This window comes from Pseudomonas spelaei, assembly GCF_009724245.1.
GTDB lineage: Bacteria > Pseudomonadota > Gammaproteobacteria > Pseudomonadales > Pseudomonadaceae > Aquipseudomonas > Aquipseudomonas spelaei.
The window spans coordinates 1-44,919 of record NZ_WNNK01000035.1; the positions used below are offsets into that span (position 1 = coordinate 1).

Consider the following 44,919-nt stretch of genomic DNA (forward strand, 5'->3'; position numbering starts at 1 on the left):
TCACCCCGGCAGGCGCTGATATCGGCACTGGCAGTCAGCCAAGTGATGCGGCCCGCATCACCCTAGCAGGATCCGATATCGGTGGCGGCTGTAGGTCAGATCGCTTGCCCTGCCCTTCTCTCTATATAGAAGCACCAACAAATCCCCTTCCATCGGACTATGGATTTATTGCTGCACCCACAACAACCAAATTGCAGCATTGCGACGTCAATCCTCTTCCCAAGGAAACACCGCACCATGGCTGATAACTACCGGCTCAACATCGGGTCACTGCGCAGCGATGTGAAGCTCACCCTTCACACCCACCATGCCGCTCGCATCTGGATGGGACGCCAAAAAAATGAAATCAAAGCCGGCATTATCGGCTTGTCCGGGTTCTGTACCGTCATCAACCGCATGTCGCGCGGTGCACAGCAGGATGACCCCTACTCCGACTGGTGGATGATTCTTGTCGAAGAAAAAATCAACGAATCGAAGGAAGCACTGAAAACTATTGAAGATCGCCTGGACATGGCGATGGCCTCACTCCCGCCAGCTATCAGCATCAGCGAAAACCTCTCCATCCAACCTGTCAGCCTCCCACTGTACATTGCCAACCCCCTCGGTTTTCAGGCCGTGTATTTGCTGACTAACTACGACGAAATCGTCAGACGCATTCTGCTGGCCCAGCACGTTGGCCTGATCGGGCGCCACGATATGGAAACCTGGATCGATGAAGGTGCCTCGGTGCTACGCAAGTTGTTTGGCCTGGCCCAGAACTACAAATACTCCGGCGCAGCCCGGGATGACTTCGCTGCCAACAATGCCAAAGCTGAGGCAGCCCGCAATATGTACGAGCGTTATGGAGCGCTGCCGCAGAATGTCCTGGAAGGCACCCATCGTTCGAACTTTGCCCCACCCATCATTCGCGGCCACCAGCACACCGAGGTGGATAACGACAACTTCGATGATGCGGCCGAGGGCTGATAAACATGGGCCAGCCCAACTCCAAAGACGGTTTGCTGCAACAGACAGCCTTTCAGCCACTGCAACAGGAAGCCTTTCAGGGACTGCAACAGGCTGCCTCACTAAAAGGCCTTTTAAAGCCTTTTAAAGGTAAGGGGGAGCTGTCCCAGTTTGCCGATTTATGCCGCGCTCAGGAGTCGGGATTGAAAGCACTTGCCCAGGAAGTGCTGAACCAGGCCCGGCGATATCCATTCACCCTTGTGCCTGTGCGGCTGACTGAACAGAACACTCAAGCCGGCACCCAGTTCCTCAGATGGCAGCAAGTGACAGACCGCCGAATGGGCGTCGGCGTTTGGGCAGACATGATGGGTTCATCAAGAACACCAGAACCCATGCTGCACGACTTGTACGCGATGGAGCTGCAACGCATCACCTTGAACATGCAGATGAGTTTGATGCACTCCATCGCCAAGCAGGCCGCCGAATGTGCAGAAAAAATGGGCCAGGCACAGGCCGTGTACATCGCTCGCCTGCAGCAGCTCAACAACCATTCGCCATTACGAGCCCCATAGGATCGTCTCCTTAATTTTGCGGAGACGTTGAAACACCGATTCACCCCAACCAACGGAGACGAGCCATGACCAATACCACCAGCAAGTCTGTATCTGCCTCGACCACTAAACCCTCCACAGAGGTCAGCGTCGAAATTTTCGACGGCAAAGCCACGACCACCAGCCTGGACGTCGCTAAGCATTTTCGGAAACGGCATGACAACGTCATGCGCGATATCAAGAACCTCGAATGCCCCAGTGATTTTCATGCCCTCAATTTTGAGGAGATGATACGTAAGGTCACTGTAGGTAAAGGAGCGGAGAGGGAAGAAAACTACTACCGCATGACTCGCGATGGCTTCACTTTGCTCTGCATGGGTTTTACCGGCAAGGAAGCCATGCATTGGAAAGTCGCGTATCTGACCGCCTTCAACCGGATGGAACAGGTACTGATCGAACAACCCGAAAGCCTGGCCCATCAGCACCTGCTCAAATTCGCGCTGAAAACCCTGGAACTCATGCGCGACCGCACCCACGGGCGACCACCTCGGCCAAGTACCGAACACGTGGTGCAGAACTATCTCGCCGTGGAATCACTGGATCAGGCCTCGCCCGATCAAATCAAACAGGCCATCAACTTCCTGCAAGGACAGATCGTGGGCGAAGGCGCCGCCGCAACCACTCTGCCAGGTGTTGCCGGCAGCTCGATGGCGAAGGACCTCCTCTACGGGCTATTGCGCTCGACTCATGACGCTGAATTGCTCTTCAACTCGCTGTACGACAGCGGCGTCGAAAAGCTGGCCAGCGATGCTTTCAAAAATCACACGGCCGGGAAACTGGCCGAAACCTCGCAACATGCCAGGGACCTACTTGGGTACGTGTCCAGTCACGCTGCTCGTGATCCCTTCACCTACAAATCCAAACACTGAGGTAAACACCATGGGTACGCCCGTACAAAGCTGGGAAGGCAACATCGGCTCTACGCCGGAATTTAAGGAGTTTCCAAACGGCAACAAAGATCCGCGTCGACTCGTGCGGATCAATGCCTATTTTGATAACTCAATCCCCGATGGCAAAGGCGGCTACGAAGATCGTGGCGGTTTTTGGGCAAATGTTGAGTGGTGGCACAAGGACGCCGAGCATTATTCGCAACTGTTCCAGAAAGGCATGCGCGTGATCGTTTCTGGACGCGCCGTTATGGACCGCTGGAAGAACGACGAGGGTGAGTTCGAAGCCTTGAAAATTCAAGCTAGCCGCATCGGTATGTTGCCGCATCGCATCACTGCGGTGACGCTGTCGCCCTCACAACATCAAGCCGCACAGCAGTCCGGAAAACCTCAATCGCAACAGCAGCCGGCACCTAACGCTGAGGACTATCCAGATCCAGACGAGCCGTTTTGATAGGGGTCTTAATTTTCGCCCATTCGGGTAGCTGTCGGTGTGGAGGGGGCGACTCATCGTCGCCCTTATCTCATTTTCAATGAACCCAAAGCAGATAGCGAAGATGAACGAAGAAAAAAGGAACCCTACCGGATACGTTGTCATTGTTGCAGATCATCCAGTCTTAGGTCGCGTTTACTGGGCTTATGTTGATGAAAGCGAAGTCAATGCACCTGACTACTACGGACTCACTCTGGACCTGAAGCGCGCCTCGTGTGTGCCACTTGGATGGCGGACGGGTGAATACCATATGGGGGGACGTGGGGAGACTGATCTTGATACCTGGCAAGCCCGTCGATTTCGCGACACGCTGCTTGACGAATTTCGCCTCGATGCTGAATACCGCACCGACTTTGACGACAAGGGACAGATGACTGAGCACCTAAGCGGTAGCCTGGAGCGGCTCCGTGTACAAAGCGGACAATCCACGCAGGCCTTTATCGAGTGGATCTGCAGCACCGCTTGGAGGGACGAGGCTGCCACTTGCCTGCCGGAATCATCAAACCAATTGGTTCGATAAAAAATCGCGCCAATCGTCAACTCACAGGTTGTATCAAATTCCCATTCGGCTATCTCAAGCACGGAAGTTTAAAACTTCCGTTTCTGAGACAAAAAAATTCCCTATTCGTGGTGCTACTGTCTGACCGACCTGTTCTTCGAGGACCAATAGCCAATGGCGCAATCTCGACCTTCTTTGAAATCAGCAGATAGGCGGCAATTCAACAACCCCCATGCTGCCGTGCAGACAGCTGGTGCAGATGCCGCCCAAAAAGGGCTACGGGTGTGCGACTGCCCCTATCAACATCCCGCCATGCGCGCGTCGTGGTTAAAGGGCTTTGCCCAGGAACAGCAGCTTGCGCTTGACCTCTGACCATAAAAGCCCTTCCGACCAGGCTAACCCCGCGATGCCCTATCAGATAATCCCGTATGGGTGCGAAACCTAGCACTTCCACACGCTCCCGCCGCACAGCCTTTAAAGACCTAAGAGCGGTTAATGGCAACCGCAAAGCGCCTTGCTCCGGCATCAAATTCAACATCGTTTTTTGACAAGCACTGAAGGCTCAATAGCCGATAAATACCAGGCCATTTCAGACAACCCCCAATGGCTAAATTACATATTTTATATGGAAATATAACCTTAACGGCATGGCACGCTGCATTCAAAACCGCGTAATCAATAAGGTATAAACTCTTGCGCCGTCTTAAAGCAATGTTCAAATCAAGTCCGAGTCGTTGCTACTTCGCACTGTTAGATGCTGATGGCTGTTGTCAGGGTTTCATGCACTGTAATGTGCCACCCCGCGGTGAAGGCTGGGTCGAAGTGCGTGAAACTCGCTTGAGCTGGATACAACGCCCATTGCCTGCCAGTGCCCGGCTGGATTCCTTACCTGCACATTTGCAGTAAGCCCATCCGACACGGTAAGCACAGCGAATTGAACCCTCGACTCCTCTAGCCTCAAAAAGCCCTCATTGTGCATTGACCTTTTCCCATTGAAACCCAGCCCACCCTAACGCGACAGTCCCTCTCTCTGTGTAATCCAGAAGGGAAAACCCATGAAGCTATTGATCATCGAGGCGCCAGGTAAGCTGAAAAAGCTCCAGCCAATGATGAAAAAACTGCGTCCAGGAGAAGACTGGCAGGTAGTTGCCAGCGGCGGGCACATCCGCGACCTGCCAGCCAGAGGGCAGGACGACAGCATGATTACTACCGGCGTACGCAAAAATTACAGGCCGGTGTATGAGATCCTGGATAAGAGCGCCAAAGCCGTGCGAACGATCAAGGCCGCAGCGAAACAAGCGAGTGAAATCTACCTCGCTACCGACCCGGATCGTGAAGGTGAAAGCATCAGCTGGCACATCCAGCAGGTGCTGGGGGTTAAAACCTACAAGCGCATCACTTTCAACGAAATCACCCTCAAGCGTGTCGAGGAAGCCCTGGCCAATCCGCGACAAATTGATTTGAACAGAGTTGCCTCACAGGAATGCCGTCGTGTTCTGGATCGCCTGGTAGGTTACCTGGTGACTCAAGAACTCCGTCGTTTGATGGGCAAACCTACGTCTGCCGGTCGTGTTCAATCGCCTGCTGTGTTCCTGGTCGTTTTGCGCGAGCGCGAAATTCGTAATTTTCAGGTGGTCAATCACTTTGGTGTGCGCTTGAACTTTATGGCTATGAATCAGGACAGCGCCTGGAATGCAGAATGGCAACCCGTGCCGGACTTTGCGAGCAAAGACTTTCCGTACGTTCAGGATGCCAACTTGGCCCAACTCGTCGCCAGTACACGCAATGTTGTCGTGGAATCCTGCGAAGATCGTAAGGCCGAACGCCATCCGCCGGCACCGTTCATCTCATCCACCCTGCAACAAGCCGCCAGTAACGCGTTGAAGTGGGATCCGGACAAAACCATGCAAGTGGCCCAGCGTTTGTACGAACAAGGCGTCATCACCTATCACCGCACGGACAACCCAAACGTACCAGACGAAGCCATGGAGGATATTCTGACGGTAGCCAACGTCCTCGGCGTGACAGCCGTCGATACCCGCCGCACGTTCAAAGCCGCCGAAGGGGCTCAGGAAGGTCACCCGGCCATCACCCCAACCCATTGGTCTGACAGGTCAGCCGGTGAAAACGACGACGAATTAGCCTTGTATAAGCTGATCTGGGTTCGGGCATTGGCCAGCCAACTCGAAGCCGCTGTGTTCGAGGTGCGCACGTTAAAACTGCTTGCGGTTGGGCCTGGCGGCAAAACGCTGCGTTTTACCGCGACGGGTGAAACGCTCTGTCATCCCGGCTGGCGAAAACTGCAAAAGGGGGATGATACAGATGAGGATAAGGACACAGAGGCAAACAACCCTGTCCCAGCGCTCTCACCCAAGCAAATCCTCACCGTGCACACCGGCGAACTGCTGCAGAAGAAAACCCAGCCACCGTCACGCTACACCAAAGCCAGCCTGATCAAAGAAATGGAGCGGCGTGGCATTGGCCGTCCCAGTACGTTCGCCTCGATCTTGAAAAACATCACCAGCAAGGGGCTGATCGAGGAGAAAAGCCGCAAGTTGGTACCGGCCTCGTTAGGGGAAGAAACAATCGCCAAGCTTGAAGGGTTCTTCAGTTTCGTGGAGCTGGACTTTACGCGGGAGGTGGAGCGCGACCTGGATAAAATCGCCCAGGGCCAGGACACCTATGGAGCCGTCGTCGCACGCCTGCACAGCCGCCTGGAAGAGGAGCTGTCACAGCAACGTGGAATGCCAAGTGTGCCCATGGCATCCGCTACTCGATCCGTTCCAGCAGGCGAGATTTACAGCTGCCCCAAATGCAATCAACCGCTGGCCAGGCGACACAAAAAAGGCGACGGTGGCTATGACTTCTGGGGCTGCACGGGATTCAAGGCGAATGGCTGCAAGGTCAGTTTCCCTACCTTGAACGGCAAGCCAAACTTCGATAAACCACGAGGCGTCTGAGGTGTTCAGGGCGTGAATTAGCTGTAGCGCCCAGCCACGAGGTGGGGTTGGTTCGCACCTCCGACCTGACCACCGGATGCATCCGGCGCCTTTTTTCCCCTTGATGTAAATCACCTCCATGGGCGTTATGCATTAGTACTGGATGATCATCGTCCCCATGCCCGACATTCCTCTGCGAATCGCAGAGGAGGTCATGGGTGAGCGTACTGAATAGACAATCGGTGTTGGAACTGCGCATCTTTGCGCCGAAGCTGGAGAAGTACTCTGACCGGCAAATTGAAGTCGCCCAGACCTGGGCTTTGCATTTTAGCGTACCGCCCTCCCGACTGACCTCATTCATCGAAAACTATCTGAACTCAACCGTCCACACGCGGTGCTGGTGCGTCACCCTGCCTTCAACAAGTGATCAAAAACGGCCAGTTTTGGCCAGAGTCGGCGATCACCTCCAATACTTCGATGGTCATCAAGTTAAAGCCTGCAAAATCGTCAGCAAGGACCGCGTGCACAAGAAAAAACCCACTGCACGGGTGGCCCAACAGCTTCTGCTCAGATTTGAAAAACGCTGGTATTCAGACGTACTACTGACCTCTTTCTGCAAGTTGGCTGGGGAGCGGGCTAAAGCCTTATCGGTTGAAGATCTCGGATGCTTTAATCGCAGAGGCTACGATTCGACGGTGAGCAACAATCGGTACTTCAGTCCTCGAACCCGATTTTATCTGACGCAGATTGGCAGCACGCTGAAGCAGTTTTGCCAGTGCCTAGACCAAGAGCTTTTATTCGCCATTCGTTCAGCGCAATGCCCCTCCCCCAAGCTCTATAACTGGCTTGCTCAAGGCGACCGCAAACGCCGCCTGCAGGCATTGAAAGCCCAACCGGTACTGATTCCACTTCTGGTGCTGGTAGATCAATGGCCATGGCCGTGGGATGGGCAGCAGCAGGTATACATGAACTGCCCGTGGGACGACCTTCAAGAATGCCGACCAAACTGGAGCGACGATGGCTCTTTGATCATCGCGCAAGAGTGCCTGATCGGTCGCATTGCAGACGCAGGCCTTCCCCTTACCGACACACTGGCGTGGCTGCTACAGGCGCCGCGCACTGCAGTGCGCTACCTAGGTCAACAACGGGTATTCGATACCGGCAGTGCATTAACCCGTATCAATCGTGAGGGGCCTGAAGGGCCCTGGCATCGACTGCTGCTGGGAGCCTCACTGGGCAATCGCCGTCCCCATAAAAAAGCACACTGGATCAGTTTCTTCGCCCTTCTGGATAAAATCCCGTATCAACTGCGGGAGCAGACGCAGGACTGGAACAGGCTGCTGTCGGGGTGTCCAACCGATTGGTCTGACCCCAGTTGGCCCCAAATCGCCGACGACTTACGAGACCTAAACGAGCTCTTCAACAACATAGATCAGAGCTACGGACCCGATGCCTGTGAAGCACTAAAAAAGCTCAAAAGCTTCATTGGTACTGCTACCTATCACCAGATCGTCAGTTTGGTGGATGCCTTTCACCTCGCGATGATAGACATACGTGAAGCCCTGGATGCAGCAGATTCCCAAACAAAAACAGACTCTTTAACACCCTGGAGGCCGCTGCTTATTTCAAACGACACATCCCTCATAAGCCCGAATGGGCTGCAAATTGTCGAACTGAAATGCCCAGCCGATCTTTATGCGGAACATCGAGCGCTGGGCCATTGCATTGATGGTTACGACTACAGCGCTTATCGAGGCAACTGCCGTCTTTTTTCGGTTCGAGAAAACGGGCAATCGTTGACCTCTGCCGAAATCCAGATGAATGAAAGTGCCTGGGGAGAAACGCTAGAAAAATTGACTCCCAAACACTTGGTGACAACACAACTGCGAGGGCTACGCAATCGCACGCCTAAGCCGGGCTCCAGGGTTGACCGGGCCTATCAATGGTTTTGGGCAAAGATCAAATCAGGTGAACTCGCCATCAATCTGGAATGGCCCGACCAAACCCTATCCATGTCTCGCTATACAAATCGAAACCGGAAACAACTGCATGCTCAAGCGTGCGCGGAATGGATCAACCAACGACTGAGTAAAACATGAGCCGTCCGCGCCTCATGAACCGCCGGCAGGACCTGGTCGAAAAGGTCATTTTCGACGGCTATGACTTCGGCATTTTGTTGCAGTACGTCGAAGGAGCCAATCGGCTGTTTCTCGAACGTGATGGTTTCTATATCCGACGTGCCGAGCACCCCCAGCATCGCTATTGGCGCTTGCCCAAAGGCAAGTTGCTGGATGACCTGGATGTGCTTTTCCACCGTTTGATGGAGTTGTCCGAGGACCGCTTCAATGAAAGTTGGGAGACGTTTTCACAGAAAATCTCAGCGGCACAGCGCGCTCCAGATCGGCAGGCATTTACCTGGGGGCTGACCTTTCGGATCGCGCCACTCGTGCAGGGCGGGATCCTGCTGTCGGGTGACTATCATCCTGGCGCGGTCGCCGTTTCAAGGCGCATGCACGGCGTTTTTCTCGGGCAATCCAAGTCCTGGCGAATCGATGCCAGCGCCGAACTGGTGCGCTCCAACCTCATTCTGGAGCTGGGGCTGTCCGAGGATCAGTTCGAAATCCTTGACACCGTGCAGGAGCTGCTGACCGACGGATCAATTGTTCCCGCTGACGAAATCACCCGCATCAGCCTCGGAGGCCCGCCACAAGAACGCGCTGCCCAGGCTGGCAATGAAGACGTCTCAACCGACGTGTACCTTGCCGCTGTACCCTCCATCGAGCGGACAGAACTCACCACCGAACAAATTGATCAAGCCTTGGCGGGTCATTCATTACTGGGCCATCAACCGACAGGCATCCGGCACCTGCTTCAGCGGACCAGTGCATTACTTGCAGATGATATGGGCCTGGGCAAGACACGCCAGGCAATCATTGCCGCCGCTGTCCGGGCGGCCGATAAACCCATCTTGGTCATCACCCTGTCGACGCTGATCATCAACTGGCAACGCGAAATTCAGATGGTGTATCCCGATGCCAAGATCGGCCAGCAGGTCTTTGATCCAGCATCACAGTGGATTATTACCAACTACGAGCGCTTGGGCGATTTTGTACTGCAGGCGAGCCACTTTGAAGTGATGATCATCGACGAGGCACACCGTTTGAAAGAGCCTACCGCCGCGTGGACGCGCCACGGATTCGATATCGCGGCCAAGGTGCCCAATCGCTATCTACTCACCGGAACACCCGTCCTCAACCGGGAATCAGAACTGCACACGCTGCTGCGCCTGTCAGGACATCCTGTTGGGAGGCTGCCCCTCAAAGAGTTCTGCGAACAGTTCGCCGGCAGTCAGGATTTTCGAAAGAACCTGCGGGACGCGATTGGCGACTGGATGCTTCGTCGCCGTAAGGACGTGTTGCCGGGACTTAAGGGTAAGCAGCGGCAAACACTGCCGGTGGAGCTGTCTGTGGAGGAACGCCGTGAATATGATCAGATACGTCTCGAAGACAGGCCTAGCCTCGCTAGGTTGGGTTCACTGCGCCAGTTACTGGAGCAGGTCAAGATTCGTGTCGTCATGGAGCTACTGGGCGAACTGGACGCGCAGGACAAGGTTATTTTGTTCTGTGAGTTCAAAGACACGGTCAGTACGCTGCACGCTCAGTGCGAGCAAGCCGAGTATGGTTGCGTCACGGTGGTCGGCAGTGACTCTGTGGGCAAACGCCAGAAAGCGATCGATCAATTCCAAAGTGATCCAGACATCCGTGTCTTCGTTGCCACGACTTCTGCTGCCGGCACCGGCAACAACCTGACCGCTGCCAACTACGTCATGTTCTTGGGCCTGCCCTGGACGCCAGGGTTACAGGACCAGGCTGAGGACAGAGCGTATCGAAACGGACAGTTGCGTATGGTTGTGGTGAAAATTCCTTTGGTGGAAAACACCATTGATCAGATGCTATGGCAGATGCTACTGGATAAACGACAACTGGCAAGTGACCTGATTGAGCCCGATCCGGCCGCCACCGCCAGGTCCGAGTTGTCGGCGATTTTGTGAGTTGCCAGATTAACTGCTAAACATGTCCCGCTGTCAGAAACGTTTGCCCGATGACAGCGCTCTTTATTTTGTGTCAGCATATAGCCACCACATAACAGTAGGGGGCGGCGGCGATGCTCGACATTTTGCAAGGCACCCCCCTCTGGGTATACGGCGTATTCCTCCTGATTTGTTACTACGGTATCAAAGCTCGAAAAGCTCATCTGGAGCGCCCACGCACCCTCCTAATTACACCTCTGCTTTTTGCACTCTGGTCATTTTTTTCTCTCAAATACGCGGACCATTTTGCGATAACGCTTTGCGTTTGGCTGGTAGGAATTGTGCTGGGCTGCCTTGCTGCCTCTTCATTGTTTCCTCACCAGAGACTGACCTTAGCGGAAGGTGGTCAGCGCCTGATTGTGCCAGGCAGTTGGAATATTCTCGGAATATACTTACTGTTCTTTGCCATAAAATATTTCCTTGGTTATCAAGAAGCAGTACATCCAGAACACTCAAACGACGCTGAGCTAATTCTTATAGCTGGTTTTGCACCAGGGTTCACCGTGGGGTTGTTTTTTGGTAGAGCTGCTAATTACTACCGTGGATGGCTGGAACTTCGAGGCGTGGGAGTTTGATCGGATCCGGCCCCCCTGTTTGTGAAACGTCGCTAATCAGCTAGTCGCTCTACTCTCCCGAGAAGTGATGCAAGTGTTCGTTGTCACGGTTTGAGCTGGCCCCAAATCCTTGTTACTCCGAGGCAAAAAAACAGTGAATATCGGTAGACTTTGACTTAGGTGCGAATAATGCTTTTGCTTACCAAGTGAATCCGACACAGCCCTATTATCTATTTCATGCTGCGCCACTGCCAACACCTTGCCACCGTGCCTCCATCATCAACGGAGGCCTCTCAGCACATGACCAAACACTTCATCACCCTCTCCCTGTTTGCACTCATCGTAAGCTGTGCGGACCAAACGACCCAGGCGCATAAGCGTGCGCTGGACAGCAGCCGAAATCCAGACATGTCGACACGGGCCCTATACCACAACGGCGCCTTTGCCGAAAAAGAACTGGCAGTACGTTATGGCCGCTACATCCTGTTAGCACCCTGCCCGACACAGATCAGCGTGGTTCAGATAATCATTCAGCAAATATATAAGATTAATCCTATTAAAAATTAAGCACTTTATCAATATTAATATTAATTTAATCAATGTACGTTGGCCTGCATGCAAAAATAAACCATGCAAAGCAGAAAATATTATTCGAGCGTGTAGTAATAAACATTAGAACTAAAATAAATATTTAGCGCATGGGAAAATCTCTTCGCGCAAGGCATACGCCTCAATTTAGAGCATTTGCCCTGCCAACATAAATAGCGCCAATGGTAACAACCATCAAAAACTCAATTTAACTTTGGCAAGCAGATTTATTATCCGCATAGCGACCTCAACAATATCCACGCCACACTTTTATAAAAAAATATTTAACAACCTTACTGCTTCGCTGACTACGATTTTTTTGCTCCTTCGTTGAGCACCCGCTGACTCTGCCCAAAACCCAATATATCTCCGGAACAAAGGAAAACCATTATGGGTAGCTTAAATAATGTGTTAGCAGTACATCGACATCCCGACACAATATATCTTAAATTAGCTTCTACCACTGCTGGGGTGATCTTATGGCTCGCACAGATCACAACGGCGAACGCTTATGCTCCCGTCAGTGAGAACAACCCCTATACTCCAAAAGTACTGGAAGCCGCTTTTAGAAAAGCCATCGTGCTATCCCCCCTCAAGCCTGAGTCTGAGATCGTCGATTTCGAGGCCAAGCAGTTCGCCGCCCAGTCCGGCAAGTTCAATTCGCCTCTCAAGCAATACTACGAATTGCAACCGAAAAACCTCATGATCGACGCCATGCTCGGCGATACCAAACAGCCGGCAACTAACGATTACAAAGATGTTCTATTCGACAACCGTGGCAAATATACCACCGAAATATTCAACTTATCCAAAGCTATAATCGCCAACTTACCAGCAGCTAAGCCTTACACCTACATGGAACCAGGCATTAGTAGCAACTTCACGGCACAATTGAATTCTGGTCAATCCTGGGCTGCCGCAACTCGCGACTGGAGCATCAACGCGCAAACCTGGAAGACCCCAGAAGCTCTGGTCAACCCTGGACTGGAGCGCGTCAACGCGTATTACGCCTATGCTCTGGGTATGACCGGCAAAGGTGTGAATGTCGGCGTGCTCGACTCGGGCATTCTCACCGAGCACTTCGAGTTCCAGGGCAAGAATGCCCAGGGCCAGGACCGTGTGCAGGCGGTGACGTCCACCGGTGAGTACTACGCCACTCATCCGCGCTACCTCCACGACACCCCGGATGGCGAGTTTCAGAAGGGCGAGCATTTCAGTATTTCCGGTGAGTACGACCCGGTGATCAACGACGGCCACGGTACGGAAATGTCCGGTGTACTGGGCGCCAGCCGCAACGGCACCGGCATGCACGGCATCGCCTTCGACGCCAACCTGTTTGTCGCCAACACCGGCGGCACCGATGACAACCGCTTCCAGGGCTCCAATGACCTCGACTACAACGCGTTCATGGCCAGCTACAACGCCCTGGCCGCTAAGAACGTCTCGATCGTCAACCAGAGTTGGGGCCAGAATTCTCGCAACGATGTGGAGAACCACTTCGGCAACGTTGGCGACAGCGCGGCCGATAACCTGCGGGACATGACGGCCGCTTATCGCCCGTTCTGGGACAAAGCCCACGCCGGGCAAAAGACCTGGATGGACGCCATGGCTGACGCCGCACGGCAAAACACCTTTATCCAGATCATCTCGGCGGGTAACGACAGCCACGGCGCCAACCCGGATACCAACGCCAACCTGCCGTTCTTCAAGCCTGATATCGAATCCAAATGGCTATCGATCACCGGTTATGACGAGACCAGCGCCCAGGTGTACAACCGCTGTGGCACGTCGAAGTGGTGGTGCGTGATGGGTGTTTCGGGTATCCCGTCCACCAGAACTGAAGATCACCTCATCTCCAATTCCAACGGCACCTCCGCTGCGGCGCCCAGCGTGTCCGGCGCCCTAGCCCTAGTCATCCAACGCTTCCCCTATATGAGTGCCAGCCAAGCTCGGGACGTATTATTGACCACCGCCAGCCTCCAAGCGCCAGACGGAGCGGATACACCTGTGGGTGCTGAGGAAGGGCCACGTACTGGCAGACCACTGCAGCCGGTATACAATGCTCCACCTGGCACGCCTCAAGTGCCAGGAGTGGTCAGCGGTTGGGGATTACCCAACTTGCAAAAAGCCATGCAAGGACCGGGACAGCTCCTCGGTTCGATGGCAGTGGCCTTGCCCGCTGGCATTCGGGATATCTGGGCCAACCCGATTTCCGATGAGGCAATCCGCACCCGTCGAGTGGAGGACACCACCGAGCAGGCGGCCTGGACAGCGACTAAACAGCAAAAAGGTTGGCTCAACGGTCTACCTGCCAATGCTTCTGCAGATGATCAGTTCCAATACGAAATCGGCAACGCACGGGAACAGGCAACGCTGACGCGCGGCAAAGATTTACTCACCGGCAACACCTATGTTGGCAGCCTGATTAAATCAGGAGACGGTGAACACGTACTGGAAGGCCATAATACCTACTCGGGTAGCACTTGGGTGCGTGGCGGCAAGTTATCGGTAGACGGCTCGCTGACCTCCGCCGTGACAGTAGATGGAAGCGCCGTAGGCACCCGCAACCCGGAGAACGGTGTGATAACCACACTGGGTGGCACACTGGCAGGGAATGGCACGATCGGTACTTTGACTATCAACAACGGCGGCAGTGTTGCTCCTGGGCACTCGATCGGAACGCTACGCACTCAGGGTGTTACCTTTAATCCTGGTTCACAGTATGTGGTCGACGTTAACCGTAACGGACAAAGTGACCAAATTCAAAGTAACGGAACTGTTACTCTTAATGGCGGAGTTGTGACGGTATCAATGCAAAACGACACTAACCTGCTCACCCTTAAAGAAACTCGCAGTTTGCTGGGGCAGCGATTGAATATTCTCAGCGCCGGCCAAAGCGTGAAAGGACAATTCTCTACCGTACTCCCTAACTCTTTATTCATTAGCAGCCAACTAATCTACCAACCAAATCAAGTAACGCTTAAACTCGACCGTAACCAAACGAGCTTTGCAAGTATCGGACAAACTCGTAATGAGCGCGCCGTAGCGATGGCAGCAGATACCCTGAGTGCTGGTAACCCTGTTTATGAAAGCATTCTATCCTCGAAGACAGCCGCCCAAGCTCGCCAAGCGTTCAGCCAACTAAACGGACAGATTTATTCAGATATCACTGGAGCACTCATAAGCGATAGCCGTTACATTCGCGATGCAATCAATGGTCGTCTGCAACAAGCCCAGGCGCTAAGTCCTAACGCACAAATTCAGGCAAGCCATAATGGAGGGTGGGTGCAACTTTTGGGGGGACATAACAACATTAAAGGTGATGGCAACGCCAGCGGATATTCTTCATCGATTAGTGGTGTATTACTAGGGCTAGACACAGACATGGCAGACGGATGGCGCTTTGGGGCGGCCACGGGCTATAGCCAAACAAAGCTTAACGGATCTCTCAAGACAAAAGTTGAGAGCGCTAACTATCATCTTTCACTTTATGGTGGCAAGCAATACGACACAATTGCCCTGCGCATTGGTGAGACTACTACCTGGCATGATTTGAATACTAAGCGCCGTGTTAGCTACGACAGTCAGTTGGCCTACCCAAAGGCCGATTACAGCGCCCGCACGGATCAGGTGTTCGCTGAAATTGGTTATACTCGCTGGAGCATTATACAGCCTTTCGCAAGCCTCACCTATCTGAACCACCATGACGATTCTTTCAAAGAAAAAGGGGGCGCTGCTACCTTGCATGCTGACAAGCAAAACCAGAATGCAGCGCTTTCCAACCTAGGGCTTCGTGCTCATACCAAACTTCCGATTAGCAGCACGTCGTCGTTGCACTTACAAGGTGAGTTGGGCTGGGAGCATCAATTGAGTAATACCGATCGCAAAGCCTCATTGAAGCTGACTGGTAGTGACACAGCCTTTGCCGTCAACAGTGTGCCAGTTGCACGTGATGGTGCAACCATTAAGGCAAGCGCGGAAATGGCTTTGACCCAAGATACCCTAGTATCTTTAAACTACAGCGGTATGTTGTCGGCCAAGGGTAATAGCAATGGGCTAAACGCTGAATTCACCTTCCGATTTTAAATGAAATTTTAGACATGAGAGTGTGCCAAATAATTGGCACACTCTTTTTATAAAACTCAAAATGGAAGCGATGACGTGGCCGTTTGATCTGCACCGCCCTTCTGACTTGTGAAGCGCCGCAAACCAGCTAGCCATTCAACCTATCTAAGTAGCAATTCGAGTACTCATCATCACAATTTGAGTTGGCTCCTAATATTAGCCGCCCTAAGGTGGAAAACAGTGAGTCTCGATAAGCTTTGACTTACGCATTGTAATGATGCTTTTGCGTCCCACATAAATCCGACACAGCTCTGTTATCTATTTCCTGCTGCGCCACGGCCAACAGCCTGCCACCGTGCCTCCATCGTCAACGGAGGCCTCTCGGCACATGACCAGGCACTTCATCACCCTCTCCCTGCTTGCACTCATCGTAAGCTGTGCGGACCAAACGCCCCAGGCGCACAAGCCTGCGTTCGACAGCAGCCGAAATCCGGACATGTTGACACCGGACCTCTATCCCAGCGGCGCCGTTCCTGAAAAAGATCCGGTCGTGCGCTATGGCCGTTACACCCTGGTCAGCACCCTACCCGACTCAGGTCAGCGCGACCTGATGGCGCAAATCATCGACGTCAGCATTCCAGCCAACATGCACCCCAATGTACGCGATGCCATGCAGTACGTTGTGGATCGTTCGGGCTATACGCTTTGCTCTGCCGACATCGGTCATGTCGGCATTCTCTACAGCCGACCGCTGCCTGCCGCCCAATACAAGCTTGGTCCAATGACCCTGCGTAACACCTTACAAGTGCTCGCGGGTCCGGCCTGGCAAGTGAAAGTCGATGAAGTGAACCGACAGGTGTGCTATGCCTTGCGCCCTGGCTATCAATTACCTGACCCTCCCCAACTTGCAAAAACTCAAGTTGCGCTCACCAACACGTTGCCTGTACCAGGCGCTGCTGCGGCTAGCTCTTCAAGTAGCGCAGTAGTTATCGCAGCCGTGCCGCCTCAGGCACCGATTACCGCCAACACCTCAGGTTCTGCACCGCCTAAATCTGCGCCCATCCCTGTAGCTCCTGCCAAGGATGGTCCTATTACGCTGTCGACTGCACAAGCCGTGGCAGCGTCCTCGACACTCAAAAACAATTCCCCAACGCCCAGTACCACTAAGCCGGCCACGGTCATTCCCGGACAACCGCCAACCACAGCTAAGGTGGCTGAGGCCTCGAAGCCACTGCCTCAGACATGGACAGCGTCCAGTGGCTCAACCCTGCGTCAAACCGTTGAAAGCTGGGCGACCACTGCCAATTGGAAACTGATTTGGAAAGTAGATGACCTGGATTATCCCATCGATGCGCCGCTTCGATTCGAGGGCAGTTTCGAAGAAGCCATCAAAGAGATTTTCCCGCTTTATGACTCGGCTCCTCGATCCTTTGTAGTCGACGGCAGTTCATCACAGCGGCTGATTTACATCGCAGAGAGAAAATTATGATGACTGCTCGTCTCTGGATCCGAGGCATTGGTCTGTCAATCATGCTGACCCTGGCTAGCGCCTGCTCACTGCAGCGGGTAAATGAATCGGCCAGTCGCGTCGAAAACGACGCAGCGACAGCCGCACAATACAGCCGCTTTCTGAGAAACCAACAGCAAGAGCCCGCACGGGATACGGTCGTGTTCAGCGACAAACCCTGGGTATCAAAACAACCCATGGTCTCCAAGCGTGGTTTACCACTGCCCCTGGATTGCGACATTACCTACCGTCCCTCGTATAACGTCGGAATCGCAGAGGTTGCGCGTTACATCACCAGCGAATGCGGCGTACCGGTCATTGTGGCTCCTGATGCCATCGACCCAAGCGTCCTAACCAGCACAAGCCAAGGCAGCGCTGGACCGTCAGGCCCACCGGCTTTGACGGCACCAGACAACCTGGCCAGTTTCATGCCCGCCGGTATAACCGGCAACATGCCCGCTAGTGTCCGGGCTGGTTTGCCTGCGCCCAATACGTTCCCCCTCAAGTACAGCGGCAAGCTGTCAGGTTTGTTAAATCAGGTAACCGCCCAGTTGGGTTTGGCGTGGAACTACTCCTCCGATGATCGCAGCGTACGAATCACCTACTTCGATACTCAAACGTTTGATGTATGGGCCTTTGGGGATGATCAAGTCATCGAAAGCACGGTGAAATCCGGCTTACTCACTGCGACCGGCAGTGGAAGCGGCTCGGGTGGCGGCGGCTCCACAACAGGTGCCTCGGGTGAATCCGGCAGTAACCAGAGCACCACCGTCACCATCAAGACATCACTGATCGGTGACATCGTAAAGAATGTTAAAACGATGCTGAGCCAACAACCTCATGGCCGGATGTTCCTCTCTCGATCCACTGGCACCCTGACGGTCAGTGATCGGCCGGAGGTGCTTTCAAACGTCGCCCAATACTTGAAGTCAATCAATCGCAGCATCACGCGCCAGGTGCTGTTCAACGTCAAGATCTTCGAGGTAACGCTCTCTGACAGAGACCAGACAGCGCTGAACTGGACGGCCGTTTACACCTCACTGCACAACAAGTGGGGCTTCTCCCTGAAAAATGCCGCAACCGGAATCAGTACCGGTGCTGTATCCGGCTCCCTAAGTATTTTGGATACATCAAAATCACCTTGGGCAGGCTCCAACGTGATCATGAAAGCATTGTCTGAACAAGGTCGTATCTCGAACGTCCGATCCCCTTCAATCACCACGCTGAATCTGCAGCCTGCGCCTATCCAGATCGGCAACGTCAAAAGCTATGTAGCCTCAAGCTCGACCACCACAACTGCATCGGTGGGGTCATCCACGTCGTTGTCGCCTGCAACCATCACCAGCGGTTTCAACATGATGTTGCTTCCCCGGATCATCGACCAGGACAACATGCTGCTGATGATCACCCTGAGCATGAGTAGCAAACCGACCTTTACCACTTTTAGCAGCAATGGTGCCAGCGTCCAAACCGCCGATTACGACACCAAAAATCTATCGCCCAAAGTCAAACTACGCAGCGGTCAAACCTTGGTGTTGACCGGCTTTGAGGAGAACAGTGAAAACGCGACGAAGTCAGGTGTCGGTGATCCTGGTTTTCTGGGCTTGGGCGGGAGCCGGATCCGTAACACGGATCACACCGTGCTCGTTGTGTTGATTACGCCCGTGGTAGACAGCGACACAAGCAGCCCTAGCGCGATGGCCCCACCTGCTGCCAACGAGCCATGGGGCTCTTGCCCTATCCCTTTGCTGCAATGCGCAGAATTTAAGGGGTAGGCCATGCTCGATGACGTCGCCAAAGGCTCTCGCCCCACCCGAGTTCATCTCCTGCAACATCGGGGTAAAACGTTTGTCACCGGGCTTCGCTGGCACCCACTGGGCAGTGTTACCGGCCATATGAAGGAAGCACGACAGTACGGTCGTGAGCACCAGCTGGACATTGTCGCCATTCGAAGGACCCCCGGCATCATTCAAGCCGGTTTTGTCGCCCGCAGCGACGGCGTCACCAAGGGCATGTACTCGCTCGCAGCGACCTTGGCAGGCCAACTGGGCGATTCCTGGATTGCCGCTTGGAAAACAGAAACCAATCTCGACCAGTATGCCCTGGTCGCGGTGTACCAAGGCGGGGTGATCTCTGGCTGCGACATGATCGGCACCGGCGCAGAGGTTCGCCGTAGAGTCACTCAGCAACGCAGTCGTGGCATCAACTTTACCCATGAATACCTGCCGTCCGAGTTCGAGATGGGCGGGCAACCGCTGGACATCGAAGTCCTGCTTCAGCCTTCGCATCTCAAACGTGAATATCGCCTGCGGCCACTCGTTTTCGGGCTATCCAAAGCCGAAGTCGTTCAGTTGATAACGCTTGGAGGGCTGATCGCTGCCGGCAGTATTGGCTGGGCGCAATGGCAGAGTCATCAAGCTCAAATCGCGCAGGAGGCAGCCTTTCAGGCGGAACAACACCGCCTTGCAGAGTTGGACCGCCTTCACAAGGAAACGGGCGTAGAACAGCCGCCTCAGGCACTGGAACATCCATGGGCCAAGCGCCCTTCCGCTGCGGCGTTTGTCGAAAACTGCAGTGACGTTATGTATCAACTGCCCCTCTCGATTCAAGGATGGCAGTTCACAAGCGCAGTGTGCGATGGCGCTCAAGTGTTCTCCTCTTACAAGCGCACCGGCAACAGCACGGCCAAAAGCCTGATCGCGGCAACCCACGGGCATTTCTCCGACCGACCCGCCTTCTTCGACGAAGGTAACTCCGCCACGTTGAAATCCGACATCTCGATCCCAGCAGCCGGTGATGAGCCGCTTGGGGAGGCCATCGACATGCTCGCGAACTTGTCTTCCTGGCTACACGGATTCTCTCAAACTCCCACGCTCAAGGAAGTGGAGGTCGCGGTCCCGGTGGAACCGGCAATGCCAGGCCAGCCTGTTCCACCACCGCCTCCACCGCCCCAATGGAAGCTATTCGAGCTGAGCTACGCCACTGGAATTACGCCGGCGGACTCCTTGGCAGGGGCCCCCAGTCAAGGACTGCGGTTACGTGAAATCAAGACCGAATACCAGACGGGCCATCTTATCTGGTCGGTCATAGGGGACCTTTATGCGAAATAAACGGCTGTGGATACTGTGCTCCTTCATCGTCTTCGGGACACCACTGAGCTGGGCGAATGAAACCAGCCCCACTGGCGTGAACGTTGGCGAGTTGGCCATCGTTCAAAGCCAGACGATTCTTTTCAATGCCAAGGCGGAGAGGGCTAAAGCTGAAAGGTCCATTAGTGGCGAAGACCTTCGTGTGACAACACAAACCTCACCGGCACTATTTGGTCAAGGAAGTTTCCAGCCCTCGACTTCAGCGGCAGTTCGCAACGCTGATGCACAGTCTGAATTGCCTGTCGTGAAAGCCGTATTCGGTTCAGCAAAGCGGCTGCGTGCCACCTTGCTCTATAGCGGTGGAGTTGAAGTAGACGCTGACGCCACTTCACGAGAACTGCCCGGGGGCTACCGTGTGGCTACTCTCACCGTCGACAACGTGACACTCGAACGTAGCGGTAAGCGCTACCCCCTAGGTTTTTCCAATATCCCACCAGTCAGTTCTGAAATCGTCAACCCCAGCAGCACCCCGTCAGCCCCCATGCTGCCGGGGATGATCCCTGGCCAACGTTGAGGGCGCCATGCAATGACGATACTGACTGAGAATCTCGACCTGACAGCACTTAACGCTGATGAATCGGCCGTGTCGCTTGTGACGCCACACCAGTTGCTACTGACAGCTGTTGGCGGCCCATTCGAACTGAAACCGGAATTGCGTCAACTGTGTGCGTTAACCAGTGATGGGATCTTGTATGTGTCCGCCCAACACCAAACGGATGCCTACGTCATGGCCTTCGAGGATCAGTTGGACCACGAGAATCATCGGTTTGAAGTCAAGGTCTGCTCGATGAGCACGATTAAGGCGCTCTACCAGGCGAATGAATATGTAAATAGTGGAGCCCTTTCGACCACCGAAACGAAGCGCCAAGCCCAGGTGGTGCAGTTACTGGGGGAGGCCCATCGCCGTAATGCGAGCGATGTTCACTTTGTCGTCGGCCACGATATTACGCGGATATTTTTTCGTATCCACGGGATGCTGTGGGAAGCCGAACAGCACCAAAGCGAAGTGGGCAGGGAGCTTTGCTCCTCGCTCTACAACAGCATGTGTGACGTCGCAAAAGATCACTATCAGCCACACGTCAGCCAAGATGCTCGGATAAAACGGGCATTTGTCGAACAGCTTGGTTTGTTCGGCGCACGGGTTGCCACTCGACCGCTTGTAGATGGCCCCTTAATGGTTTTGCGTCTGCTGTATGACGATAAAACCAAAATGACACTCGAGGACCTTGGTTTTCTTCCTCAGCAAATTGACGCATTCAGTCGCATCCGTAGCCTGCCCTATGGCGTAAATCTGATCACTGGCCCCACGGGCTCGGGTAAAACAAAAACCCAGCAAATCAATTTGAACCTGCTTCATGAAGAGTGTGGTGGCACAAAACACATTCTGACGATGGAGGATCCGCCTGAATATCCAATCCTGGCCAACCAGTCGCCCTTGGGGCCAGGTGAAACCTGGAGTGAGGGTATCACCAACACAATGAGGCTCGACCCCGACATTCTGATGTACGGGGAAATTCGGGATCTCGCATCAGCCCAAGCAGCGTTCAGTGGTGGCATGACCGGTCACCTGGTGCTGTCGACACTTCACACCAACAACGCAGTAGCCGGGCTACAACGGCTAATCGACATGGGCGTAGATCGCTACCTGGTCACTGACCCTGCGCTTATGACCAGCGTTGTGAACCAGTCGCTGCTGCCTGAGTTGTGCCCACACTGCCGCGTTCCCGCGACTGCACATCTGAACCTGCTTAACGGCGCCTTGGTGCAACGCCTGCGTGACTTGCAGGCGCTTGACCTTACCTACCTCAAAGGTCCTGGATGCCCGCACTGCAAAGGCTTAGGCGTTATTGGCCGCACTGCGGTTGCCGAAACGCTCCTCACCGACCTCAACTTCATGCGGGTTTTCGATGAGCAGGGAGCCAGCGCAGCACGTCGGTACTGGGTGAAGGAAATGGGCGGTATTACCAAGACCGCCCATACGATCATCAAACTGAGACAAGGACGGGTGGATCCGCGCCAGGCCGAGATGATGATCGGCCCACTGGACTTCGACCGACAGATCCTGGAGCTCACCCATGCCTAGTGACTTGAGAGGGATGTTCACGCGTTGGGCCGAAACCTTCTACGCCAAGCAGTTCGGTAAAAACGAACGAATCCAGTTCTATGAAAGCCTTATGGGCATCCTTGAGGATGGCGTTTCGCTTGAAGACGCCCTGCACACGGTCGCCCGAGCGTTCAGTGACAACGGGCAAAAACTTCACCCCGTTTCCCTTGCCTGCCGGGACATTGCTCAGGCAGTGAAAGGAGGGAAATCGTTGAGTATTTCTTGCGAGCGTTGGGTGCCCTATGACGAAAATTCCCTGATTGCTTGCGGGGAAAGTACCGGCAACCTGGTGCAGGCCTTTCGAGACTGCGTGAGGATTATCGAAATCCGTCAGCGGATCGGCAAGCTCGTTGCGTCTGCCACCGTTTTTCCTTCTGTGGTGTGGGGCGTCATGGCCGCGCTGTTGTATGTCATCGCCATGTGGATGGTGCCCTCGATGACACGCCGCTCCAATCCTGACGCATGGACGGGCGTGCCGGCGTTCCTCTACGCCCTGTCAAATTTCGTCACCCATTACGGGCTTATCACCCTGATCGCCATCGTTGTTTTCATCCTGATATCGATTGCAACCCTGCCGGTGTTTTGCGGCTTTCAGATCACCGCCACCAGCCCGACATGGAAACTGCAACTGACCCAAGCGATGCAGACGCTACGAGTGCGGGCTGAAACGCTACCGCCCTGGTCGGTCTACAAGGCGCTGCACGGCTCGATCTTCCTGCTCAACATGGCCGTGATGCTGCGCTCCGGAATCAATCAGCTCGATGCGCTCAACACCCTGCAGCGAAATGCTTCGCCATGGCTGAAAGAACGGCTGAGCGCCATCCATTACGGCGTCAGTGCCGGCAAGAACTTCGGTACCGCATTAAAGCTGGCGGGCCATGAATTTCCCGACCCCATGGCCATGCACTTTCTGGAAGTACTCGCCATACGCAAAGGGTTCGCTGAATCAATGGAGCGATTTTCCAACCGCTGGCTGGAACAAACGCTTGAGCGTGTCGAGGCAATCGCCAAGTCCCTGATCGGTGTGTCCTCCATGGCCATGGGCATCATGATGATCCTGGTAGTGATCGGGATCTTCCAGCTAGCCAGCACCGTGACTGAAACGCTTTGACCCAACCTGAAAAAACAGCAAAATGAGGTAGTAAAAAATGCAAACACGCACCCACCACTCCCAACGGGGATTTCTTTCTCTTGATGGCATGTTCTGGCTGATGCTGATCGCCGTGGCACTCGGTTTCATCGTGTTCATGGGTTACAGAACGTTCGGTAGTTCAGACGTCACCATCGAGCAAAGCAGCCTCGGCACGTTGTTAACGAATACAAAAAGACTGAAAAGCACAACGGGTTATGCGGCCAACGGCACTGATTTGGCTCCGTCGCTCATTAACCTGGAGGGCACCGGTGGCATGAGTATTAACGGCACCACATTGTCCAATCGATGGAACGGTTCCGTCACGGTCGTCAGTAACGGCATGACGTTCACTATTACCGAAACCAATTTGCCGAAAAATGCCTGCATCACCCTGGCGTCCAACATGGCCAAGGACAAACAGACCACAACAGCCATCAACGGCGGCGCCGCCATTGCCGGTGAAATCACCGCAGTAGCGGCGTCGGCCAGTTGCTCCTCGGACAAAAACACCATTGCCTGGACTTCATATTAAGGAGTCTTGCGTGAGCGTGATTTCCGAAGCTGACTTCGTCGATCTTTACCTCGGTGAAGACTTCGCGGACGCCAAAGGCTTGCCAGGGCAACCACGAAGAGTTGAGGCACCCGCCGAATGGCGGGCAGACCTCGAACGTTTGCGGCTGCAATGTATGGAAAAACAGGCAGCGAGCCAGGATCCAGAATTCGCCCTCATCGATGATGGCGTGGTCCTGCGTGTCACTCAACTGCTCGACCTGAACGGCAAGCCGGTATTCGTTGTAAGCAAGTCATCAGTACAGATCCGCCCCCTGGATACGCTGGGATTACCCGATTATCTCCAAGACGCATTGATGAGTGAGGCCGTGCGCGGTTTGATCTTTATCTGTGGCGAGATGGACGCCGGCAAGACCTCAAGTGCGGCTTCGTTGGTGCAGGCCCGGCTTGAGGCCCTGGGCGGCATTTGCGTTGCGGTTGAAGGTCCTCCAGAACCTTATTTGCATGGTCGGCATGGCAACGGACGCTGCATTCAGGTGCCTGTGTCCCGGCGCAGAGGCGGTTACGAGGAGGCGTTGATATTGGCACTCAGGACCAGAGCAGACTTGCTGTTTGTTGGAGAGGTTCGTGACAGTGCAACAGCCGCCCAAGTCATTCAAGCATCCATCAACGGCCATCTCATTATCAGCACAGGCCATGCCGGCAGTGTCACCCAAGGCATCGAGCGCCTATCAGCCCTGGCGCAACCCTTACTGAGTAACGCTCGGGAGCTTCTGTCCAAGGGGCTGGTAGCGGTCATTCACCAGTCCTTGTCAAAAGGCACTGATGGGAGTCGTCGAGTAACGCTGCAAAGCCTGCTGTTCACGGGGGATGACGGACCAGGCATTCGGGAAAAAGTCCGCGCAGGAAAGATCACGCTGCTGGATCAGGACATTGCCAATCAATCCTCAAGGAGCCTTTGGAGTGACCAGTAAAAGAAAACAGCGTGGCTTCCTGAGCCTGGATATGGCGATTGGGTTGATCGTTCTTTCTATCGTCGTGACCCTGGCAATGACTTGGCAGATCAGGCAAATGGATGCCCAGGATTATCGTATAGCGGCGGATCAGCAACGTACCGTCGCCGAAGCACAAGTGAAATATCTGAAGGATAATTTCAGTAGCGTTTTGAACAGTGCATCAGCAACCGTACCGGCGCAGATCACCGTACAGATGCTGATCAATACCCACTACCTTCCCGTTGGATTCAGTCCTACCAACGTCTTCGGTCAAACCATTTTAGGCCTTGCCAGAAAACCCCAGCCCAATCACTTGGGAGTAATCGTCATTACTACGGGGGGGCAAACCATTTCAGAAATGGGTATTCGGGCCATTGCCGAAAACCTGGGAGGATCCGGTGGTTTTATCTCCAAGGTCGATCCAAACATTGTTCAGGGCGTTCGCGGTGGCTGGCAAGTGGCACTGAGTAGCTACGCAATAGCACCCGGTCCAGGACATACGGTGAGCGCACTTTCTTTATTGGATGGAGCTTTGACCAACGACTTCCTGTATCGAAACGAAGTACCCGGCCACCCCGAAGTCAATGCCATGAACACAGACCTTGGCATGGGGAACCACAACATCAATAACGCCCGTGATGTGACAGCGCGCAATGTGACCGCTGCCGACACGGTGACTGCCGCGACTACCCACACCACAGGTGAAACTTATACAGGCGGTTGGTTTAGAACACGTGGCGATACCGGCTGGTACAGCGAAAAGTGGGGCGGCGGTATATACCAAGACAGCCCCGACTGGGTCAAAGTCTATAACAACAAAAACTTCTCAACCGGTGGTGAGCTGTGGGGTGGAAAGATCACGTCAACCGGCAAGATAGTTGCCTATGATCGAATCACGACCAATGAATACATTTCTGTCGGTGGTCTAGCGACTGAAGGTGCCGCCTGTAGCGATCGCACGCTAATTGCGAAAAGCGCAGTGGGAATAATGCTCTCCTGCCAACAGGGTGTATGGAAGGGAGGCAATACTAGACCCGGAAGCCTAGCCTCCGCCGGTACTTATTGGGGTAGCGTAACTCGAACGAATGCGGGTACCTCCCCCATCTTCGTTACAGCCTATGGCGGTAATGGTTTCGGTGGCACCTGCGGGAACAGATACCAGATGACAGCCGCTGTATTTAATGGTTCTTGGATCACCGTGACAGACTCTGGACATACATATGATGTGGGTAGCAAGACAACATCAGCCGGTTTTATGGTGCCGGGTGGGAGTTCATACCGAGTGACATCAAAACCCTATACCTGCGGCGACGGTGTAATTTCTTTAACCGAGTTCACACCTTAAATCCAACCCAAGCTCACCCTTGCCAACCTGAATGTTGAGTAGCGCTACTAACTGAATGCCCAGCGCTATAACGCGAGTAGGCCTAGTTTCAACGGAGTCTCGACCATGACATTGCAATGGGCTGTCTTGATGATTCTGATCATTGCCACCGGCATGTACGCCGAGGAGCAACATCAAACTCAACTCGCCTCTGATTACGCAACGCTGGACTCACTGACTCGCAACATGTGGGTCTACCGATCAGCAGCCATGCAATACGCCCGGTCCAATCCAAGCTTTAGCGGAACGCCTGACGATAGGCTCCTTAACCTCCCTGAATGGTTTACCAAATCAGTCGGTGTGTCGTCTTATCTGGCAGCAGGTAAGGCATACACCTACTTCAATGGGGTTGCTCCCTCTGGTCTGCCCTCCTCATTGGTCGACCTGACCAAGTCGACGTCCATAGGCGTTAAACGCTCAGGCGTTTTGATCTCACCCATGATTGGAATCACCAACGTTGTGATTCCGCCTGCGATTCCCGAAGGCGCTACGGTGATCGTGAACTAGGCTAAGTAAGATTTTGCGCCTACTGACTTGCTTCTACACGGGACCGCTAACATACTGGCGCCAGTAACCGTTCCACCCCGTTGGCTACTGACGGTCATCAGTAGCGCCCGGCAATGCAGTTCGCTTCATTGCCAACCCCAAAGCACGCTGAGCTCCGGGAAGGGCGTGCGGACTTGGTTCAAAGCTCTCCCTGTGTCTCCCTGTCCAAGCTAGACACGCAGCCGTCTAACTCGTGAATCGCGAGTTCATAGGCACACAGGGCTTTGTTGAGGTTCGAAGCACCGTAGTCCAAGGGCCACACTGGTGTTGTGGCCCATACTTTTTAAAGCTCACACAATGGGTAGCCTGATGGTCTTGCACAGGATCATCAGGCTACCCATTGGTAGCTGCTTTTCCTTGCCGGTGGCCCGCCGGCGAAACGCAGGGCTCCCTTTGTGCGCGGATGCGTGCCTTATGTTTGCTGGCCTCAGCCACGATAATCGGCCAGGTGAAGAAATGAATCGTTCAGATCACAGCCCAGGGATCGACAGCGCTTCAATCTCTCACAGGTGGTATTTTTCTCTGAGTGATGCGGTGACTACAGCCGAGGGCAACTGCTGACCCGGTTGCCTCGGTAGCTTTTTCCATCATTTTTTATTCGCTCGTGTATTTCCCGTGCACCTGTGCCCCTTGCTTGACAATTTCTTTTCAGCTCCCCGAAGATAGGCCTGTGTCCTGCTGACGTTGTCAGCAACATGCCCAGCAATCATCGATCCTTCAGATTGCGCCGCGTTCAACGCGTGGATCAGCCCAAAGCTCGCCAAGCACTCCGCAACGCAGCACACCCTACTTTCACGACGGTACTGATGCCGATATGCTGAGCCACAACCAACCCGCTTTACCTTCGTTCTAGGCCTGAGTGGACCAACGACGGTCAACTATTACTTTCGGCTCTAGTACCGGCGGCACTCTTCCTTTACGCGAGTTTATGACAAGTGGATATTTTCCCTGCAAGGTTTTTTGTGAAACATCAACGTAGGTGACGCTTGGCAGGCTTACGCCACGTCACTCACCGATCAAAAAAATTTCAGCCCCCCCTTATAGAACTATTGATACGTCATCGTAAACGTCAGCGATGTGTTAGCCGTACCACCTTTGATGGTCTTATTCACCTGGTAGTAGGCTGCTTTTAGTGGAATGGTGAAATTACCCCCGGCAGCTTGATAAGTCGCAAGCTTAAGATCCGTACCAAGAGCCAGAGGCTTATCCGTATTGTCAAGGATCTGAACACCTACGCCGGACGCAGTAGAATCATTGGTTAACCCAACGACCGAGTCGGTCGTATTGATGATGCTTGTTGTAGGATCAAGTCGGTACTGAATAGCAGTAATTCCAGACGGGCAGTTGTTAAGTGCAATGTTAAAGGCTTTTGGGGCAAGCCGTGTATTCACACCGGCAAAACCTGAACTCTTCTGCTCACCCATAGAGACAGAGATATTTGGAGTAGTGCACGTCAACTCGGAAATGACAGTTTTCCGGCTAAGCGAAAACGTTGCCACAACAAGCTCCCCCTGAAGCCAAGTTGCAAAGTCACCTGCTAGTATTTCAGTTCCTTCCTGAACTTGACCAACCTTTATCACTTCATAGTTGTAGGATGTATTATTTAAATCAAAGCTTCCACTCACGCCGTTAACAGGATAGGCATGCAAATAACTTCCATCTTGGTATCGTAATCTATAAGCAAGGCCCGTAGTCCCGATAGGTAGGAATCCGACATCATTAATAGGCGACTGACCGCCAACAAGGTTCTTGAGTCCAGACATATGAGGCAAAGTGCACACATAATTATTCGTGCCGCTTATTATATAAGTCGGTGATTTATAAATAACTGTTCCTAACGGTAAGTTCCTTGCTAGCGGCAGATTCGTTGGGGGCGTAAAAGAGACAAATCTAGCATTTCCTCCCGAATTAAATGTACAATCAGCTTTGACGTCTTCGCAAAAAAAAACATAAAGTGCCGATATTAAAAATGCAGTAATAGCATAGAATTGTCTTTTTTTATGTTGCACAAGGTTAAACCTCATCAATACTACATCCCTATCTCAGTATTTCATACGCGCCGATATTTGCTTTACTTCTAAAAAATACTGACTCTACCTGCTTGAAACGACTGACTCGCCTAGACGAGAAAACGTTCACGTCAGATTTGCTTATGTTTGTCAGCGGACTCAAAGCCGAAAAGCTCGCGCGGTCGAGATCCACAACATGGTCTGCTCAAGGTCTTGACGGGCTGAACACATTCCAGCACAGACTCAAGGGCTTGCGACTGAGCGTGCCAAAACGTTTGAGGCAGATTTAACTCGCCTTCCAAGTTGAACCTAAAGAAGGTGAAGGGACGCTGGATGGCCATGCTACAACAGCATCTTATGCAAGGACGCTAGGCTATTTTAGAGTAACACCCGGGCCTGACAGTTGCTTATATTCCTATTTTTAAATCAGCCAGAGTCCTACCCACCATCCCCCTTCGCAAGGTCAACTTTTCTTAATAGATTATCGTAGATTGAAGGCCGAGGAAGCTGGATAGGATTATTCCTAGAAACAAATAAGAATAAAGACACTCCCTCACCAGAGCTCGACTGATTTCTATTGTACCAGCGCTTGCGCACAATTCTCTGGGTTCGATGTTGAATTGAGCTCACTCCCCCCCCCTAAAATATCATTCGGAGAACGGAATTGAATCCCAAAAAAAGTAAAGCTTATTTTCTGACCTTAGCTGTCGCCGTATCAACCGTCTTGTCTGCTTCAGCCCTTGCTTCCGATGGCACCATTACGATCACCGGCTCCGTGACAAGTAATACCTGTAAGGTAACCGCTGGCACTTCTGCTGACAGCGCTGTTGCCTTGGACAGAAACAGCGCCAAAACATTGTCGAAGGCTGGCGAGACCTCCGGCTTTAAAGCAATCACATTTAAACTTACTGACTGTGATGGCACCGGTATAGTCAAAGTCGGTTTCGAGGCTGGCGCAACGACAGATACAGCCAGCGGTCGCCTGAATCTGATTGGTGCAGCAGGGGTCGCGAAGAATGTTCAGATACAACTACGCAACCGTGACAATTCCGTAATCAAGATTGGCGATGACAGTAGCATTAAGGGCGAGACAGTCATAGAAAAGGCTGCAACCCTGCAGTATTTAATCGGTTACTACGCTACCGGAGCAGCTGAAGGTGGCACAGCTAACACATCTGTCACCTACAGCATTATTTACCCATAATTATCAATGGCCCAAAGAGAAACTTTTTTGGGCCTAGGTGAGGGAGCCTGAAAAAATTCATGTCATATTATTTGGTTTTGAGTGCCTTGGTTGTTGGTATTACGTTAACGATACCAGCCCAGGCTTCGATTGTGCTAGATAACACTCGAGTGGTATATGAGGAAAAAGATAGGGAGGTTACAGTTAAACTAAACAACAGTGGCTCGCACCCCGTGGTTGTTCAGTCTTGGCTGGATGATGGTGATGTAAAAAAGGACCCTGGACTGATTAAAACTCCATTTATGTTAATGCCACCTATGACTCGTGTAGATCCTGGTAAAGGGCAAACGTTGCGCCTGATGTATATTGGCGAATCTTTGCCAAATGATCATGAGTCGTTGTATTACTTGAATATCCTGGAGATCCCTCCAAAATTTTCTGAGACTGAGGACAGTGCCTATCTACAAGTAGCACTGCGTACACGGATAAAGGTCTTTTATCGGCCTGCAAAATTGGAAAGCAGCGTTTCAGATGCATCGAATAATCTCTCATGGTCCGTCGTTCAGAACGGCACCTCTTGGTCTTTACAATGCTCCAACCCGAGTCCGTACTATATCTCCATGAGTGAAGTATCTTTGATTGTTTCAGGCAGGACTATCCAAGTCGGAGATGGAATGGTCTCACCTAGAAGCAAGTTAAACTTAGCTCTGGAAAGGCAGCCAGCGGCAGACGCGCAGGTCAAAGTGATATCGATCGATGATTTTGGTGCATCACGAGAAAGAACAAGCCTCCTAAATCGATGACTAGCAAGTCCATCTAGAAAAATTTTATACTTTTGCCTGAGGCTGAAAGTTGATGGTGATTGTTTCTCGTCAACTGTTTAGATCCGGATAATAAATGAATACCATTGTGCGCGTACCATTTTTTGCAAGCTTGCAGCTGAGTAGTTCGCACAACACGCTACATGCACTTGCGGTCTTGAGTTTAGTCGCTTGCCATTCCGCACTTGCAAGTGACAACTACGAGTTTGAGCCTAGTTTCTTGCGAGGGGGCGCAAGTGCATTTGACCTAGCCAAGTTTACCCGCGGAAATGCTGTGATACCTGGTACTTATCTGGTTGATATTATTGTGAATGAGGTATCGGTGGGGCGCGACAATATTGTATTCCGTGCCAAGCCTGGAGAAGACAGTGCGGAGCCCTGCATTACGGTTGAGGTACTGGATCGAATTGGCGTTGATCTGCTTAAACTGTCGAACGTGGATACCAAAAATCGTCAAAATTGCGTAGATCTCGTATCTAACATCACTCCAGCATCGGTGAGCTTCGACAGCAGCGAGCAACGACTACTGATTAGTATCCCCCAGATAAATATGCGCCGTAGCGCACAAGGCTATGTCGATCCTTCTCAGTGGGATCGTGGCGTGACCGCCGGCATGCTCAATTATAACTATAATAGCTTCTATAGCAGCACCCAGCAAAGTGGTGCGCAGAATTATCTAGGTCTAAGTGGTGGCATGAATCTGGGGGACTGGCACTTTCGCTCCAGCTCTTCATTCGACTGGAATGGCAACCGCCGAACGTGGCAGAGCCGTACGCTTTATGCGCAGCGCGATATACAGTCCTTAAGTTCACAGTTGACTGTAGGGGACTCGTCTACCAACGGTAACCTCTTTGATTCATTCTCGCTGCGCGGCATACAAATTGCCAGTGATGAGCGTATGCTGCCCGACTCGTTGAGCGGCTATGCACCTGTGGTGCGTGGCCAGGCCAATACCAATGCGAAGGTGGAGATCCGCCAGAACGGTTATACGATTTACGAAACCACCGTTGCGCCCGGCGCTTTTGAAATTGATGACCTTTACCCGTCCGGTTATGGCGGTGACTTGGAAGTTACTGTTACTGAGGCTGATGGCCAGATTCGTAAATTCTCTGTGCCGTACGCTGCCGTTGCACGCATGCTGCGTCCTGGAACCCAGCGTTATAGTGCGGTGCTTGGTCAGTATCACAATGGCTTCAATAATAGTGATAAACAAATGGTTGGCCAGCTCACCTATGAACGTGGGTTGAGTAACTTGTTCACTGGTTATACCGGCGTGCTGGCAGCAGAAGGGTACTTCTCACCTATGATCGGTTCGGCGATGAATACGTCGATCGGTGCTTTTGGTGTTGACGTCACACACGCCAGTACAAAGCTCTCGGTGGATGAGGGGGCTGCTGGCGGGAAGTCATCGGGACAAAGTATGCGCGTGTCTTACAGCAAAACCTTACCGCAAACTGGCAGCTCAGTGTCTATCGCGGCATACCGTTACTCCACCAGCGGCTATTACAGCTTGTCGGACGCCATGGCAGTAAAGGAGAGTAGTCGTAAGGATGACCGTTTAACCTCTGCACACTTCGACCCGCGCGAAGATAGTTTGAATAATCGCTTTAGGCAAAAAATCAATCGCAAGACCGCGCAACAGCAACGTCGGCGCAGCACTATACAGCTTACGTTTAACCAATCACTGGGGAGCTCGGGGTCGATTTACATGACCGGTTCCGCCACTAGTTACTGGAGTAGACCTGGCACCACAACTCAATACCAAGTGGGTTATACCGGCAGCACGCGCCATTTCAATTACTCAGTTTCCGCAATGCGCTCGACGAATTTTTCCGGCAGCAATGAGGATCAACTTTACGCCACGCTCTCCATTCCGTTAGGGGGGAGCACTACCGCTTCTTCAAGTTTCAGCTTCAATAAGAACGGTACCGGCGTCCGTAGCTCGATTAATGGTACGGGCGGTATGAATAATGAATACGGTTGGGGGGCGAGTGCTACCAAGGCTGAGCTTGGCAGTAAATCCGTGGCTACCTATGGTGACTACAAAGGTAGCATGGGGACGCTAAATGCTTCGGTTGGTTCTGGAAATGGGTATCGCCAAGCCGCATGGGGAGCAGGTGGATCCATAGTCGCTCACCCCGGCGGTATCACATTCGGTCAATCGGTCAGTGACACTTTTGCCATCATTGAGGCGCCAGGCGCTGAGGGGGCTTCTATTACCTCGCAATCAGGCGTGAAAGTCGACAAACAAGGTTTCGCTGTTGTTCCCTATCTGTCGCCCTATCGGCGTAACAATGTAGATATCGATCCACGTGACATGTCCATTGATGTCGAGTTGAAGTCCACGAGCCAAGAGCTGATTCCGCGTGCAGGAGCTGTACTGTCGAAAAAGTTTGAAACCGTTACGGGGCGCGCGGCAATCATCGACTTGGAAATGTCCACGGGCTTGACGGTACCGTTCGGTACCGAAGTGATGACCGATACCGGCAGCAGCGTAGGCATTGTTGGTCAGGGCGGCCGAGCTATCGTCAGGGGCCTTAATGATAACGGTACGCTAATCATCAAATGGGGAGGCTCGGCTGTCCAGCAATGTCAGATCGCCTACGCCCTTGCTCCAGTGGCAAAGGGCAGCAAACCGACACGGTTCGATCACTTTAGCGCCCCTTGCGACCCAACCAAACCCAATGTGCGTGCCGTAATCGCACAGCGAGAGTATTAAGCTCCAAGCTCCCCTTTAACCCCGCTTGACGCTGAGGAGCGGGTAGCGCTAAAGCCGTTATCTAGTCTGTTTAGGTAAATGACTCAGCTCAAAATTAATTATTGGAGATTCTATGTTAGCCAATATGTTATTGATATTGTTGAGGCCCCTCGTGCACGCACCGCGATGGAGGCCTATGCACATAACTGCGATGCTACCAATCTGTAGTGCAAGGTGTCCGCGTACGCTTGCAAAGTTCCTGCGCATCACTCACCTTCATTCAAATAGCTTTGCGAATCGTGAACTCTACACATGCGATAGCCCGAACGCACGAAGCTTACTCAGCGGCTGCTTACAATCAGGTAATTACGACACTGAAATCTCTTGCCTTCTGACAAGGCTAGTACTTTCTCTGAGGTAAGAAGGGAATGTTGCCGACCGGCAGATCGGCATCTATCTTTGTTTAATTATCGAAAAAGCTTCACTTTCAAATAAATATATTCAAAATGAAGCTATGGCTCAGTGATACTTTAGCGCTATAAGGTTAACTTACTTATGTTTAAGATTATAATCATCACTGCATGTGGTTCGTTTTTTTTGTCGACTTGCGCTATTGCTGATTGCGTATACGATACTGGCGGTACGACTCCAACGCTTACATTTACACCGCCCAAAACGTTAGTAATCCCAAGAAACGCAGCCATTGGAACGAAAGTCTATACATCACCAATAATGATACTAACATCACGTAACTATACATGCGACGGGGTGATAAATACAGGTGTACGTAACCTCGTCGGCACACAGCCAGTTGGCAGTAGCTATGTCTATCCGATTGGTAATTCAGGGCTTGCCTTTAAATGGAGTTATACAGGTGCCAGTCAGTCCGAATTATATTACCTGGAATCATTTCCTAATTCTGCAAGTTACACTAATAGTTATTTAACCGTGAATGGTAGCTCAAATGGTTTTGAAATAATCAAAGTGGGCCCTGTCCAGACTGGCGCAGAAATACCCGCGGGTAATATTTTAGAATCTAAAAGGGGCTCGCTAACAGATACAATTTTATCGCTTAGTCAAAAGATTGTGGTGACCGAGTCAACATGCACGACCCCAAACATTATGGTGTCGATGGGGGATCAGAAAAGCTCGGGCTTTAGCGGGGTGGGTAGCCGTCTAACCCCCAAAGCCTTCAACATTGCACTAAATGCCTGCCCCGAGGGGATCAAGGGCGTTAAATACCGCCTTGATCCCACCACTGAAATTGTCGATCCGACTTCTTCGGTTATTGCCTTATCCAAGGATTCCTCGGCCATTGGCGTTGCGGTGCAGATCCTCGACAACATTGATAAACCCTTGCCTCTAGGAACGGACCTTGTCTTTTCTGGCTACAAACCTGTGGGTGGTAACTTTATTATTCCGCTGAAGGCTGCGTATTATCAAACGGCCAAGGGCATCAAGGGTGGGACGGCCAATTCGTCGCTGACGTTTACAATGACCTATGAATAGCCGCTCATGTTGGGGGCTCTGGGAGAGTCGAATCAGCCCTGAAATAGGTTTGTCGTGCCTTTATAAGACAAGCCCTACACTAGCGTCATAGACAATGAGGACACAGAGAACTGTTTCGTTCTAACCTTTCTTGCGGCGATTGGATGATATCCAAGGCCGGGGTATTTGCAGTCGCTGATTTGATCAAATCTCGCTCTGAAGAGGTAATGAATGACTAAAGATGAATTGCGCCGTCAGTTGCAGAGGCAATTTAAAAACCACGTAAAAAGCAATCCTGATGCAGTTACGTTATACGCCGCTGAGCTTGAGCCGCTCGACAGCCATGGAAGAAAAAGCCAAGCATTCGTGACAAAGTTTTTGCGGAAACTATAGCTAATCTAGAAAAGGCCAGCATCAATGGTCCTATGGGTAGTCATTGAGTCACCGTCTGATACTGGCACACTCAGTACTTTACTTTGAAAGACCCTCAACGTGAATGCCCGCCGCGTTTGCCCATTGCCCTACCACTGTATAAATCCCGTTACCCCTAACAGCGCCGCCAGTGGTGCGATCTCTGATTAAGCGGAACGATGGGCCATGCCCGGGTCCGCGTTCGTTGTCCCGCTCCAGGTAATCGTAGACCCGGTCGACAGTCACTGGGTGCTGGGGTAAATAGCGCGTCTAGCCGGCCTTCCCTCATACCTGCAAGTGCTTGATTCCGCGCCGCTCCTGCAGGTCGCGGTCATCAATTTCGCGGCATCCTCACGGCGTAGGCCGTGGTAAAGCAGCACTGCCAAAATCGCCCGATCCCGCACACCCTTCAACATCCAGCCATCCGGCGCCTGCAGTAATAATTTAGCTTGGTCATCGCCAAGGGCCGGGGCTTGCCCTCGCAGGTCTCAACCCTGGGTCGCTTGACTCCATGTTCGGAATTGCCCTCGATACGGCGTTGGTCTCCAGGAGGTGGTCGAACTGGCTGGCCAGCGCACCGGTTTGCGCCGAACCGAGCGGAATTCTTCAGCGCCGGTGAGCCCGCCAAATCCGCAGTGGTCAGCCAGGTCATTTTAATAGGCGCGGCAGGTGCGCGGGTTGTCGATATTGGCGAACCATTCCTCTGCTGGCACGCTGGCGAGCTGCTGGAAATCAGACGGCGGTTAATCGACGTTCATCGGCGCCGCCGTGAATCAGCGCCTAGCTCATGATTGTTCGTTCGCCTTGATGTTCGCCTCGGCGGCGGGCCAATTCGCAGAGACTTTCGTGGATCAGCCGCAGGTGATCGGGTTTCGGTACCAGGCGTTGCCAGCGTTGTTTGGCTTCGTTGAGGTCGATCACCGCGGCTCTTGCGACGGGGCCGTCTTGAGTTTTCTCAACAACCATCAGGCGAGCAACACGATTCAGGTGGACCCAGCCGAGGGCAACTGCTACCCGGTAGTTTTTCCATCATTTTTGTTCGCTCGTGTATTCCCGTGCACCTGCGCCCCTCGCTTGACAATTTCTTTTCAGCTCCCCGAAGATAGGCCTGTGTCCTGCTGACGTTGTCAGCAACATGCCCAGCAATCATTGATCCTTCAGATTGCGCCGCGTTCAACGCGTGGATCAGCCCCAAGCTCGCCAAGCACTCGGCAGCGCGAGCACATCCTCCTCGGAGGATGGAGTGCATCTTCCTCTCCCAACGGATATCACCTTCCGTTAGGGATCAGGTGTTCTCCGTTGACCCCGTCAAAGGAGTTCACCGCCCCTCTGTGCCCCTAACCGGTTGAACCGGCCCCTTCACGTCCCCCCTGAACGCCACATTGGCAAAAACGTGGCATGTATTAACCTACGAGAGACCTGCTTATGGCCCAACACGATGAAGCCTATAAGTTGATCTTTTCTCATGTCGACATGATCCAAGACCTGTTACAAGGTTTTGTATCGGAAGACTGGGTCAAGCATCTCAACTTCGGCACCCTGCAAAAGGTCAATGCTGACTATGTGTCCGACAAGATGCACTCACGCACTGATGATATCGTCTGGCGCGTGCAGACGAAGGACAAGGAATGGCGCTATATCTACATCATGCTCGAATTTCAGAGCCGTAATGACCAATGGATGGCCATGCGCATGATGACCTACACCGGATTGCTGTATCAGGATCTGATCCGTCAGCGCGAGTTCACCCACGATCATCGTCTTCCCTCGATCTTTCCGATTGTTATTTACAATGGAGAAAGTCGATGGACAGCCCCTCAGAGCGTATCTGAGTTGATCGCTGAACCGATGAGTGCATTCAGGGCCTACAGTCCACAGATGCGTTATTTTCTGTTGGATGAAAAGCGCTGGGTCGAGCAAGGCTTACTCCCCAAGGACAACCTGGTCGCAGACCTCGTCCATCTGGAGAACAGCCAAGAGCTGCATGACATGCATCAGCTTGTCATCTACCTGAACGAGCGTCTCAAAGATCCAAAATACGACAGCCTTCGACTCGCCTTTTCCAAGTGGATTCGGCGTATAATGAACACCAAGCTCTTGTCAATCGGAGAACCTATCCCCGATACCCTGACTTTAGAGGAGATCGATACCATGCTAGCCGAACGCGTAGAACAGTGGACCAAAGACTGGAAACAGCAAGGTCTTCAAGAAGGCCGTCAAGAAGGTCTTCAAGAGGGCCAAATCAAGCTGTTGACCCGTCAACTTGAACACCGCTTTGGTGCGCTGCAACCTGCTCATCTGCAACTGCTGCAAGCTGCCAACCCAGCTCAGCTCGAAGCCTGGGGCCAAGCTATTCTGACGGCGCAGAGTTTGGACGAGTTTTTCGCCACGCACTGATCGATCTACAACACAACTGCACCTCGCCAGCCCCTACTTTAGGGGCTGGTATCATTTTGAGACCTTGACGGCCTGGTGGCGTCGAGGGACTCTAAAGCCATGTTCCGCTGACGTCGTTAGCGACATGCCCAAGCCGCCAGGATCTGCAAGACGGCGACATTCGTGTTGATCCACCCAAGACCGCTTAGCTTCTGGTAGCGCGGTCGGTCGGCTACTGCCGATAGAAGCACCTAATGCAACTCACCTCGCGGGGAATCACTTCCCCGACAGGGCCAGTGCATTCTCCGCACCAACCTGCAGGAGAATCACCATGTCCAAACTCACATACGGCCTCGGTTTCGCACTTGGCACTGTCACTCGGGAATTGCGGCGTGCGGTGCAAAGAACCAGCGCTGCGCCTAACGCTGCCCTCCGTTTGGGGCCGCTTCCACCTCCCTGCGTTCCTGATCACCTTGTTCGTGAGATGGATCAGTTGCCAGCAATGGCCCGCAGAGGGGTCGATTTGAACCTTTGGTACGCAGAAAACACACGAGCGGTCGAAAAGCCCTCGCGTAAACGACGCACAAAGACATCAGCAAACGCAATGGCTCCCGCGACTTGCTGAGTCAAAAACTCTCACCTCGGAACAAAGCCTTCCCGTCGGAAGGCTTTCCTCAAAAAATCTCACGAAAGGGGCTTGACAATTATCAATCGCATTTTCATGATCGACGCATGTATCGCTGACGTCGTCAGCAACATGCCCATGTAGTCTGGATCCGCAAGACTACGATGCGGTTTACCGCATTGATCCACTCCCAAGATCGCCATAGCTTCCGGTAGCGCGATCAGTCGACTGAGTCGATGGAAGCACCTTCCCCACCCTCGACGGGCCTTTCCCGTCAGGGCAGGCCTCTCAATTTTTTGGAGGTCTGATGAAAACCGAACTGGCTCTCTTCCAAGCGTTGATCTCGATTAATGTTTCGGAACAGAAAGCTAACGCTGTTATTGATGCTTTGGAGACCGACATGCTTTCGCGTTTGGCTACCAAAGCGGCTCTAACCGCTCTTGCAGTAGAGCTGAAAGCTGAAATTTCTCAGCTTGAGGCAAAACTCACCATTCGCTTTGGCATCATGCTATCAACTGCTGTCGGCGTAATGATCACTGCGATGATGCTTCTGCATTAAACAAACCTTTTAGCTCTACCCACCCTCGCGGGGAATACTTTCCCCCTAGGGCGAAGTGTTTCTCCGCTTTCTGTTATTCCGAAATTGGAGAATCACCATGAGCACTACGCAAACCAACGAAACCAAATTCTTCGACCTGCATACCACCGGTATCGGTTATCTCAACCGTATCCGTGAAGTGAAACCTCGTGGCAAAGGCAAGCCATTCATGGCCGTCGCCGTTGCTGCACTACGCGGATCATCTGATGACGCCGAGTACTCGTACATTGACTGCAACGTGGTCGGCGCCGAAGCTGAAAAGCTGATTCGTCGCAGCCAAGCGGCGGTCGATGCAGGAAAGAAGGTCCTTGTGAGCTTCCGTATCGGTGATATCTGGACCGATGCTTTTACCTACGAGAAAGGCGAAAAACTAGGCCAGCCTGGAGCAAGTCTCAAGGGGCGGCTGCTGTTTATCAGCTGGATCAAGGTAGATGGTCAAACGGTCTATCAAGCCCAACCGAAAGACTCTGCCGAACCCCTGCAAGACCAAGAGGGTAACGCTGAGGATGATTCGGATGTGGCTCAAGCACAACCTGATGCTGAGATGCTTCAGTCTGCATGATTGAAATCAAGGCGCCCCCCCCGGGGTGCCTTTCTCTACGCTCAACACCCAACGGGAAATCATCTCCCGGACGGGCCAGGTGGTTTCTCGCACCTGGAGCTGAACATGCCAAACACCACCAACCTCGTATCATCTGAACTGCTCAAGCTACCTGTCGTTTTAACCCCTCGGGCCTGGCAAGAAGCGGTTCACATTGAAAACCCACACGATGCAGCAGTTGTCAGCGACCGACTGGGCGAAGTTGTCCTGCAGGCGTACCGAGAGCTGCATTTGCAACCTAACAACACGCAGATCCATTTTGGCCTCTATCGATTGCTGCCTGACGGCAAGAATCCTGATCGAGTCTGGCTGGACCTAAAACTTGACCGCATAGAATCGCCACCCGGTGTGTTCTACCTCTACATCTCACTCAAAGAGGAAACCCATACTTCTTGTCCCTAAACCTTTCTGAACTCACCGCATGACCCCAAGCCCGACACTGTCGGGCTTTTTTCTTTGTTGCGAACGATAACTTCGCAGCCATACCTCAATGTAAAGGGACCTGCCCATGATCAACATTCCAGGCCAACTGGCAATCCGCACCATCAGCGGCCGCAATGGCGACTTCAACGTCGGACGGCTTTCAACCTCAATCGGTGAATTCGTCATCAAAGACGCGCTCCTCGATCAGTACAACGAGGGCAAATATCGTGGTGATTTTCTCATCACTGAAATCCGCCCCTCTTACTATTCAACTGCAGGCCGCCTAGTCGTCGAGATTCGTGCAAAGCTTGAAAGCATGAATCTCGACGACGTGGACAGTTTGACGGCGGAAGACGCTGCCACACTGTCACCAAGCGAGCCAGATCCTATAGATGAAGAGCCCTCTTCAACTCAAACCGCACCTCAGCAGCAACGACGCAACACGTCGACCGCTGCACCGGCTGTGAATGACTTAAACAAACCGTTATCAGCGCAAGACGCCCCCTTTGGGATTGCGCCGCCTAGCTCGACGAACAGCGCTGAACAAGACGCTAGGCTGTTTGGCACGATCTGGCCTCTGGACGACACGGTCAAACTTGATACCACTGTTGACCGTCAGCGCTTACGCCAGCAATGCGCTCGCCTCGGCGAGCTTGGCTATGTGCTGGACTTCAAACTACAGGCCTGGACGCTCTCCAGCTTCTGATTGTTTCAACACCCACCCTTGAGGGGTTCCCTCAAACGAAGGCGCTAAGCCACTAGAACACATCACCGCAATACACCCACGAGGGGCCATACCGCCCCTCGGGGCGGGTTCCCCTCCGTTAAGGAGGTTCACATGCACAACCCGGCCCAGCTCTTCCAGCTCGAAGAGTGCCCTGACTTGTATGTCGACGCTTGCGCCTGCGACGAGCAGCGCAATCTGGTATTTCTCTCAGCCTGGGGTCGTGACACGGCACTTCAGGAGTTCCTGGCCAGACTGACACTCGGATCCTCCGAGAATGGTCTAAGCCAGTTTCACCTCGTCGTTGACGGGCGAAGCCTTCCGGTTTTTCCCAACATCGACATGCTGGAAAAGCGCACCACCCGCCAACTGCGCGGGACGCTGTTTGGCAGCCTGGTTCACCTCTGGCTATTCGACCGGCGCTGCGTACAGCCCGACCGAGCAAATCACTTCGCTTACGCCTTGCTTGAAAGCAGGCAATCAACTCATCAGAGGCTCTGGCCGCTGATTATCGACACTTGCCCGCTACCGCTTCTGCCGCACTGGCAGGCGCCGGTCATGGACGTACTCACCCAAAACGACATGCTGCAATCCCTTCCGGGAACGCTTGGCGCTTGCACGGTCTGGCGTTTGTCGTTGCAACTCGACGTACTTGAACCTGCTCTGGGCGATCTCATTCGCCAAGGGCAACTCTCAACCCACGCTCATTCCTGAGCTGTTCTTTTACACTGGAGCCCATCATGGCCTTGATGTTCCCGCGCCTGGCGCGCAATTTTGCACGCAACGGCTATTACCCTACCGACGAAACCACACTGGAGCGCACGCTCCAGGCGTTGTCTCCTTCTCCCACCGGGAAAATGCGGATCTGCGACCCCTGCGCAGGCGAAGGTGTCGCCCTCGCTGAAGCAGCTCATGCACTCGGACGCGACCGCATAGAAACTTACGCGGTCGAGTACGACCAGGAGCGTGCCGACCACTGCAAGACATTGCTGGATCGCGTACTACACGGCGACCTGATGGACACTATGATCAGTCGCCAAGCTTTCGGCTTGCTCTGGCTCAACCCACCGTATGGTGATCTCGTTGCTGATCACTCTGGCGCCTCGCAATACCAAGGTAACGGTCGTCGGCGCCTGGAGAAGATGTTCTATCAACGGGCTCTTCCTCTGCTGCAGTACGGCGGCGTGCTGGTGTTCATCGTTCCGCACTATGTGTTGGACGACGAGCTGTGCGGATGGCTGTGCAATCACTTCACTGAACTGCGGATCTACAGCGCAGCCGATCCAACCTTTAAACAGGTGGTGATCTTCGGTGTTCGTATTCGCCGCCAGGATTTGGCTCGACCACGAGACGTTGCACCGATACGGGAGCGCCTGCAAGCAATCGGTGCCGGTGAGCAAACAGCAGAAGTGCTACCAGATACCTGGCCCTGGGAGCCCTACAGGGTTCTTCCAGCAGCCACTGACTTGGAACATTTCTACCGGATCAGTTTGGAACCTGAACAGCTCAATGAAGAGATCAAACGACTACGCGGCATGTGGCCGGACTTCACTCTGCACTTTGGTCAAACCGGTGTTCAGCCACGGCCACCTGTGCGTCAGCTGTCCCGTTGGCACCTGGCGTTAGCCCTGGCTGCCGGCGCGATATCGGGAGTAGTGACTTCAAGGTCCGGACAGGTTTTGGTACTCAAAGGCGATACTTACAAAGACAAAGTCCGCAAGACCGAGTTTACCGAGGACCAAGACGGCAACGTATCCGAGGTAAGGATCCTGACCGATCGTTTCGTGCCCATCATTCGGGCATGGGACATGACGCCAGATTCTGCCAATCAGGGGCGCGTGATCACCATCAGTTCATCTGCAGATGCGCAGCATGAAGCTGAAGAAGCGGTGACACAGCCAACATTGGCCTCACCATCAAGAGAGGCCTTTGAACCTGGCCATTTAGTGCTGACCCAGTCTGTGCACCACTTGGTGGAGCATGGGCATCTCGACCCAAGCAGTTACTTGCGACGGCATTTCTCCGGCGACTGGGGGAACTGCCCGAAGAGGACTGGAACAGTAACCAACGGGCTCTGACCTCTGGGGAGCGTTTGTTTTCCAGTTACGACATCAGTGCCGGCGATGAAACCAGGCTCTGGATCATCACTGAAGCTGACCGTAGCGCGACAACCTTGTTGCTGCCATCGGAGTACTGACCCACCACACCTATAGGGTTCCCCCCTATCCAACCCACAGGGTATTCACCATACCCCTAGGGGTGTCGTGCATGCCCTGTTTTTCTTTAAAGGAAAACTCCATGAACGACCTCTCAAACACCTCGCTTTCGTCCTTAAACATAGGCTTGACTGAATTCATCGACGAGTTCGGTGACGAACTGCTGGACTCCCTGAACCAATCCAACCCACCGGTCTACACCGGTCATATCGACAAAACCCGGCAACGGGTGATGGACGGACTCAAACGTCAGCCCTTTTCCGCTCAGGCCGAGGTGGTACAAGCCGTTGCCGCGCTATTGCTGGATCGCAACGAGCAAGCCGCCGTCATCAATGCCGAGATGGGCACTGGTAAAACCATGATGGCCATCGCTGTTGCGGCTGTCATGCACAACGCGGGCTATCGCCGCACTCTGGTCGTTTCTCCCCCGCACTTGGTTTACAAGTGGCGACGGGAGATTCTTGAAACCATCCCAGACGCACGCGTCTGGGTACTCAACGGACCCGACACCCTGGTCAAGCTGCTTAAACTGCGGGACCAACTGGAGGAGCCTTATGACGGTCGACAAGAGTTCTTCATCCTCGGGCGCGTGCGCATGCGGATGGGGTTCCACTGGCGTTCAGTATGTTGGCCACGTCGCTCCGGCGGCGGACACCAATTTGCAAGTTGTCCTGACTGCGGTCGCTTGCTGGAAGACCAGGAAGGCAATCGAATCACCGTCGAAGAGTTTTACACAGAGGAACGGCGTCGAAGCTGCCCTCATTGTAAAGGCCCACTCTGGACGCTGATGCGCCCAGGCAAAGCCGAAAACGGCACCCGCCGCGCAACCATACTGAAATCAATGTGCCGTATCCCGACCATTGGTCCCGTGCGTGCTGACCGATTGTTGAATGATTTCGGAGAGGACTTTCTCGCCTCGATGCTGATCGACAACGTCAGTGAGTTCATCAATCTGATGGATGCACAGGGAAACTTTATCTTCAGCGACCGCCAAGCCAAGCGCATGGAGCGTGCCATGGCCAACATCGAGTTCGGTTTTGGTGAGGGCGGCTATCAACCCACAGAATTCATCAAGCGGCATTTGCCTGATGGATATTTTGATCTGTTGGTGGTGGACGAAGGCCATGAGTACAAGAACAGTGGATCGGCCCAGGGCCAAGCCATGGCCGTGCTGGCAGCGAAAACACGCAAAACCGTGCTGCTGACCGGCACCCTCATGGGGGGCTACGCCGACGACCTGTTCTACCTACTGTTCCGGATCCTTACCCGGCGCATGATCGAGGATGGCTATAAACCCAACGCACACGGCAGTATGGCTCCGGCCGCGATGTCGTTCATGCGTGATCACGGCGTGTTGAAGGACATCTACACCGAGCGGGACAACGAGTCACACAAAACCGCCAATGGCAAAAAGCTCTCAGTACGTACGGTAAAAGCCCCAGGCTTTGGCCCGAAAGGCATTCACCGCTTTGTGCTGCCGTTCACCGTGTTCCTGAAACTCAAAGATATCGGTGGCAACGTGTTGCCGGCGTACCAAGAGGAGTTTATCGACATCACCATGTCCGCAGAACAGGCGTCGGCCTATCAGCAGTTGGCAGGAAAATTGACACAGGAACTTCGTCAGGCTCTGGCTCGCCGAGACACTACCCTGCTGGGGGTAGTGCTCAACGTGCTGCTGGCTTGGCCTGACTGCTGCTTTCGACCGGAGATCGTTAAACATCCGCGCAGTAAGGATACATTGGCCTTTT

General features: G+C 53.2%; 37 protein-coding genes and 2 pseudogenes. 36 read left to right on the top strand and 3 right to left on the bottom strand.

The window, feature by feature from the left end; translation table 11 throughout:
- From GNF76_RS29485 to pilM, 23 genes are all read left to right on the top strand, one after another.
- Positions 1-245, top strand: a 245-nt coding sequence (locus GNF76_RS29485) for a hypothetical protein (RefSeq protein ID WP_218585312.1), incomplete at its 5' end; no start/stop codon positions are given.
- Positions 238-966, top strand: a complete 729-nt coding sequence (locus GNF76_RS26680) for a PFL_4669 family integrating conjugative element protein (RefSeq protein ID WP_155586058.1) — start codon at positions 238-240, stop codon at positions 964-966. The genes GNF76_RS29485 and GNF76_RS26680, both read left to right, overlap by 8 nt.
- Positions 967-971: 5 nt before the next feature.
- Entirely contained in the window at positions 972-1,517 is a 546-nt protein-coding gene (locus GNF76_RS26685; RefSeq protein WP_155586059.1) for a DUF3158 family protein, read from the top strand.
- 65 nt (positions 1,518-1,582) lie between these two features.
- The gene (locus tag GNF76_RS26690) at positions 1,583-2,425 is read left to right on the top strand and encodes a Rha family transcriptional regulator (RefSeq protein WP_155586060.1); all 843 of its coding nucleotides are present in this window, start codon (positions 1,583-1,585) and stop codon (positions 2,423-2,425) included.
- 10 nt (positions 2,426-2,435) lie between these two features.
- Entirely contained in the window at positions 2,436-2,897 is a 462-nt protein-coding gene (locus GNF76_RS26695) for a single-stranded DNA-binding protein (RefSeq protein ID WP_155586061.1), read from the top strand.
- Positions 2,898-3,000: 103 nt separating this feature from the next.
- Complete coding sequence (locus GNF76_RS26700) at positions 3,001-3,456, top strand: hypothetical protein (protein WP_178123609.1); 456 nt, start codon at positions 3,001-3,003, stop codon at positions 3,454-3,456.
- A gap of 153 nt (positions 3,457-3,609) precedes the next feature.
- Positions 3,610-3,807: a CrpP family ICE-associated protein gene (locus tag GNF76_RS26705; RefSeq protein ID WP_155586062.1), complete on the top strand. Its 198-nt coding sequence runs from the start codon at positions 3,610-3,612 to the stop codon at positions 3,805-3,807.
- 683 nt (positions 3,808-4,490) lie between these two features.
- A complete protein-coding gene (gene topA, locus GNF76_RS26710; RefSeq protein WP_155586063.1) occupies positions 4,491-6,395 on the top strand; it encodes a type I DNA topoisomerase in 1,905 nt (634 codons plus the stop codon).
- A 197-nt stretch (positions 6,396-6,592) separates the two neighbouring features.
- Positions 6,593-8,473, top strand: a complete 1,881-nt coding sequence (locus GNF76_RS26715; RefSeq protein WP_178123610.1) for a hypothetical protein — start codon at positions 6,593-6,595, stop codon at positions 8,471-8,473.
- A complete protein-coding gene (locus GNF76_RS26720; RefSeq protein ID WP_178123611.1) occupies positions 8,470-10,425 on the top strand; it encodes a DEAD/DEAH box helicase in 1,956 nt (651 codons plus the stop codon). Before GNF76_RS26715 ends, GNF76_RS26720 begins: the two co-directional genes overlap by 4 nt.
- A gap of 113 nt (positions 10,426-10,538) precedes the next feature.
- Positions 10,539-11,039 (top strand): DUF6622 family protein, encoded by a 501-nt coding sequence (locus GNF76_RS26725; protein ID WP_155586064.1) that lies wholly within the window; start codon positions 10,539-10,541, stop codon positions 11,037-11,039.
- 279 nt (positions 11,040-11,318) lie between these two features.
- Positions 11,319-11,585, top strand: a complete 267-nt coding sequence (locus GNF76_RS26730; protein WP_155586065.1) for a hypothetical protein — start codon at positions 11,319-11,321, stop codon at positions 11,583-11,585.
- 411 nt (positions 11,586-11,996) lie between these two features.
- A complete protein-coding gene (locus GNF76_RS26735) occupies positions 11,997-15,692 on the top strand; it encodes an autotransporter domain-containing protein (protein ID WP_155586066.1) in 3,696 nt (1,231 codons plus the stop codon).
- Between the two features lie 367 nt (positions 15,693-16,059).
- Complete coding sequence (gene pilL2, locus GNF76_RS26740; RefSeq protein ID WP_155586067.1) at positions 16,060-17,160, top strand: PFGI-1 class ICE element type IV pilus protein PilL2; 1,101 nt, start codon at positions 16,060-16,062, stop codon at positions 17,158-17,160.
- A complete protein-coding gene (gene pilN / locus GNF76_RS26745) occupies positions 17,160-18,953 on the top strand; it encodes a PilN family type IVB pilus formation outer membrane protein (protein WP_155586068.1) in 1,794 nt (597 codons plus the stop codon). The genes pilL2 and pilN overlap by 1 nt, the downstream gene beginning before the upstream one ends.
- Positions 18,954-18,956: 3 nt before the next feature.
- Positions 18,957-20,288, top strand: coding sequence for a type 4b pilus protein PilO2 (gene pilO2 / locus GNF76_RS26750; protein WP_155586069.1), 1,332 nt, complete (start codon positions 18,957-18,959; stop codon positions 20,286-20,288).
- A complete protein-coding gene (gene pilP / locus GNF76_RS26755; protein ID WP_155586070.1) occupies positions 20,278-20,841 on the top strand; it encodes a type IV pilus biogenesis protein PilP in 564 nt (187 codons plus the stop codon). The genes pilO2 and pilP overlap by 11 nt, the downstream gene beginning before the upstream one ends.
- Positions 20,842-20,853: 12 nt before the next feature.
- The gene (locus GNF76_RS26760) at positions 20,854-22,410 is read left to right on the top strand and encodes a GspE/PulE family protein (protein WP_155586071.1); all 1,557 of its coding nucleotides are present in this window, start codon (positions 20,854-20,856) and stop codon (positions 22,408-22,410) included.
- Positions 22,403-23,542 (top strand): type II secretion system F family protein, encoded by a 1,140-nt coding sequence (locus GNF76_RS26765; protein ID WP_155586072.1) that lies wholly within the window; start codon positions 22,403-22,405, stop codon positions 23,540-23,542. Before GNF76_RS26760 ends, GNF76_RS26765 begins: the two co-directional genes overlap by 8 nt.
- Positions 23,543-23,579: 37 nt before the next feature.
- Positions 23,580-24,095, top strand: a complete 516-nt coding sequence (locus GNF76_RS26770; RefSeq protein ID WP_178123612.1) for a type 4 pilus major pilin — start codon at positions 23,580-23,582, stop codon at positions 24,093-24,095.
- A 10-nt stretch (positions 24,096-24,105) separates the two neighbouring features.
- Positions 24,106-25,047: an ATPase, T2SS/T4P/T4SS family gene (locus GNF76_RS26775; RefSeq protein WP_178123613.1), complete on the top strand. Its 942-nt coding sequence runs from the start codon at positions 24,106-24,108 to the stop codon at positions 25,045-25,047.
- Positions 25,037-26,413 (top strand): shufflon system plasmid conjugative transfer pilus tip adhesin PilV, encoded by a 1,377-nt coding sequence (gene pilV / locus GNF76_RS26780; protein WP_343037853.1) that lies wholly within the window; start codon positions 25,037-25,039, stop codon positions 26,411-26,413. The genes GNF76_RS26775 and pilV overlap by 11 nt, the downstream gene beginning before the upstream one ends.
- A gap of 105 nt (positions 26,414-26,518) precedes the next feature.
- Complete coding sequence (gene pilM / locus GNF76_RS26785; protein WP_155586074.1) at positions 26,519-26,959, top strand: type IV pilus biogenesis protein PilM; 441 nt, start codon at positions 26,519-26,521, stop codon at positions 26,957-26,959.
- A 1,085-nt stretch (positions 26,960-28,044) separates the two neighbouring features.
- On the opposite strand, the gene GNF76_RS26790 is transcribed toward pilM, so the two are convergent.
- Positions 28,045-29,022 carry a fimbrial protein gene (locus tag GNF76_RS26790; protein ID WP_155586075.1) on the bottom strand — a complete coding sequence of 326 codons (978 nt, stop codon included), beginning with the start codon at positions 29,020-29,022 and terminating at the stop codon, positions 28,045-28,047.
- Between the two features lie 649 nt (positions 29,023-29,671).
- Here GNF76_RS26790 and GNF76_RS26795 point away from each other — a divergent pair.
- The 5 genes from GNF76_RS26795 to GNF76_RS26815 all read left to right on the top strand — a co-directional run bounded on the left by GNF76_RS26795 (position 29,672) and on the right by GNF76_RS26815 (position 35,590).
- The gene (locus GNF76_RS26795; protein ID WP_155586076.1) at positions 29,672-30,211 is read left to right on the top strand and encodes a fimbrial protein; all 540 of its coding nucleotides are present in this window, start codon (positions 29,672-29,674) and stop codon (positions 30,209-30,211) included.
- Between the two features lie 59 nt (positions 30,212-30,270).
- The gene (locus GNF76_RS26800; protein WP_155586077.1) at positions 30,271-30,993 is read left to right on the top strand and encodes a fimbrial biogenesis chaperone; all 723 of its coding nucleotides are present in this window, start codon (positions 30,271-30,273) and stop codon (positions 30,991-30,993) included.
- 94 nt (positions 30,994-31,087) lie between these two features.
- Positions 31,088-33,730, top strand: a complete 2,643-nt coding sequence (locus GNF76_RS26805; protein WP_155586078.1) for a fimbria/pilus outer membrane usher protein — start codon at positions 31,088-31,090, stop codon at positions 33,728-33,730.
- Between the two features lie 534 nt (positions 33,731-34,264).
- Entirely contained in the window at positions 34,265-35,218 is a 954-nt protein-coding gene (locus tag GNF76_RS26810; protein ID WP_155586079.1) for a fimbrial protein, read from the top strand.
- Between the two features lie 210 nt (positions 35,219-35,428).
- On the top strand, positions 35,429-35,590 hold the full coding sequence (locus GNF76_RS26815) for a hypothetical protein (RefSeq protein ID WP_246212013.1): 162 nt from the start codon (positions 35,429-35,431) through the stop codon (positions 35,588-35,590).
- Positions 35,591-35,668: 78 nt separating this feature from the next.
- Here GNF76_RS26815 and GNF76_RS29700 read toward each other — a convergent pair.
- Positions 35,669-36,385, bottom strand: a pseudogene (locus GNF76_RS29700) (tyrosine-type recombinase/integrase).
- Between the two features lie 3 nt (positions 36,386-36,388).
- The gene (locus tag GNF76_RS29705; RefSeq protein ID WP_178123608.1) at positions 36,389-36,529 is read right to left on the bottom strand and encodes a hypothetical protein; all 141 of its coding nucleotides are present in this window, start codon (positions 36,527-36,529) and stop codon (positions 36,389-36,391) included.
- A 504-nt stretch (positions 36,530-37,033) separates the two neighbouring features.
- Here GNF76_RS29705 and GNF76_RS26825 point away from each other — a divergent pair.
- From GNF76_RS26825 to GNF76_RS26860, 8 genes and pseudogenes are all read left to right on the top strand, one after another.
- Entirely contained in the window at positions 37,034-38,005 is a 972-nt protein-coding gene (locus GNF76_RS26825; RefSeq protein ID WP_155586080.1) for an Rpn family recombination-promoting nuclease/putative transposase, read from the top strand.
- Between the two features lie 911 nt (positions 38,006-38,916).
- Positions 38,917-39,168 carry a hypothetical protein gene (locus tag GNF76_RS26830; protein WP_155586081.1) on the top strand — a complete coding sequence of 84 codons (252 nt, stop codon included), beginning with the start codon at positions 38,917-38,919 and terminating at the stop codon, positions 39,166-39,168.
- Between the two features lie 97 nt (positions 39,169-39,265).
- Positions 39,266-39,769 carry an STY4534 family ICE replication protein gene (locus GNF76_RS26835; protein ID WP_155586082.1) on the top strand — a complete coding sequence of 168 codons (504 nt, stop codon included), beginning with the start codon at positions 39,266-39,268 and terminating at the stop codon, positions 39,767-39,769.
- Positions 39,770-39,874: 105 nt separating this feature from the next.
- Complete coding sequence (locus GNF76_RS26840) at positions 39,875-40,210, top strand: hypothetical protein (RefSeq protein WP_155586083.1); 336 nt, start codon at positions 39,875-39,877, stop codon at positions 40,208-40,210.
- A 106-nt stretch (positions 40,211-40,316) separates the two neighbouring features.
- Positions 40,317-40,937 (top strand): DUF3275 family protein, encoded by a 621-nt coding sequence (locus GNF76_RS26845; protein ID WP_155586084.1) that lies wholly within the window; start codon positions 40,317-40,319, stop codon positions 40,935-40,937.
- 132 nt (positions 40,938-41,069) lie between these two features.
- Positions 41,070-41,669 (top strand): hypothetical protein, encoded by a 600-nt coding sequence (locus tag GNF76_RS26850; protein ID WP_155586085.1) that lies wholly within the window; start codon positions 41,070-41,072, stop codon positions 41,667-41,669.
- A 26-nt stretch (positions 41,670-41,695) separates the two neighbouring features.
- Positions 41,696-43,152, top strand: a pseudogene (locus tag GNF76_RS26855) (DUF6094 domain-containing protein).
- Between the two features lie 101 nt (positions 43,153-43,253).
- On the top strand, positions 43,254-44,919 hold a 1,666-nt coding region (locus GNF76_RS26860; RefSeq protein WP_155586086.1), incomplete at its 3' end, for an SNF2-related protein.

Bases quoted from the DNA above. Each gene is read 5' to 3' on its own strand.
- topA (WP_155586063.1), top strand. From the start codon at position 4,491: ATGAAGCTATTGATCATCGAGGCGCCAGGTAAGCTGAAAAAGCTCCAG.
- GNF76_RS26730 (WP_155586065.1), top strand. From the start codon at position 11,319: ATGACCAAACACTTCATCACCCTCTCCCTGTTTGCACTCATCGTAAGC.
- GNF76_RS26685 (WP_155586059.1), top strand. From the start codon at position 972: ATGGGCCAGCCCAACTCCAAAGACGGTTTGCTGCAACAGACAGCCTTT.
- GNF76_RS26770 (WP_178123612.1), top strand. From the start codon at position 23,580: ATGCAAACACGCACCCACCACTCCCAACGGGGATTTCTTTCTCTTGAT.
- GNF76_RS26695 (WP_155586061.1), top strand. From the start codon at position 2,436: ATGGGTACGCCCGTACAAAGCTGGGAAGGCAACATCGGCTCTACGCCG.
- GNF76_RS26810 (WP_155586079.1), top strand. From the start codon at position 34,265: ATGTTTAAGATTATAATCATCACTGCATGTGGTTCGTTTTTTTTGTCG.
- GNF76_RS26680 (WP_155586058.1), top strand. From the start codon at position 238: ATGGCTGATAACTACCGGCTCAACATCGGGTCACTGCGCAGCGATGTG.
- GNF76_RS26815 (WP_246212013.1), top strand. From the start codon at position 35,429: ATGACTAAAGATGAATTGCGCCGTCAGTTGCAGAGGCAATTTAAAAAC.
- pilN (WP_155586068.1), top strand. From the start codon at position 17,160: ATGACTGCTCGTCTCTGGATCCGAGGCATTGGTCTGTCAATCATGCTG.
- pilM (WP_155586074.1), top strand. From the start codon at position 26,519: ATGACATTGCAATGGGCTGTCTTGATGATTCTGATCATTGCCACCGGC.
- GNF76_RS26830 (WP_155586081.1), top strand. From the start codon at position 38,917: ATGAAAACCGAACTGGCTCTCTTCCAAGCGTTGATCTCGATTAATGTT.
- GNF76_RS26765 (WP_155586072.1), top strand. From the start codon at position 22,403: ATGCCTAGTGACTTGAGAGGGATGTTCACGCGTTGGGCCGAAACCTTC.
- GNF76_RS26725 (WP_155586064.1), top strand. From the start codon at position 10,539: ATGCTCGACATTTTGCAAGGCACCCCCCTCTGGGTATACGGCGTATTC.
- pilL2 (WP_155586067.1), top strand. From the start codon at position 16,060: ATGACCAGGCACTTCATCACCCTCTCCCTGCTTGCACTCATCGTAAGC.
- GNF76_RS26735 (WP_155586066.1), top strand. From the start codon at position 11,997: ATGGGTAGCTTAAATAATGTGTTAGCAGTACATCGACATCCCGACACA.
- GNF76_RS26760 (WP_155586071.1), top strand. From the start codon at position 20,854: ATGACGATACTGACTGAGAATCTCGACCTGACAGCACTTAACGCTGAT.
- GNF76_RS26850 (WP_155586085.1), top strand. From the start codon at position 41,070: ATGCACAACCCGGCCCAGCTCTTCCAGCTCGAAGAGTGCCCTGACTTG.
- GNF76_RS26690 (WP_155586060.1), top strand. From the start codon at position 1,583: ATGACCAATACCACCAGCAAGTCTGTATCTGCCTCGACCACTAAACCC.
- GNF76_RS26720 (WP_178123611.1), top strand. From the start codon at position 8,470: ATGAGCCGTCCGCGCCTCATGAACCGCCGGCAGGACCTGGTCGAAAAG.
- GNF76_RS26800 (WP_155586077.1), top strand. From the start codon at position 30,271: ATGTCATATTATTTGGTTTTGAGTGCCTTGGTTGTTGGTATTACGTTA.
- GNF76_RS26825 (WP_155586080.1), top strand. From the start codon at position 37,034: ATGGCCCAACACGATGAAGCCTATAAGTTGATCTTTTCTCATGTCGAC.
- GNF76_RS26705 (WP_155586062.1), top strand. From the start codon at position 3,610: ATGGCGCAATCTCGACCTTCTTTGAAATCAGCAGATAGGCGGCAATTC.
- GNF76_RS26835 (WP_155586082.1), top strand. From the start codon at position 39,266: ATGAGCACTACGCAAACCAACGAAACCAAATTCTTCGACCTGCATACC.
- pilO2 (WP_155586069.1), top strand. From the start codon at position 18,957: ATGCTCGATGACGTCGCCAAAGGCTCTCGCCCCACCCGAGTTCATCTC.
- GNF76_RS26700 (WP_178123609.1), top strand. From the start codon at position 3,001: ATGAACGAAGAAAAAAGGAACCCTACCGGATACGTTGTCATTGTTGCA.
- GNF76_RS26805 (WP_155586078.1), top strand. From the start codon at position 31,088: ATGAATACCATTGTGCGCGTACCATTTTTTGCAAGCTTGCAGCTGAGT.
- GNF76_RS26845 (WP_155586084.1), top strand. From the start codon at position 40,317: ATGATCAACATTCCAGGCCAACTGGCAATCCGCACCATCAGCGGCCGC.
- pilP (WP_155586070.1), top strand. From the start codon at position 20,278: ATGCGAAATAAACGGCTGTGGATACTGTGCTCCTTCATCGTCTTCGGG.
- GNF76_RS26840 (WP_155586083.1), top strand. From the start codon at position 39,875: ATGCCAAACACCACCAACCTCGTATCATCTGAACTGCTCAAGCTACCT.
- GNF76_RS26790 (WP_155586075.1), bottom strand. From the start codon at position 29,022: ATGAGGTTTAACCTTGTGCAACATAAAAAAAGACAATTCTATGCTATT.